General features: G+C 64.5%; 56 protein-coding genes, 1 tRNA gene and 1 pseudogene (2 of these 58 only partly in view). 29 read left to right on the forward strand and 29 right to left on the reverse strand.

Annotated features, from left to right (window positions below; all coding sequences use genetic code 11):
* Positions 1-334 carry the start of a 3-carboxy-cis,cis-muconate cycloisomerase gene (pcaB, locus tag ABZ789_RS06825; protein WP_358420856.1) on the reverse strand. Its footprint begins 1,016 nt before the window's first position, so only the first 334 of its 1,350 coding nucleotides appear in the window; the start codon lies at positions 332-334; its stop codon lies off the left edge, out of view.
* A 152-nt stretch (positions 335-486) separates the two neighbouring features.
* Here pcaB and ABZ789_RS06830 point away from each other — a divergent pair, with 152 nt between their 5' ends.
* The gene (locus ABZ789_RS06830) at positions 487-1,233 is read left to right on the forward strand and encodes a CoA transferase subunit A (RefSeq protein ID WP_358420859.1); all 747 of its coding nucleotides are present in this window, start codon (positions 487-489) and stop codon (positions 1,231-1,233) included.
* Complete coding sequence (locus ABZ789_RS06835; protein WP_358420861.1) at positions 1,230-1,910, forward strand: CoA transferase subunit B; 681 nt, start codon at positions 1,230-1,232, stop codon at positions 1,908-1,910. The genes ABZ789_RS06830 and ABZ789_RS06835 overlap by 4 nt, the downstream gene beginning before the upstream one ends.
* Here the strand turns inward: ABZ789_RS06835 and ABZ789_RS06840 are convergent.
* Complete coding sequence (locus tag ABZ789_RS06840; protein WP_358420864.1) at positions 1,901-3,028, reverse strand: AI-2E family transporter; 1,128 nt, start codon at positions 3,026-3,028, stop codon at positions 1,901-1,903. The genes ABZ789_RS06835 and ABZ789_RS06840 overlap by 10 nt on opposite strands.
* Positions 3,029-3,158: 130 nt before the next feature.
* Positions 3,159-3,235, reverse strand: a tRNA-Met gene (locus ABZ789_RS06845).
* 99 nt (positions 3,236-3,334) lie between these two features.
* Between ABZ789_RS06845 and ABZ789_RS06850 the strand changes: the two genes are divergently transcribed.
* From ABZ789_RS06850 to ABZ789_RS06860, 3 genes are read left to right on the forward strand one after another with little or no spacing between them, the layout of a single operon-like run.
* Positions 3,335-4,093 (forward strand): (Fe-S)-binding protein, encoded by a 759-nt coding sequence (locus tag ABZ789_RS06850; RefSeq protein WP_358420867.1) that lies wholly within the window; start codon positions 3,335-3,337, stop codon positions 4,091-4,093.
* Complete coding sequence (locus ABZ789_RS06855) at positions 4,090-5,598, forward strand: LutB/LldF family L-lactate oxidation iron-sulfur protein (RefSeq protein ID WP_358420870.1); 1,509 nt, start codon at positions 4,090-4,092, stop codon at positions 5,596-5,598. Before ABZ789_RS06850 ends, ABZ789_RS06855 begins: the two co-directional genes overlap by 4 nt.
* On the forward strand, positions 5,595-6,215 hold the full coding sequence (locus ABZ789_RS06860) for an LUD domain-containing protein (RefSeq protein WP_358420873.1): 621 nt from the start codon (positions 5,595-5,597) through the stop codon (positions 6,213-6,215). Before ABZ789_RS06855 ends, ABZ789_RS06860 begins: the two co-directional genes overlap by 4 nt.
* 37 nt (positions 6,216-6,252) lie before the next feature.
* Here ABZ789_RS06860 and ABZ789_RS06865 read toward each other — a convergent pair whose 3' ends face one another.
* The 6 genes from ABZ789_RS06865 to ABZ789_RS06890 form a co-directional block, all read right to left on the reverse strand.
* A complete protein-coding gene (locus tag ABZ789_RS06865) occupies positions 6,253-7,083 on the reverse strand; it encodes an SDR family NAD(P)-dependent oxidoreductase (protein ID WP_358420876.1) in 831 nt (276 codons plus the stop codon).
* Entirely contained in the window at positions 7,083-7,565 is a 483-nt protein-coding gene (locus tag ABZ789_RS06870) for a nuclear transport factor 2 family protein (RefSeq protein WP_358420879.1), read from the reverse strand. The genes ABZ789_RS06865 and ABZ789_RS06870 overlap by 1 nt, the downstream gene beginning before the upstream one ends.
* Before the next feature lie 113 nt (positions 7,566-7,678).
* Complete coding sequence (locus ABZ789_RS06875) at positions 7,679-8,299, reverse strand: LON peptidase substrate-binding domain-containing protein (RefSeq protein WP_358420882.1); 621 nt, start codon at positions 8,297-8,299, stop codon at positions 7,679-7,681.
* A complete protein-coding gene (locus tag ABZ789_RS06880; RefSeq protein WP_358420885.1) occupies positions 8,299-8,772 on the reverse strand; it encodes a DUF309 domain-containing protein in 474 nt (157 codons plus the stop codon). The genes ABZ789_RS06875 and ABZ789_RS06880 overlap by 1 nt, the downstream gene beginning before the upstream one ends.
* Positions 8,773-8,821: 49 nt before the next feature.
* Positions 8,822-9,568 (reverse strand): ESX secretion-associated protein EspG, encoded by a 747-nt coding sequence (locus ABZ789_RS06885; RefSeq protein ID WP_358420888.1) that lies wholly within the window; start codon positions 9,566-9,568, stop codon positions 8,822-8,824.
* Complete coding sequence (locus ABZ789_RS06890) at positions 9,565-10,866, reverse strand: hypothetical protein (protein WP_358420891.1); 1,302 nt, start codon at positions 10,864-10,866, stop codon at positions 9,565-9,567. Before ABZ789_RS06890 ends, ABZ789_RS06885 begins: the two co-directional genes overlap by 4 nt.
* 443 nt (positions 10,867-11,309) lie before the next feature.
* Between ABZ789_RS06890 and ABZ789_RS06895 the strand changes: the two genes are divergently transcribed.
* The 3 genes from ABZ789_RS06895 to ABZ789_RS06905 all read left to right on the forward strand — a co-directional run bounded on the left by ABZ789_RS06895 (position 11,310) and on the right by ABZ789_RS06905 (position 13,195).
* Positions 11,310-12,071: a 3-oxoacyl-ACP reductase family protein gene (locus ABZ789_RS06895; protein ID WP_358420894.1), complete on the forward strand. Its 762-nt coding sequence runs from the start codon at positions 11,310-11,312 to the stop codon at positions 12,069-12,071.
* Positions 12,072-12,102: 31 nt separating this feature from the next.
* Positions 12,103-12,861: a 3-oxoacyl-ACP reductase FabG gene (gene fabG, locus ABZ789_RS06900; protein WP_358420897.1), complete on the forward strand. Its 759-nt coding sequence runs from the start codon at positions 12,103-12,105 to the stop codon at positions 12,859-12,861.
* Positions 12,862-12,982: 121 nt separating this feature from the next.
* A complete protein-coding gene (locus ABZ789_RS06905) occupies positions 12,983-13,195 on the forward strand; it encodes a DUF4287 domain-containing protein (RefSeq protein WP_358420899.1) in 213 nt (70 codons plus the stop codon).
* A gap of 2 nt (positions 13,196-13,197) precedes the next feature.
* On the opposite strand, the gene ABZ789_RS06910 is transcribed toward ABZ789_RS06905, so the two are convergent.
* A complete protein-coding gene (locus tag ABZ789_RS06910) occupies positions 13,198-14,508 on the reverse strand; it encodes a serine/threonine-protein kinase (protein ID WP_358420902.1) in 1,311 nt (436 codons plus the stop codon).
* A 194-nt stretch (positions 14,509-14,702) separates the two neighbouring features.
* Between ABZ789_RS06910 and ABZ789_RS06915 the strand changes: the two genes are divergently transcribed.
* From ABZ789_RS06915 to eutC, 3 genes are all read left to right on the forward strand, one after another.
* Positions 14,703-15,533, forward strand: a complete 831-nt coding sequence (locus ABZ789_RS06915; protein ID WP_358420904.1) for an SGNH/GDSL hydrolase family protein — start codon at positions 14,703-14,705, stop codon at positions 15,531-15,533.
* Positions 15,534-15,665: 132 nt separating this feature from the next.
* On the forward strand, positions 15,666-17,078 hold the full coding sequence (locus tag ABZ789_RS06920; protein ID WP_358420906.1) for an ethanolamine ammonia-lyase subunit EutB: 1,413 nt from the start codon (positions 15,666-15,668) through the stop codon (positions 17,076-17,078).
* Positions 17,075-17,821 carry an ethanolamine ammonia-lyase subunit EutC gene (gene eutC, locus ABZ789_RS06925; RefSeq protein ID WP_358420909.1) on the forward strand — a complete coding sequence of 249 codons (747 nt, stop codon included), beginning with the start codon at positions 17,075-17,077 and terminating at the stop codon, positions 17,819-17,821. The genes ABZ789_RS06920 and eutC overlap by 4 nt, the downstream gene beginning before the upstream one ends.
* Positions 17,822-18,012: 191 nt before the next feature.
* On the opposite strand, the gene ABZ789_RS06930 is transcribed toward eutC, so the two are convergent.
* The 3 genes from ABZ789_RS06930 to ABZ789_RS06940 all read right to left on the reverse strand — a co-directional run bounded on the left by ABZ789_RS06930 (position 18,013) and on the right by ABZ789_RS06940 (position 20,778).
* Positions 18,013-19,167, reverse strand: coding sequence for a hypothetical protein (locus ABZ789_RS06930; RefSeq protein ID WP_358420912.1), 1,155 nt, complete (start codon positions 19,165-19,167; stop codon positions 18,013-18,015).
* Between the two features lie 230 nt (positions 19,168-19,397).
* Positions 19,398-19,856 carry a hypothetical protein gene (locus ABZ789_RS06935; RefSeq protein ID WP_358420914.1) on the reverse strand — a complete coding sequence of 153 codons (459 nt, stop codon included), beginning with the start codon at positions 19,854-19,856 and terminating at the stop codon, positions 19,398-19,400.
* Between the two features lie 37 nt (positions 19,857-19,893).
* Positions 19,894-20,778 (reverse strand): ribonuclease H family protein, encoded by an 885-nt coding sequence (locus ABZ789_RS06940; RefSeq protein WP_358420917.1) that lies wholly within the window; start codon positions 20,776-20,778, stop codon positions 19,894-19,896.
* A gap of 141 nt (positions 20,779-20,919) precedes the next feature.
* On the opposite strand from ABZ789_RS06940, the gene ABZ789_RS06945 reads away from it, so the two are divergent.
* The 6 genes and pseudogenes from ABZ789_RS06945 (at position 20,920) to ABZ789_RS06970 (ending at position 28,580) form a co-directional block, all read left to right on the forward strand.
* Complete coding sequence (locus tag ABZ789_RS06945; protein WP_358420920.1) at positions 20,920-22,989, forward strand: hypothetical protein; 2,070 nt, start codon at positions 20,920-20,922, stop codon at positions 22,987-22,989.
* 2 nt (positions 22,990-22,991) lie between these two features.
* Positions 22,992-24,602: a class I SAM-dependent DNA methyltransferase gene (locus ABZ789_RS06950; RefSeq protein ID WP_358420923.1), complete on the forward strand. Its 1,611-nt coding sequence runs from the start codon at positions 22,992-22,994 to the stop codon at positions 24,600-24,602.
* Positions 24,599-25,861 (forward strand): restriction endonuclease subunit S, encoded by a 1,263-nt coding sequence (locus tag ABZ789_RS06955; protein ID WP_358420926.1) that lies wholly within the window; start codon positions 24,599-24,601, stop codon positions 25,859-25,861. Before ABZ789_RS06950 ends, ABZ789_RS06955 begins: the two co-directional genes overlap by 4 nt.
* Positions 25,862-26,461: 600 nt before the next feature.
* A complete protein-coding gene (locus ABZ789_RS06960; protein ID WP_358420928.1) occupies positions 26,462-26,782 on the forward strand; it encodes a hypothetical protein in 321 nt (106 codons plus the stop codon).
* Between the two features lie 391 nt (positions 26,783-27,173).
* Positions 27,174-27,446 (forward strand): annotated as a pseudogene (locus ABZ789_RS06965) (DUF6508 domain-containing protein); the annotation flags it as partial.
* 726 nt (positions 27,447-28,172) lie between these two features.
* Positions 28,173-28,580 (forward strand): nuclear transport factor 2 family protein, encoded by a 408-nt coding sequence (locus ABZ789_RS06970; RefSeq protein ID WP_358420931.1) that lies wholly within the window; start codon positions 28,173-28,175, stop codon positions 28,578-28,580.
* A 555-nt stretch (positions 28,581-29,135) separates the two neighbouring features.
* On the opposite strand, the gene ABZ789_RS06975 is transcribed toward ABZ789_RS06970, so the two are convergent.
* From ABZ789_RS06975 to ABZ789_RS06990, 4 genes are all read right to left on the reverse strand, one after another.
* On the reverse strand, positions 29,136-29,393 hold the full coding sequence (locus ABZ789_RS06975) for a hypothetical protein (protein ID WP_358420934.1): 258 nt from the start codon (positions 29,391-29,393) through the stop codon (positions 29,136-29,138).
* A 368-nt stretch (positions 29,394-29,761) separates the two neighbouring features.
* Complete coding sequence (locus ABZ789_RS06980; RefSeq protein ID WP_358420937.1) at positions 29,762-30,367, reverse strand: DUF2510 domain-containing protein; 606 nt, start codon at positions 30,365-30,367, stop codon at positions 29,762-29,764.
* Positions 30,368-30,455: 88 nt separating this feature from the next.
* Positions 30,456-31,091 (reverse strand): DUF4352 domain-containing protein, encoded by a 636-nt coding sequence (locus ABZ789_RS06985; RefSeq protein WP_358420940.1) that lies wholly within the window; start codon positions 31,089-31,091, stop codon positions 30,456-30,458.
* A 31-nt stretch (positions 31,092-31,122) separates the two neighbouring features.
* Entirely contained in the window at positions 31,123-31,611 is a 489-nt protein-coding gene (locus ABZ789_RS06990; protein ID WP_358420943.1) for a hypothetical protein, read from the reverse strand.
* A 136-nt stretch (positions 31,612-31,747) separates the two neighbouring features.
* On the opposite strand from ABZ789_RS06990, the gene ABZ789_RS06995 reads away from it, so the two are divergent.
* Together ABZ789_RS06995 and ABZ789_RS07000 are read left to right on the forward strand one after the other, a co-directional pair.
* Entirely contained in the window at positions 31,748-34,942 is a 3,195-nt protein-coding gene (locus tag ABZ789_RS06995; RefSeq protein WP_358420945.1) for a type I restriction endonuclease subunit R, read from the forward strand.
* Between the two features lie 125 nt (positions 34,943-35,067).
* Positions 35,068-35,853, forward strand: a complete 786-nt coding sequence (locus ABZ789_RS07000) for a PASTA domain-containing protein (RefSeq protein ID WP_358420948.1) — start codon at positions 35,068-35,070, stop codon at positions 35,851-35,853.
* On the opposite strand, the gene ABZ789_RS07005 is transcribed toward ABZ789_RS07000, so the two are convergent.
* The 3 genes from ABZ789_RS07005 to ABZ789_RS07015 all read right to left on the reverse strand — a co-directional run bounded on the left by ABZ789_RS07005 (position 35,850) and on the right by ABZ789_RS07015 (position 39,215).
* Entirely contained in the window at positions 35,850-37,028 is a 1,179-nt protein-coding gene (locus ABZ789_RS07005; RefSeq protein WP_358420951.1) for an FAD-dependent oxidoreductase, read from the reverse strand. The two genes, ABZ789_RS07000 and ABZ789_RS07005, sit on opposite strands and share 4 nt — an antisense overlap.
* 101 nt (positions 37,029-37,129) lie before the next feature.
* On the reverse strand, positions 37,130-38,047 hold the full coding sequence (locus tag ABZ789_RS07010) for an RNA polymerase sigma-70 factor (RefSeq protein WP_358420954.1): 918 nt from the start codon (positions 38,045-38,047) through the stop codon (positions 37,130-37,132).
* Positions 38,048-38,828: 781 nt separating this feature from the next.
* Positions 38,829-39,215, reverse strand: coding sequence for a VOC family protein (locus ABZ789_RS07015; RefSeq protein WP_358420957.1), 387 nt, complete (start codon positions 39,213-39,215; stop codon positions 38,829-38,831).
* 239 nt (positions 39,216-39,454) lie between these two features.
* Here ABZ789_RS07015 and ABZ789_RS07020 point away from each other — a divergent pair, with 239 nt between their 5' ends.
* Positions 39,455-40,078: a YdcF family protein gene (locus ABZ789_RS07020; protein ID WP_358420960.1), complete on the forward strand. Its 624-nt coding sequence runs from the start codon at positions 39,455-39,457 to the stop codon at positions 40,076-40,078.
* Between the two features lie 16 nt (positions 40,079-40,094).
* Here the strand turns inward: ABZ789_RS07020 and ABZ789_RS07025 are convergent, their stop codons facing one another.
* A complete protein-coding gene (locus ABZ789_RS07025) occupies positions 40,095-40,607 on the reverse strand; it encodes a DinB family protein (protein WP_358420963.1) in 513 nt (170 codons plus the stop codon).
* Positions 40,608-41,067: 460 nt separating this feature from the next.
* Between ABZ789_RS07025 and ABZ789_RS07030 the strand changes: the two genes are divergently transcribed.
* Positions 41,068-42,330 carry a VWA domain-containing protein gene (locus ABZ789_RS07030; RefSeq protein ID WP_358420966.1) on the forward strand — a complete coding sequence of 421 codons (1,263 nt, stop codon included), beginning with the start codon at positions 41,068-41,070 and terminating at the stop codon, positions 42,328-42,330.
* Positions 42,331-42,340: 10 nt separating this feature from the next.
* Here the strand turns inward: ABZ789_RS07030 and ABZ789_RS07035 are convergent, their stop codons facing one another.
* The 4 genes from ABZ789_RS07035 to ABZ789_RS07050 form a co-directional block, all read right to left on the reverse strand.
* Positions 42,341-42,961: a class I SAM-dependent methyltransferase gene (locus ABZ789_RS07035; RefSeq protein ID WP_358420969.1), complete on the reverse strand. Its 621-nt coding sequence runs from the start codon at positions 42,959-42,961 to the stop codon at positions 42,341-42,343.
* A 131-nt stretch (positions 42,962-43,092) separates the two neighbouring features.
* A complete protein-coding gene (locus tag ABZ789_RS07040; protein WP_358420972.1) occupies positions 43,093-43,932 on the reverse strand; it encodes a mycofactocin-coupled SDR family oxidoreductase in 840 nt (279 codons plus the stop codon).
* A 62-nt stretch (positions 43,933-43,994) separates the two neighbouring features.
* Entirely contained in the window at positions 43,995-45,275 is a 1,281-nt protein-coding gene (locus ABZ789_RS07045) for a cytochrome P450 (protein WP_358420975.1), read from the reverse strand.
* 3 nt (positions 45,276-45,278) lie between these two features.
* Entirely contained in the window at positions 45,279-45,515 is a 237-nt protein-coding gene (locus ABZ789_RS07050; RefSeq protein ID WP_358420978.1) for a ferredoxin, read from the reverse strand.
* A 133-nt stretch (positions 45,516-45,648) separates the two neighbouring features.
* Between ABZ789_RS07050 and ABZ789_RS07055 the strand changes: the two genes are divergently transcribed.
* Entirely contained in the window at positions 45,649-46,233 is a 585-nt protein-coding gene (locus tag ABZ789_RS07055; RefSeq protein WP_358420981.1) for a TetR family transcriptional regulator, read from the forward strand.
* A gap of 15 nt (positions 46,234-46,248) precedes the next feature.
* Here the strand turns inward: ABZ789_RS07055 and ABZ789_RS07060 are convergent, their stop codons facing one another.
* Positions 46,249-46,863, reverse strand: a complete 615-nt coding sequence (locus ABZ789_RS07060) for a dihydrofolate reductase family protein (RefSeq protein WP_358420984.1) — start codon at positions 46,861-46,863, stop codon at positions 46,249-46,251.
* A gap of 132 nt (positions 46,864-46,995) precedes the next feature.
* Between ABZ789_RS07060 and ABZ789_RS07065 the strand changes: the two genes are divergently transcribed.
* Complete coding sequence (locus ABZ789_RS07065; protein WP_358420987.1) at positions 46,996-47,412, forward strand: VOC family protein; 417 nt, start codon at positions 46,996-46,998, stop codon at positions 47,410-47,412.
* 57 nt (positions 47,413-47,469) lie between these two features.
* Here the strand turns inward: ABZ789_RS07065 and ABZ789_RS07070 are convergent, their stop codons facing one another.
* Positions 47,470-47,979, reverse strand: coding sequence for a winged helix-turn-helix transcriptional regulator (locus tag ABZ789_RS07070; protein WP_358420990.1), 510 nt, complete (start codon positions 47,977-47,979; stop codon positions 47,470-47,472).
* Between the two features lie 186 nt (positions 47,980-48,165).
* Here ABZ789_RS07070 and hppD point away from each other — a divergent pair, with 186 nt between their 5' ends.
* Positions 48,166-49,371 carry a 4-hydroxyphenylpyruvate dioxygenase gene (gene hppD / locus ABZ789_RS07075; protein ID WP_358420993.1) on the forward strand — a complete coding sequence of 402 codons (1,206 nt, stop codon included), beginning with the start codon at positions 48,166-48,168 and terminating at the stop codon, positions 49,369-49,371.
* Between the two features lie 7 nt (positions 49,372-49,378).
* On the opposite strand, the gene ABZ789_RS07080 is transcribed toward hppD, so the two are convergent.
* Entirely contained in the window at positions 49,379-49,819 is a 441-nt protein-coding gene (locus ABZ789_RS07080) for an SRPBCC family protein (RefSeq protein WP_358420996.1), read from the reverse strand.
* A 154-nt stretch (positions 49,820-49,973) separates the two neighbouring features.
* Between ABZ789_RS07080 and ABZ789_RS07085 the strand changes: the two genes are divergently transcribed.
* From ABZ789_RS07085 to ABZ789_RS07105, 5 genes are all read left to right on the forward strand, one after another.
* A complete protein-coding gene (locus ABZ789_RS07085) occupies positions 49,974-51,101 on the forward strand; it encodes an NDMA-dependent alcohol dehydrogenase (RefSeq protein ID WP_358420999.1) in 1,128 nt (375 codons plus the stop codon).
* Positions 51,102-51,148: 47 nt separating this feature from the next.
* Positions 51,149-51,775 carry a TetR/AcrR family transcriptional regulator gene (locus tag ABZ789_RS07090; RefSeq protein ID WP_358421002.1) on the forward strand — a complete coding sequence of 209 codons (627 nt, stop codon included), beginning with the start codon at positions 51,149-51,151 and terminating at the stop codon, positions 51,773-51,775.
* Positions 51,776-51,867: 92 nt separating this feature from the next.
* A complete protein-coding gene (locus ABZ789_RS07095) occupies positions 51,868-53,079 on the forward strand; it encodes an acyl-CoA dehydrogenase family protein (protein WP_358421005.1) in 1,212 nt (403 codons plus the stop codon).
* Complete coding sequence (locus ABZ789_RS07100) at positions 53,076-54,104, forward strand: phosphotransferase family protein (protein ID WP_358421008.1); 1,029 nt, start codon at positions 53,076-53,078, stop codon at positions 54,102-54,104. The genes ABZ789_RS07095 and ABZ789_RS07100 overlap by 4 nt, the downstream gene beginning before the upstream one ends.
* Entirely contained in the window at positions 54,101-54,835 is a 735-nt protein-coding gene (locus tag ABZ789_RS07105) for an SDR family oxidoreductase (protein ID WP_358421011.1), read from the forward strand. Before ABZ789_RS07100 ends, ABZ789_RS07105 begins: the two co-directional genes overlap by 4 nt.
* On the opposite strand, the gene ABZ789_RS07110 is transcribed toward ABZ789_RS07105, so the two are convergent.
* Positions 54,823-55,370 carry the 3' end of a cytochrome P450 gene (locus ABZ789_RS07110; RefSeq protein WP_358421014.1) on the reverse strand. The gene runs 832 nt beyond the window's last position, so 548 of the gene's 1,380 nt are visible here — the last part of the coding sequence; its start codon lies off the right edge, out of view; it ends in the stop codon at positions 54,823-54,825. The two genes, ABZ789_RS07105 and ABZ789_RS07110, sit on opposite strands and share 13 nt — an antisense overlap.

The following is a 55,370-nucleotide window of genomic DNA, read 5'->3' on the forward strand; positions in this document are numbered from 1 at the left end:
TCGCGCCGACGTGAACTGCCCGCGCGGGTGCGTCGGCGTGTTCACGCAGCAGTGAGACCAGGGGGATGACGGGGTTGCCCCCGGCTGCGGATCGTCGGCCGAGGTCGGCGGGGTCGAGATCCTCGGCGAGTGTCGCGGCCGCGGAGGCGATGGCGTCGGCGTGCGTTTCCTCGACGCGGCCCAGCGCGGCAGCCGCACGGGTCAGTGCGACCTCCACATCGAGCAGTGCGCGAATCCATGCGCGGTCCGACAGGGCGGCGCCGAGTGCTTCCGCTCCGAAGACCGGGTCGAAGAGCGGGCCCCGGTCTCCGGCGCCTGAGAGTGAGGAAGGCACGGACCTCCGATCCGAAACGTTCGCGATGTGGACGGGTGAACGCTATGCGAACAGGCTAGTGCGGCCATTCAGCGCTCGCAACGATCCTACCCGTGTGTTCGCACAGCGCACAACGGTTCACATTACGTACAACAGGGGGTATCGTGGCATACATGGACAAAGTCGTTGCCTCTGCCGCCGAGGCCGTGGCCGACATCCCCGACGGCGTCACGATCGCCGTCGGAGGTTTCGGCCTGGTCGGCATCCCCGAGATCCTCATCAACGCCTTGCTCGAACAGGGCGCCACCGACCTCGAGACCGTCAGCAACAACTGCGGTACCGACGGCTTCGGGCTCGGACTGCTGCTCGAGAAGGGGCGCATCCGCCGCACCATCTCGTCGTATGTCGGTTCCAACAAGGAATTCGCACGCCAGTACCTCGCCGGCGAACTCGAAGTCGAACTCACCCCGCAGGGCACGCTCGCCGAGCGCCTGCGCGCAGGTGGCGCGGGCATCCCCGCCTTCTTCACGCCGGCCGGCGTCGGCACGGCCGTAGAGGAAGGCGGCCTGCCGCTGCGCTACGACGGTCACGGCGGTATCGCCCTGGCGTCGAAGGCGAAGGAGACCCGCGAATTCGACGGCGAGACCTACGTGCTCGAACGCGGCATCGTCGCCGACTACGCGCTCGTGCACGCGTGGAAGGGCGACCGCCACGGCAACCTCGTCTACCGGGCAAGCGCCCGCAACTTCAACCCGCCCGCCGCGGCCTCGGGGCGCATCACGATCGCACAGGTCGAGCACCTCGTCGAACCCGGCGAACTCGATCCCAACGAAATCCACACGCCCGGCATCCACGTCCAGCGGGTCGTACACGTCGGCCCCGTCGAGGTCGGCATCGAGAATCGGACGGTGCGCTCATGACGCAGGCAACGAAGCAGGGACTGACCCGCGAGGAGATGGCGGCGCGTGTCGCGGCGGAACTCGAGGACGGGCAGTACGTCAATCTGGGTATCGGCATGCCCACCCTCGTACCGAACTACCTCGAGTCCGGTGTCGAGGTCATCCTCCACTCGGAGAACGGTGTGCTCGGTGTCGGCCCGTACCCGACCGAGGAGGAACTCGACCCCGAGCTCATCAATGCCGGCAAGGAGACCATCACCGCCATCCCAGGTGCTTCCTTCTTCGACTCGGCGGCCTCGTTCGGAATGATCCGCGGTGGTCAGATCGATGTCGCCGTACTCGGCGCGATGCAGGTCTCCGCCAAGGGCGACATCGCCAACTGGATGGTGCCCGGCGCGATGGTCAAGGGCATGGGCGGCGCGATGGACCTCGTGCACGGTGCCAAGCGCGTCATCGTGATGATGGACCATGTCACCAAGAAGGGCGACCCGAAGATTCTCGAGGAATGCGTCCTGCCGCTCACCGGCAAGCGGTGCGTGCAGCGCATCATCACCGATCTCGCGGTCATCGACGTCACGGACGAGGGACTGAAGCTCGTCGAGACGGCACCCGGGGTGAGCACCGAGGACGTGGTTGCTGCGACGGCGGCGAAGCTGATCGTCCGACCGGTCCCGTTGTCGTTCCCACCTCAGTCGTAGCGGTCGTTGTCGGCGGTGAGCTCCGGACCCTCGGTCAGCGGTTCACCGCCCACTTCCGGGATCAGCTCGTAGCGGTGTCCGTAGGACTCCACGAGTGCCTGCAGGATCGCGACCACCGGCACGGACACGAGCGCCCCCACCGGACCGAACAGTGTGGCCCCCACGATGACCGATCCGAATGCCACGGCGGGATGGATCGCGACCGTGCGCGCCGTGATGCGCGGATGCAGCACGTAGTTCTCGACCTGCTGGTAGACGGTGCCGAAGGCGATCACCCATACGCCGTCGAGCGGGTGCTGCACTGCGGCGATGAGCGCGGGCAGGCCGATGGCGAGATAGGTGCCGAGGGTGGGAATGAACTGCGAGACGACGCCGGTCCAGATCGCGAGTGGTAACCAGTAGGGCACGCCGATGACCAGCAGGAAAATGCCGGTGAAGAACGACCCGGCAGCGGCGAGGATCAGGCGCGAGACGACGTAACCCCCGGCCTTCTCCACCGAGGTCTCCCACACGCTTGCGATCAGCTGCTGCTGCCGAGCGGGGAACCAGCTCGCGATCGTACGGCGCATCTGCGGCCCCTCCGCAGACATGTAGAAGACGAACAACAGCATTGTCAGCACCTGGAACAGAGCACCGACGAGCGTGCTGACCACGCCGAGCACACCGGGTGTGAATCGTTGCGCGAGATCGCGGGCCGTATCGGGCGTGATCTTGAGCAGCTCGTCACCCGACTTGAAGTTCGTATCGAATGTGCGGTTGGCCCAATCGGTCACGCGCGTGAGCGCATCGGGAAGGCTGTTGAGCAGTTGCCCGATCTGCTCGGCAAGGAGGGTGCCGAACAATGCGAAGAACCCGATCACGAGCACGAGCAGAGAGAACATCACGAGCCCGGTTCCGGCGCCGCGCCGCAGCCCGAGCCGTTCGAGCCGATCGACGATCGGCTCGATCGTGATGCTGAACAGCCACGCCAGGAACAGCAGACCGAGAAAGCCCTTCAGGTTGTGGAAGAGCCAGCCCGACATCTGATAGAAGGCGACCGCAAAGAGCACGCCGACGAGCGTGGGCCGTAACCAGGACGGAGTTCGCGGGCGATCGGCGACGGTTGCGTGTTTGGCCATCACACCTCCGCTCTGCAGCGACCCTGCCGCGAAATCTACTCGGTGTGTGCTGCCGGGGGAGCGGTACCGATGTCGCAGGAGAGGAGACGAAAAAGACCGGCCCGGACTCGTGTGAGTCCGGGCCGGTCGGTGGTAGCGGGGACAGGATTCGAACCTGCGACCTCTGGGTTATGAGCCCAGCGAGCTACCGAGCTGCTCCACCCCGCGTTGCATCTCCAACCATACACGACTCCCGAGGGCACTTTTACCAACCCTCCGTCCGGGCGGCGCTAGTGTGGTCCCCACCACAGACGATGCGGAGAGCTCATGCGAATCGCGCTGTTCGCCACGTGTCTCGGCGACACCCTGTTTCCCGGGGCGGTCGAAGCGACGGCCGTCCTGCTCACCCGCCTCGGGCACGACATCGTGTTCCCGCCCGGGCAGACCTGCTGCGGCCAGATGCACATCAACACCGGCTACCAGCGGGACGCACTGCCACTCGTCGAGAACTTCGCCGACGAGTTCGGGGACGCATCGATCGACGCGGTCGTCGCGCCCTCCGGATCGTGCGTCGGATCCGTCCGCCACCAGCACGAGACGATTGCCTCTCGTTACGGCGGTGCAGCCATGCGTGAACGCGTGGAACTCGTCGCAGGCAAGACCTACGAGTTGTCGGAATTGCTCGTCGACGTGCTCGGTGTCGTAGATGTCGGTGCGTGGTTCCCGCATCGCGTCACCTACCACCCGACCTGCCATTCGCTGCGGATGATCCGCGTGGCCGACAAGCCGGTGCGCTTGCTGCGCGCGGTTCGCGATCTCGACCTCGTCGAACTGCCCGGCGCGGAGGAATGCTGTGGCTTCGGCGGGACGTTCGCGTTGAAGAACGCGGAGACGTCCACGGCGATGCTCGCCGACAAGATCAGCAACATCGCCGCGACCGATGTCGAATACTGCACGGCAGGCGACTCGTCGTGCCTCATGCACATCGGAGGCGGGATGTCGCGGCTACGGATGGGCACCCAAACCGTCCACCTCGCTCAGATCCTCGCATCCGTCCGCGAGCCGGCCGGGGCGGTCAACACATGACCGCCACCCCGCTGGGCATGCCGGCGTTGCCGCCGCGCGGTTCCGGGAATCTACGCGGCACCGAATCCTTCCCTGACGCCGCGCGTCACGAACTCGACAACGCCCAATTGCGCCGCAACCTCGGCAAGGCCACCCACACCATCAGGGCGAAGCGATTGCGGGTCACCGCCGAGGTACCGGACTGGGAGGATCTGCGGATCGCGGGAGCAGCGATCAAGGACGACGTGCTCGCCCGGCTACCGGAGCTGCTCGAGCAGTTCGAGGCCGCCGTCACCGCGCGGGGAGGGATGGTGCACTGGGCCGCCGACGCGGAGGAGGCCAACGAGATCGTCGCCCGGCTGGTGCGTGAGACCGGCTCCGACGAGGTCATCAAGGTCAAGTCCATGGCCACTCAGGAGATCGGGCTCAACGAGTATCTCGAAGCGCAGGGCATCACCGCACACGAGACCGATCTCGCCGAACTCATCGTCCAACTCGGGCACGACACCCCGTCGCACATTCTGGTGCCTGCCATCCACCGCAACCGGTCGGAGATCCGCGACATCTTCCTCAGCGAAATGGCGGGTGTCGATCCGGATCTCGACGATGTGCCGGTGCACCTGGCGGAGGCATCGCGAAAGTATCTGCGGCACAAGTTCATGACCGTTCCGGTTGCGGTGTCGGGTGCCAACTTCGGGATCGCCGAGACCGGCACGCTCGCGGTAGTGGAGTCCGAAGGCAACGGCCGGATGTGCCTGACCCTGCCGCAGACGCTCATCACCGTCATGGGTATCGAGAAACTGCTTCCCGACTACCGCGACCTCGAAGTGTTCCTGCAGTTGCTGCCACGATCGTCGACTGGTGAACGCATGAATCCGTACACATCGATGTGGACCGGGGTGACACCCGGCGACGGCCCTCAGAGTTTCCATCTGATCCTGCTCGACAACGGACGCACGGCCACCCTCGCCGACAGGATCGGACGAGAAGCCTTGCGGTGCATTCGCTGTTCGGCATGCCTCAATGTGTGCCCCGTCTACGAACGTGCCGGCGGGCACGCCTACGGTTCGACCTACCCCGGCCCGATCGGAGCAGTGCTGACACCGCAGCTGGCCGGAATGAATCGGCCTCACGACCCCAACGCGACCCTGCCGTTCGCATCGAGCCTGTGCGGGGCGTGCTTCGATGCGTGCCCGGTGCGGATCGACATTCCGTCTCTGCTCGTCGAACTGCGGCACCAGAAGGTCGAGCAAGCGAAGCCCAGACTCGAGGCAGCGGCGATGAAGGCTGCGTCCGTGGCCATGTCGTCCTCGACCCGGTGGACCATGGCACAGAAGGCCGCGGGGGTCGCGCGACTGGTTGCCGGAAAGAAAGGGCACATCAGTTCGCTGCCCGGTCCGATGAGCGGCTGGACGAATGCGCGCGACATTCCCGCGCCACCGAAGCGGACCTTCCGGCAGTGGTGGAACTCGGAGGAAGGCCGCGCCACGCTCGAGCGGGCCCGGCGAGAGGGTGGGCACGAATGAGTTCGAAAGACTTGGTGCTCGGCCGCATTCGTGACGCGCTCGCACTGTCGCAGTCCGCTCCGGTGGAAGTGCCTCGCCGTTATCGGACCGGGCGCACGATGTCCGCCGACGACCGGTTCGAACTGTTCGCCGACCGCCTGCTCGACTACAAGGCGAACGTCCATCGCAGCACGCTCGGCCGGCTGCCGACGACGATCGCGCGGGTCCTGCTGCAGCGTGAGGTGCGCCGCGTGGGTGCGCCCGCCGGGTTGGACCCGTCGTGGTTGTCTCTGTTCGACGGCGAGATCGTCGTGGACAGCGCCGATATCCCGGCGCCGGACCTCGAATCCCTCGACGGCGTGGTCACCGCATCCGCCGTGGCATGCGCCGAAACCGGGACGATCTTCCTCGACGGCAGTCCCGACCAGGGCAGACGCGCACTGTCCCTGGTCCCCGATCTGCATGTCTGCGTAGTGGCGATGAACCGCCTCGAGGTGGGGGTGCCGGAAGCGTTGGCCAGGCTCGTGCCGGAGCGGCCGACGACGCTGATCAGCGGCCCCTCCGCCACGAGCGATATCGAACTCGAACGCGTCGAGGGTGTTCACGGGCCGCGGACGTTGGACGTCGTGATCGTGTGAGTCACCGACGTCACCGACGGTGCGGCCGCTCCCGGCGTCAGAACAGCGGCCCGCCGCCGAAGACCTCCCGATGTGAATCCGGCTGATTGCCCTCGATATCGACAACGCCGTAATCGAGCGCCGTCTCGGCGGTGATGAGCGTGTGTCCGCTACGCGCGTTCACCTCCGAGTCGGCGGCCAGGGCGACGATCACCCGGCCGATGAACTCGGGGGTCTCGGCATTGGCCAGGGAGAAACCTTCGAAGTTGTCGATCCCGCGGGCGAGCATCGCCTCGTTCTTCACCAGGCCGGGCCAGAGCGACAGGGTGGTCACCCCGGTGCCCCGGAGTTCGACGGCCATGTCGGCGGCCATCTTGTCGAGACCCGCTTTCGACATGCCGTACAGCACCGAATGCAGGTAACCGCGTGTGCCGAACGACGAGATGTTGACGATCATCCCGGTACCGCGCGGAACCATCATTCGTGCAGCCTCGACGGAGGCGACGTAGTGCGCTCGTAGCCCGACTCCGATGAGGCTGTCCCAGTCGCTGATCGGGCGCTTCCAGAACGGTTCCGAGAAGCCTGCGAATCCGGGCGGCGAGGCCCACACGTTGTTGACGAGCAGATCGAGTCGGGAGTCCTGTTCGCCGGCGATACGAGCGAACAACTCGTGGATCTGTGCGTCGTCGGTGTGGTCGCACTGCACCGCGATGCCGTGACCGCCGCGTTCGGTGACCTCTGCAGCCGTCCGGTCCAGCGCGCCGTCGGAACCGACGGGACCGCGGGCGGTGACGTAGACGGTCCAGCCGTCGGAGCCGAGAGCACACGCGATGCCCTTGCCGACGCTGCGGCTCGCCCCGGTGACGAGCGCTACCTTCGGTTCTGTCATCACTGCACCACTTCCACGTCGTCGGTCAGTGCACGCTGGATCGTCCACAGCATCTGTACGTGACACTTCGAGATCTTCCATTCACCGTTCTCGACCACGTACGTGTCGTCGTAGTCGAGGGCAGTGACGCGCTCCGTCCGGGCGCGCAGATCCACCTGACGGAACCGCAGAGTCCAGGCACCGGTGGCAATGTCCGGGCCGGTGAGGTGAATGCTCGGGTGCATTCCGTGATGCATGTCGAGCACGATGTAGCGGTCGTCGACGCGTTCGAGCGCGATGCGGGAGTAGACGTCGACGAGGGCATCGGCATCGTCGAAGCTGCCGAGGGCGGGGCCGTAGTAGATGTCGGCGCCACCAGCGACGAAGCATCCGCGCATGGCTTCCGGATCCTTTGCGTCACATGCACGGAAGTAGCGATGCTTGAGCATCTTGATCTGCTCGATGGCTTCGAGCCGAGCCAATCGATCTTCGACGGTGTCCATGAGACGGCCTTCCGGTCAGGGATACAGCGGTGTGTCCCCGGACACTATCCGCCACCACCGGGCGACGTCGGAATCCTCCCGGTCAACGGGCAGTTCGATTCTCGTATTCTGTTTCAACCCCTCAACTTCCACTCGGCCAGGTCGATGGCGGTGGAAATCGTTTCGAGGAGGACAGCCATGCGTTCGGCAGGACCGGGGGCGGCGAGAACTGCGTAGCGATCGGCTTCTCCCATCGGCACGTACCGAGCGAGGGCGAACAGTCGTGCGCCGGGATCCTCAGGCAATTCGGTACTGGCGGGTGGAACCGGTGCCTGGCCGTTGGTGAGACGATCGAGTACCCCGTACAAGCGACCCATGGGACCGGTTATTTCGGTGAAATCAACCGGGCCGGAATCGGTATCGGGCCAGATCTCCACCTCGGCTCGCGGGTAGGGATCGTCCGGCAACCACTGGACGACGCGAATACGCTCTTCTGCAATGCATTCCAGTGCGCGTCGACCTGAACCGAGAGCGGTTTCGACCATGATGCGGGCGACGGTGCCGACGTCGTGTCGCTGGTCGCCTCCGCCGACCTCGTGGCCACGGGCGATGAGGACGACACCGAAGCGAGGGCCGTCCGGGGAGGCGGTGCAGTCCTCGACGAGTTGCTGGTATCTCGGTTCGAAGATGCGCAGCGGGAGATCGGATCCGGGGAGCAGGGCGGTGCCGAGCGGGAACATGGGCAGAATCGGCATCAGGGCATCCTCAGGCGCGGGGTCGGGGGAGTGGGGACGGGTTCGTCGCGAGCGATCTCGGTGAGCACGTGGTCGGCCCAGCTCGCGAGTCCGTCGATGTCGAGTCCGTAAGGAGGCTCGTCCTCGTAGTGCCGCACCCGTGCCTGCCCCTGCCTCAGCAACGATGCCGCACCGGACGGGTTGCCCCGGAGCAGATGGGTCAGTCCGACGGCGAGTTGCGCAAGGCCCTGCCAAAGCGGACGTTCCTCGGGCGGTGCCTTCTTCCACATCGCCTCGAATACCTCGTGCGCGTGGAAGGGGAAGCCGTGGTCGAGGAGCCGCTGACCTTCGGCGATCGTCTCCTCGACATCGAGGTCGAGGTCTTCGGGCACACGTTCGACGCCTTCTTCGCCGGGCGCCAGCGGACGGCCGAGGGCGTCGCGGGGACGCGCGTTCTGCGGCCTGCCGTCGGGTGTGCGGTCCCGGTCCGTCATGGGGCAAGCGTAGACGACCGGCAACTTCGGGAGGAGATACCGACGACACTCAAGTCTGTCGCAGCGTCCAGTGCCGATCTCCGGACGACCTGCGGGGCCGGCACATCTGCGCAGACAGTTCCCGGGCGAACGCGTCGACGGTGCCCGGGCCGATACGGAGATCGGCACCGGGGCGGAAGAGGTACCGGCCGTCGCCCACCACGTCGAACCATCCGATGTCCGCGACGGGCGTGTATCCAGGATTCGAGTGTCGAAGTATCCGGATGCTGCCGGTGGCCGACCGTTCACGACGCAGCAACCGGCGCAACGACTCTGCGTGCGTATCGATCGCAGGGCGGCGGATCGCGCCGAGGCCGGTCGGCCCCAGCACGTCGTGACTCGGCGCGCTCCGTGCGGGCTCCCTTCCCGCGGCCACACGCGGCAGTTGTTCGAGGAGCACATACGGAAGTCGTTCGCTCGTCGTGGTCACGAGACGGATATCTCCTGCCGCGGGGTCCTGACGCGCGAGGACGGCCCGTTCGCCGTCCACGGCGGCGCGGACGAAGACCTCGGCGGCCGGATCTGTCGAACGGCCGTAGACCTCCACGGCGATCTGCGCGGCCGACAGTGTCCGAAGTGCGGCGTCGAGGGCAGGATCGGGGCTCTGGTGCCGCCACGTCCGAGCGGCCTCGAGGTTTGCGAGGTGATCGCCCTCCCACATCGCGGTGGTGCGGTAGCGCAATGGGAAGGGGAAATCGTCACCGCCCACCGCGGTCCACGACACCAGGAATCTGTCAGGTGTCAGATGCCGGTTCACAGCGGTCCGGCTCCCAGTACCGGCGGTGCGGTATCGGGCAGCGAACCGATCAGTTCGTTCCCGTTGTCACCGGTGACGAGATAACTCGCCACACGCTTGTCCTGCTCGTCGCCGCGCGACGCTGCGGGCGGGATCATGCCCGGCATCATGCCGAACGGGCGGACACCGGCCCCTCGTGTGGTGGCAGTACCGGGTTGGCTCGCGCTACCGGTGTGCGGGGCAGTCCCCGTGACGAGCGGTGCGGGAGCCGCGAACGGCGACGCACCGCCGGCCGAACCTGCTCCGCTCGAACCTGGTAGTCCGCCTCCGAGGCCTCCACCCGGCCCGTACGAGGGAGAACCGTACACATGACCGGTCGGGCTGCCGTGTGCTCCGCCCGCAGCCGGGTAGGTCGACGTCGGTGTGGTCGCCGCGTAACCATCCGAACCGGCACTGCCTGCGGGGCCGCTCTCGTTCATCGCGCTGTCGGTGCCCTCTTCGGGTATCGAGGTGTCCGTACGGTCGACTGCGTGTGCAGGGGTGAGCTCACCGGGCTGCTGTCGGTTTCCGTTCTGTCCGGGGAATCCGGCGGAGCCGGTAGCGGCTCGAGCGCCGGCGGCATCCGACTCGCCGTAGCCGTGCGGAGTGTAGGTCTCGGCGGCACGATCCGTGGTGGCCGCATACGGTGAGGGAAGTACCGGGACCGCAGTGCCCGAATCTCGGTAATACGGTTTGTACAGCGCCTCCATCACGCGTACGGCCTGGGCGCGAACGGCTTCCTCCTGGCGAGCGGCCGCAGCACCTGCGGTCGGATCGAGCGCGTACATCAGGAGCGAGGTGTTCGCCGAGGGTGGGGGAACGGACGACCGCACGCGCTCGCCGACCTCCGCGGCGATCCGGAGTTTCTCGGAAGTCGCCCGCGCGGCGTCGGAGAGTTGCTGTGCGGATTCACCGAACAGCAGGGTCGCCTTCGTCGCGGCGTCGGCGGCCGCACCTTCCCAGTGCTGGGAGATGAGCTTGCGGATCATCAGTGTCCCCCATGCGACCGTGAAGCTGAATCCCTTTCCGAGATCCGCCCATTCGGTAGCCAGAGTGGTCATGGCGACGGGACTGATGCTCTGTGCGAGCCGGTAGATGGCGGCATGGTCCATGCCATGGAAGTTCTCGAACGCCGCGATGTACTCGGGATCGACTCCCGCGTCGACGCGCGCGGCCAGCATGTCGTAGTTCGCCTGTCGCCGGGTGACCGAATCGGGGGTCGGCGCGTCGACCCCGAGCGACATCAGTAGCCGGTCGACGACGTTGTCATTCGTGGACATGGAGGACAGTTCCCTTCCGATGCTCTCGCGTCTCGAGGAGCCGACGGCGGCGCGATATTCCCCTGTCCACGTAGATCCCCCCGATCCGATGGTGGCGACGATGCTAACGCACAGTCCCCACCAGGTGCAGGCGCAATCAGGGCGAGCGTGACGCCTTCGGCATCGAGAAGTCGAACTCGCTCGTCGGCTGTTGACAAGCCCCCTACGGCATCGCACGATAAGCGAGCGCTTAGAAATGAGCCAGTGCTTGTCGACTCGGTAACGGTGGTCCGGCGCGCGGGCTCCTCGCGACGGCGCAAGCATAGGATCCGCTGAAGGGAAGATTAGGATATGGCTCTGAAAGAGCCTGCTGTCCAATAATTTTGGATACAGGCTGTTTGGTGGATGAGAAGACGGTCGGCTATACAGTCTCTGTAGGCCCCGTCACAGCGAGGAGATGACCCATGTCCGTGCTCGACCGCTTTCGTCTCGACGGCCGCGTTGCCATCGTCACCGGCGCCTCTTCGGGCCTGGGTGTCGCGTTTGCCCGGGGCTTCGCCGAGGCAGGAGCTGACGTCGTACTCGCCGCGCGCCGCGTGGACCGGCTGGAGCAGACCGCAGAACTGGTCCGGGAAGCCGGACGGCAGGCCGTCACGGTCGAGACCGACATCGCCGATCCCGATCAGGCGCAGCGCATGGTCGATCGGGCGGTCGAACAGTTGGGCCGAGTGGATATCCTCATCAACAACGCAGGGATCGGCACAGCCGTCCCCGCCACGAGGGAGACCCCGGAGCAGTTCCGTCAGGTCATCGACGTCAACCTCAACGGATCATTCTGGGCCGCACAGGCTGTCGCCCGGGTGATGCAGCCCGGTAGCGCGATCGTCAACATCTCGTCGGTCCTCGGTCTCACCACGGCGGGTCTGCCACAGGCGGCCTACTCGGCCAGTAAGGCGGGCGTCATCGGACTCACCCGAGATCTGGCGCAGCAGTGGGGATCGAGGAAGGGAATTCGTGTCAACGCCATTGCCCCCGGTTTCTTCCACACCGAGATGACGGACGAGTACCAGCCCGGATACCTCGAGGCGATGGAGTCGCGAATCATTCTCGGACGCACCGGAAATTCCGAGGAGATAGCGGCTACCGCCGTGTGGCTGGCGTCGGATGCGTCCGCATACGTGACCGGTCAGACCATCGCTGTCGACGGCGGACTCACCATCACCTGACGACACCACCCATCCCTTACGAAGGAACATTATGAGCACACAACCTCGCACTGCCATCGTCACCGGAGCCGCGCGCGGAATCGGCGCTGCCGTCGCAAAGCGTCTCGCGGGCGACGGCTACCAGGTCGCCGTCCTCGATCTCGACGAGTCAGCTTGTAAAGACACTGTTTCGGCGATCGAGTCGGCCGGAGGCAAGGCGCTTGCTGTGGGCGCCGATGTCTCGGACGAGAAGTCCGTCGCCGCTGCCGTCGAGAAGGTCGCCGGCGAACTGGGCGAGCCGACCGTCCTGATCAACAACGCCGGCATCACCCGCGACAACCTGCTGTTCAAGATGACCGTCGAGGACTGGGACGCTGTCATGAACGTGCACCTGCGTGGCGCTTTCCTCATGACCCGTGCCGTCCAGGGTTACATGGTCGACGCCAAGTTCGGTCGCATCGTCAACCTGTCGAGCACGTCGGCTCTCGGCAACCGGGGTCAGGTCAATTACTCCGCGGCGAAGGCCGGCATGCAGGGCTTCACCAAGACCCTCGCGGTCGAACTCGGCAAGTTCGGCGTCACCGCGAACGCCATCGCACCGGGCTTCATCGCAACCGAGATGACCGCCGCGACCGCCGAGCGTCTCGGTGTGTCGTTCGAGGACTTCAAGACGAACATCGCGTCGAGCATTCCGGTCGGTCGTATCGGCGAGGTCGACGACATCGCCCACACTGCCTCGTTCCTCGCTTCCGAAGGTGCGGGCTTCGTCTCCGGTCAGGTCATCTATGTGGCGGGTGGCCCGAAGGCCTGAGCTTCCTCAGTACTGCTGTGGCGTCGCGTCGTCCCGATCCGGAGCGCGGCGCCACAGTCGTTTCATCGGTGTCACTCGGAATGGCCCCCGGGTGTCGGTCGTTGTGCTTACTGTTCCGGGCATGAGCGAGAAGGTGAAGGGGCCCGAGTCGTATTTTCCGTCGATCGAGCAGAAGTACGGTCGCCCGATCGAGGAGTGGAAGGACATGATCCGCGCGTCGGATCTCGGCAAGCACATGGAGCTGGTGAACTGGCTCAAAGAGGAACACGGGATGGGTCACGGGCACGCCAACGCGCTCGTGGCGCATACCTTGAAGGAGCGCAGGGCCGACTGACGTCAGCTTCCGTTGCCGTTACCGCGGTTGCTGTTGCCGTTGCCATTGTTGCCGTTCCCGTTGGTGCTGTTGCCGTTCCTGTTCCCGTTCCCGTTCCCGTTGTTGCTTCCGGCATTGCCGTTGCCGCTGTTTCCACGGGAATCGGGTTCGGTCGATTCGGGTCGCGCGACCACCGGAGGGATCGCCGGTATCTCGGCCGGGGCGCTTGCCGGAACAGGCACCGCTTCGGGAGACGGTGACGCGTCGGTGGTAACCGTAACCCGCTCCGGTAGCGACGCATAGGTACCGGGTGTACGCGTCTCCGGTACCACCGCGGGCGCGGAGGCGGTATCTCGCCCGAGCCCCAGCACGAGACCTCCCACGACAATCGCGCCGACAAGTGTCGTGCCCGTCGCGAGGAGGGCTCGGTGGAGTCGGTCCGCGCGATCACGTGCGGGGACGGCGGTGGAAAGCGGTGCGGTGACGACGCCGCTCACAGAAAGACGGGTTGTCGCCGCGCCGGGGTCGTCGGCGGCGTGCAGCGCCGCCAGCATCTCCCGCGCGCTTCCGAATCGGTCGGAAGGGTCACGCGCCATTGCCCGTTCGATCACGGCGAGCAGCCCGGGAGGAGCGTGCGGGCACAAGTCGGAAAGCGGTGGTGGCTGTTCGTGGGTGATTGCCCGTGCCAGTGCGAGGATGTTGTCGCCGGAGAACGGTCGTCGTCCACACAGCGCCTCGTAGCCGACCACCCCGAGAGCGTAGAGATCGTCCGACACGGACGCGGGGTGTCCTGTGATGCGGCCGGGGCTCAGATAGGCGACGGTTCCCACAAGTTCGCCGGTGCCGGTGAGGTCGTCGCCGCCCATCTTCGCAATGCCGAAGTCGGCAACCTTGATGTGACCGTTCTCCGAAACGAGTAGGTTCGCCGGTTTGATGTCCCGGTGGAGGATCCCGGATTCGTGGGCGGCGACGAGAGCTTCGAGGACGGCGACGAGGACGGTGCGCACCCGAGCGACGGGGATTGAGCCGCAAGCGATGTCGTGTGCGAGCGTGCGTCCCGGGAGTCGCTCCATGACGATGTAGGGACGTCCGTCGTACTCGCCGGTGTCATAGACGGTGACGATGTGGGGGTGGCTCAGCACCGCGGCCGCTCGCGCCTCGAGGTCGAAGCGACGCCGCGCGTCCGGTCGGCGGCCGATCTCTCGTCGCAGCAGTTTGACCGCTACCGGCCGGTGGAGTCGGGTGTCCCAACCGGCGTAGATCTCCCCGGTGGCGCCCACGCCGAGCAGGCCGCTCAGCTCGTAGCGGCCGCCGAGGTGGTTGTGGACGGTCACAGATCGACGGTAGCCGCTCGACGGTCGAACAAAACTCCATATGCCTTCGTGCGGCGGCGTCGGTCCGTGTTTCACCTACGATCTTGATTGCTTGCCAGTAACGTCCTGGTAATCCGCGCCGATCTCACGCTGTGAGAACGAAGCTGCCGGAGGGCGGAATGAAGACGATAGTGAGGGCCGGAATCGTCGCCGGCGTGGCAGCTGTATCCATGGTGTGGCCGGTGACTGCGATGAGCGATCCCGGCGCGGATCAGGGGGTCCGATACGTCGCACTCGGCGACTCGCGCGCCGCCGGACCCTATCTCGACGCCGCCGCCATGATCGGAGGATGCGCCCGCGCCGACGCGGGATATCCGAACCTCGTCGCAGGATCGCTGCAGGCTGCTCCCTTCGTGAATGTCGCGTGCGCAGGTGCGCGCTCCGAGAACGTAACCTCCGTTCCGCAGCAGACCTCCACGGGACCTGTGCCGCCACAGGTCGAGTCGCTCACCCCGGACACGGACCTCGTCACACTGAGCATCGGCGGCAACGACATTCGGTGGTCGGATATCGTCTCGTCGTGCTACACAGAACTTCCTGGTGGTGATGCGCACTGCCGCACCGATCCGGGCACCACGTCGCGTATGGATACCGCACTGGCGTCGCTCGGACCGAAAGTCACCGCTACCCTCGCCACCATTCAGCAACGCGCACCTCGCGCGCGGGTCATGCTCGTCGGACACGGTGGTGTCTTCGGCAACCGGGGTTGCTGGCCCAGCATCCCCACCAGCGACGCCGACGCGGTGTTCGTCACGAATTTCTTCTCTCGCATGAATCGTGTGCTCGCCGGTTCGGCTTCTGCGGCCGGGGCCGAGTTCGTCGACGTCACGGTCGGCATGCAAGGACACGACGCGTGTGCGCCTTCCGAACAGCGCTGGTACGAGGGGCGCCAGTCGCTGTCGCTCGCAAGACCGCTGCACCCTACCGCCGCGGGCATGCGACACATGGCGGAGCGGGTGACGGCCGCCTGGTACGGCCGCCGGTAGGCGCCGAGAGTCGCCGAGCGGGCCCTGCACGTTTCAACCACGACACTCGCCGGACACGACTGCGAAAAGGTGGAATGCTGCACTGCACGGCGTGTGTACATCCGTCGAACCGGTCCTGCGCGGGAGGCCCTGATGACGATCCACCGACAACGTCTCGGCGGCACGAGTTACGAGTTCGACGGTCTCGTCGAGCTGCTCGCCAAAGCATCGCCACAACGTTCGGGTGACGAACTCGCCGGTTGCGCGGCTGCTTCCGAAGAAGAACGCGCCGCCGCGCAGACAGCCCTCGCAGACCTTCCGCTGACCACATTCCTGACCGAAGCAGTCGTGCCGTACGAGACCGACGAAGTGACGAGGCTGATCGTCGACACCCACGACGCGACGGCGTTCGCACCGGTGTCGCACATGACCGTCGGGGAGATGCGCGATCACCTGTTGGCGGTCGCCGCCGGCCCGGATTCGGCCGACGTGCTCGCCACGCTCGCGCCGGGCCTCACTCCGGAGATGGTGGCGGCGGTCAGCAAGATCATGCGGAATCAGGATCTGATCGCGGTGTCCCGCGCGGCGACGGTCGTCAGCGCGTTCCGCACCACCATCGGATTACCCGGCCGGCTGGCGACGCGACTGCAACCGAACCACCCTGTCGACGATCCGCGCGGCGTCGCTGCCTCGGTCCTCGACGGCCTGCTGATGGGATGCGGCGACGCCGTGGTGGGCATCAACCCGGCGAGCGATTCGCCGCACGCCGTCGCCGACCTGCTCCTTCTGCTCGACGAGATCCGTCAGCGGTTCGACATCCCCACCCAGTCGTGTGTGCTCACCCATGTCACCACCACGATCGACTTGATCGGGGCGGGGGCACCCGTCGATCTCGTGTTCCAGTCCATCGCGGGCACCGAAGGCGCGAACCGCAGTTTCGGCGTGAACCTCGAGGTGCTGCGGGAGGGTAACGAGGCCGGCAGGTCGCTGCGCCGGGGAACCGTGGGGGAGAACGTCATGTACTTCGAGACCGGGCAGGGCTCGGCGCTGTCGTCCGGGACGCACCTCGGCACCGGAGACAGACCGGTCGATCAGCAAACTCTCGAAGCCCGCGCGTACGGCGTTGCGCGCGCATTCGATCCACTCCTCGTCAACACGGTGGTCGGGTTCATCGGCCCGGAATATCTCTACGACGGCAAGCAGATCATCCGTGCGGGCCTCGAAGACCAGTTCTGCGGGAAACTCCTCGGCCTGCCGATGGGTGTGGACGTCTGCTACACGAACCACGCCGAGGCCGATCAAGACGACATGGACACCCTGCTCACCCTGCTCGCGGTCGCGGGGACAGCGTTCGTCATCACCGTGCCGGGCGCCGACGACGTGATGCTCGGATACCAGTCGTTGTCGTTCCACGATGCGCTCTACGTGCGGCAGGCCGCGAACCTGCGACCGGCACCGGAGTTCGAGGACTGGCTGCGCAGGCAGGGCATGGCAGACGATGCCGGCCGAGTCCTGCCCGTGGACGTCGGAACCTCTCCTCTCCGCGCGCTCGGAGGTGCCCTGTGAGCGAGCTCTGGGACGAACTGCGACGTCACACCCAGGCACGCATCGGGCTGGGACGCGCGGGGAACGGAGTTCCCACTCGACGTCATCTGGATTTCGTGACGGCGCATGCCGAAGCCCGCGACGCCGTGCACGTCTCGCTCGACGTTCCCGCTCTGGCCGATCGGGTTCGCGGTCTGGGCCTCGGCGAACCACTGATCGTGGAGAGCGCAGCGGGGGATCGCAGTACTTATCTGCGTCGCCCGGACCTCGGTCGGCAACTCGCCGAAGGTACAACGCTCCCGCGTACCGACGCCGATCTCGGTATCGCGCTGTGCGACGGGTTGTCGTCCACGGCCCTGGACGCACACGGTGCCGATCTGCTCGCTGCCATCCGCGCCGCGTTGCCGGGCCTGACGATGGCACCCCCGGTGATCGCGACACAAGCTCGCGTGGCACTGGGCGACCAGATCGGCGAACAACTCCGTGTCACAACGATGCTCGTGGTAATCGGAGAGCGCCCCGGCCTCTCGGTGGCGGACAGCGTCGGTGTATACCTGACGCACCACCCGAGGCCGGGACGTAGTGACGCCGAACGTAACTGCGTGTCGAACATCCACCCGCCGGGCGGGATGACCTACGACCATGCCGCGCGCGTCATCGCGGCGCTCGTCGACGGCGCGCGGCAGTTGGGGGCGTCGGGGGTGGCGCTGAAGGACACCTCGCGGGACCCCGCGTTGAGTCGGACGGACCAGAAGGAGCTGTAGGCGTCAGTCCGGCTCGGACCGTGTCCGTCCACTGTGTTGCCCTTGCGCCCGCCGGTCATGATCCGTTGATCTATCGCGATAGCCTCCAAGGGATCGAGTTGTGATCGAGGGCGGCATCGAGGATCGCAGCGATGGTGGCGAGCAGCACGCTTCATGACTCTTCCGCGATTTCCAGGACCTCATGCGGTGGGTCACTCGTAGAGCGAGTTCCCTCCACGCCAATCATGGTCGTCCTCGGTAGGGCTGCCGAGGAATTCCTCAGGGTGCTGCCCGTAAGACGAGGTCCCCCATTCCGCAGCTGTCCGGTGGGAGAACCGGATGTCGTCGATATTCGATGGAGCGCCGTACGGGATACTGCCGTCTTGCCGAGAACCGGTCCTGCGTCCAGGGGTCCCCTTCGAACGCGACTTCTGGTTCTGGCGACGCAAAGCGGTGTCGGAGGGCGAGGTCTTCTTGCCGATCCGGACCAGGCGTAGTGGCTGCGCAGCACCGCTTCCAGTACGGGTTCTGTCGATGTATCGACCGAGTTCGCGCGCCAGGCTGGTGCTGCACCTCGGACAGGGGCTCAGATGGCTGCGGTAGGCGTCTGCAGCCATGCACCGGTGGGTGGCGTTCCGGCCATCCCTGCATCGTGCCGAGGCGTGAAAAACCCCGCTGCCGCGAATGACGAAGACTTGTCGACGTGCGATCGAGACCGCTTCGCGCAGTTCTGCTTCACTCAGGCGTCGCGGAGGTGAGCTTCGGAGTTGCTTGTGCGTGGCGGACAACCTCGTACCGGTTCTCGAAGCAACAGACCGCGGTGCGTGAGGTCTGGGGGTGTCGGTCTGAGTCGTAGCGGTGTGTGGCACGACGCTGGCAACCTCGGGCGCGGAACTGGGTGGCCTTGTGGGAGTCCTGCTGGGCGTTGCTGCCGGTGTCTTCTGGGCGGGATTCTCGACGTCGAGGAGTGCCTGGCTGAATCGACTGCGATATCCGTGTGCGAATTCGTTGAAGCTGTCGCCAAGATTGTGAAACGCCTGAGCCAGAGCGATGCAGGCGGATTTGCTCTGCATGGTCTTCGAGTGCGAAGCGAACAATTCGTGGCTGCCGGGCTGCTGCCCTTCTCCGGAACCGTTCGTCCGTTCGTAGATGCGCAGTTCCCAGCCGGAAGCAACCGACTTGATGGCGTAGTGATAGCTGGGAGTGTCGGCAACATATGCGCCCTTTGGTGCGCGGGCTTCGTGGAAGCCCAATCCCGAAGGGGCGGAACGCTCGCCTGTGCGTGGGTTGCTCCGAACCTGTTTGGTGCGTTGTTCGGGCATAGAGGTTTTGCGCGACTTCGAAGTAGAGCGGACTTTGCGTGCCATGCGTACTCCTTGGAAGACCCGAAGAGGCGATGCATTCCACCGGCGTCTGCCCTATTCAGGCAGGCGTGCAATTCGGCCGACATTACGCCGTTTTGCGAATAATGCCAGAGTAGATCTCACTCGCCTCGCTACTTGTGCTGCTGTGTCCGAACAGGCTTCTCGGGGCAGACAACCTATAGGTGAGGCTCACAACCCTTGTGGTCGACCACCCGGGTTGTGAGCCTCACTTTTCAGTTGTGAACCTCGTTCGCGGGAGGGACGTCGTCGCGATTGCGGGGCTTCTTCGCGACGGATGTCGACGTCAGGAACAGGATGGCCGACGAGATCGCCACCAACCACAATCCCCAGCCGATCTGGATGCCGATCGTCTCTCCGAAGAACTCGGCCGTGTGCGACGAGACGTTCATGATGTCGTAGATCGCGATGCCGAGGCAGATCACACTCGCGGCCGGTGCGACCCACCGAATGACGTTCCCGCCGACCGGTCCGCGGGAGAACAGCGTGAACATCGCGACGGCCGCCAGCACTCCCAGGATCAACGTGATCATCCCGTCCCCCTCGAGGCCGTTCTTGGTGAAGGCCATGAAGCTCGCCCAAGGGCCGATGCTGCCGAGAATGATGCCGACGCTGGCAGCGAGTGACGCGATCAGATTTGCGTTGTAACGCTGGTCGAAATCTCGAGTACTCATTGGTTCTCCTGGTTGTGGTTCGCGGATTGTTTTGGGGTCAGGCAGTTTCGGGAAGCACGTTCTTCAGCGAAGCAACGATGTTGTTCGCGATCGCCGATGCGACCTCCGGCGAAACATTCGCGTCGTGGCAACGCCGCGCCGCGACCGCCAGTCGATCGGCGACTTCGTTGAGGGGGTGTCCGCTGTGCCCGCGTACCCACGAGAACTCGACGGTACGACCCTTGATCCGATTCCGGATCCGTTCCACGACGTCCACGATCTCGGGGCGACCTTCGTAGGTGCCTTCGAGGCAGGCGAGGGCGAGCCGGCTGTCGGTGAGGATGTGCAACTTGGGATTCGAGAAGCGGCAGATTGCCATGTGGATGGCCAGGAGTTCACCTTCGAGGATTGAGCGAGCGTCGCACGCCATCCGCATCTGGTGCACGCCGGTATCGGATACGCAGCCCAGTCCCGTGCCGCGACGGTTCTTGGCCTTCGACGCGTCGGTCGCCACCACCAGCGGCGGACGTGCCTCGAGTTCTGCCTCGCGGCGTGCTTCGTCCGCTGCGAGCAAGGCCGCGACGTGTGCCCCGATGGTGTCGGATGCGCGTGAGAGAAGGATGCCGAACGGACCGAAGGCCGTGTCGACGAACTGCACGGCCGGGAAGGACTCGGCGACGTTCTTCAAGGTGCGGCGCAGCGCGCTGTCCGAGATGTGGACCCGGGTAGGAGAGGTCCGCGCCTTCGCGTACAGCGCGTCGAACGCGTCGAGACCGAGGAGCAGGCGGTCGGTCTCGGAGTCTCCGTCGCGGGTGAGCAGGACGACGTCGTCGTCGGTTGCGATCGCGGCGCAGATCTGCGGTCCTGCGTCGCTGCAGGTCTCCCTGATGTGGATGGCGGCGAGCATCGGATCCTCCTCGTTTTCGGGGTCGATGTCGATCATGAAATCGGCGGCCCACGCCGTCGATGAATCGAGTGATAACGGGGGTTATCGCATCCGCGCGTGGTGGTGTCCGCCCGCTGTCGTAGATTTCGAAACGACCGCGAACGGCCTCGGAGCAGGAAGGGAAGGAGACGCACACCCATGAGTGACGAGCCCACCCTGCTCCTGTCGAAAAGCGACATTGCCGCACTTGCCGGTGTGAAACGCCCGGTCGTGACGATGTGGGCCAAGCGCTACAGCAACAGCGACCGTCCCTTCCCGACGCCGGCGCGTGTCGAAGCACGCCAGGAGAAGTTCGCCGCCGACGACGTAGTGGCCTGGCTCCGAGATCGGGGGCTCGGCAACAACGACACCCTCGCTGAGGATGTCGCCGTCTTCGCCGCGCTCGAACATCCCACCGGTGCTGATCCCGACATCGCGTTCGCCGGTCTCACCGCGCTGTTGTGCTTGAAAGCGCAGATCGGCATGTCGTTGGGCGACCTGGACGACGAGGAGATCCTCGACGAGGCCGACGACCTGGACCCCGACGACGTCTACCTGTACCGGGAGCTGTCCGACCTCGGCGAACATCTTTCGACGTATGCGCGTCACGCAGATCGGATGGCCGACGCCGCCTATACCCCGGAACATGCCTTCGAGGCGCTCATCGGGCAGCGCTTCCGGTTGCCGTTGCCCGACTGGGCCGACTCCGCCCTCGCCGAAAGTGCGCTCACGCTGTGCACGCGGGTCACGACGGCGCTGGTCTCGAGCGACAGCGTGACGTTCGTCGATCCCTCGGTCGACGGCAGCGATCTGCTGGTAGCGCTGCGTCGTGACCTCTCCGAAGATTCCGAGCCGATCGCCATCACCGGCCGCGCCGATACGGCCTCGGCTCGCCTTGCGCGACGACGACTGGCGATCCACCGCTGGCGCCGGCACCCCAGTCCCGCAGAGGGGTTCGGGGCAGATTTCTCCCTCGACCGACCGGCCCTGTTCCTCACTCAGTACCCGTCGCCGTCCACGCTCGGGTACACGCCCGTCGATGTGCTGTCGGAGATCGACAACATCACTGTCCAGATGGGTCCGGAGCACACGGCGGTGGTGATCGCACCGGCAAGCGTGCTGGTCGATCCGCTCCGTGACCGGGAGGCGCTGTCGATCCGGTCCGGAATCGTCCGGTCCGATCGGCTGCGTGCTGCCATCCGCCTCCCCGAGGGGTTGTTGGTGACCAAGCCGGGCATGCCGATGGCGATATGGGTGTTGGGTGCGCCGGACGAGCGAACCGCCCCCGCGGATAGGTGGACGGTGCTCGCCGACGTCGGCCATCGAAGCCTCGACAACGAGACGATCGAGGGCGTGATATCCGATGTGGTTGCCGCGATGGGCGATTGGAAGTCCGTCTGCGCTCACGCATTCGCGTTCGGAGCCGTGCACCGAACCTCGAGGCTGCTCGCCGCAGACCACCTCGGTCTAGTCGTGCCGCGCGACGAGCGACCCGCACTTGCCGGTGCGGACGTCGCGAGCCGTGTGATGGCACACGTCGATGCGGTGAACGGGCACTCGCGTCGTATCGTTGACGATCTGCAGTTGAAGGTTGCGTACGGCGGTTCGGCTACATCGCAGATGCCCACTGCCGGCGAGTTGGTGGCGCGCCAGAAGCTTGCACTCGTTGCGGGCAACCGGATCGACGACCGCGATATTTGTGCGGACGGGAACGTGCGCGTGATCGGCCCAGCAGAACTGTTGGGCGAGAAGAGACTCGGCGCCCGGGGCGTGGACCGCCTGGCACACACGACGAAGTATCCGAACAGTCGCTACACCGAGCCGGACGACATCGTGTTCTGCACAGCGCCGAGCGTCGGTGTCATGGTCGATTCCGACGGCGGATCGCTCGTCCTTGCCCCGGCCCGCGTCTTCCGTATCCGTCCTGGTGAGACCGAGGGATTGATACCGGAAGTGATCGCGCGGCATCTCCGACGGCGAGCCTTCGTCGAGAAGCCGGCGGGAGCTGTTCGTGGGGGACGGCGCTGGCGCGACTGGACGATCCCGATGCTCGATTCCGATCAGGTCGACAACGTGACCTCGGCACTGCGTGATCTCGACGCGCGGCGGCGTGAGGCGCAGGACCTGCTCGACAGCTTGAACGAACTGACCGACACAATGGTCGACGGCGTGACTCGCGGAGTCCTGTCCGTCACGGCACACAACGGGTCCGACCCGGAGGAAGGGTGAAGATGCCACCGAGGAAGAGGGCGACGGCCACAGCACCGTCGACCATGAAGGAACTGAAGGACACACTGTGGAAGGCCGCCGACAAGCTGCGCGGTTCCATGGATGCGTCCCAGTACAAGGACGTCATCCTCGGGCTGGTGTTCCTCAAGTACGTGTCGGATGCGTTCGACGAGCGTCGCCAGCAACTCGAAGCGGAGCTACGCGCCGACGGGCTCGACGACGAGGATGTGGCGTCGCTGATCGACGACCGCGACGAGTACACAGGCTCCACCGTCTTCTGGGTGCCCGCGGAGGCGCGTTGGGAGTACCTCGCGCAGAACGCGAAGGGCGTGCAGGAGACGGCCGAGACCGAGGGGCTGACCGTCGGTGAGCTGATCAACCGCGCGATGCTTGCTCTGATGACGGAGAACCCGTCGTTGAAGGGCACGTTGCCGATGATCTTCAACGGCGACAACGTCGACCAGCGGCGTCTCGGCGAGCTCCTCGACCTGCTCAACAGCACTCGCTTCACTGGCGAGGGTGCGCGTAAGGCGCGGGACCTTCTCGGCGAGGTGTACGAGTACTTCCTGGAGAAGTTCGCTCGCGCCGAAGGTAAGCGCGGCGGCGAATTCTACACTCCTGCAGGTGTTGTGCGTGTTCTGGTTGAGGTCCTCGAGCCGTACAGCGGTCGCGTGTACGACCCGGCGTGCGGGTCGGGTGGCATGTTCGTGCAGGCCGAGAAGTTCATCGAACATCACGGCGGCAACCCGACGGACATTGCCGTGTACGGTCAGGAACTCAACGAGCGCACCTGGCGCATGGCGAAGATGAACCTGGCGATTCATGGCATTACCGCCAATCTCGCCGAGCGCTGGGGCGACACCTTCGCACAGGACCTGCATCCCGATTTGCTTGCTGACTTCGTGATGGCCAACCCTCCGTTCAATATCAAGGATTGGTCGCGTCGCGAGGACGACAAGCGCTGGAAGTTCGGCGTGCCGCCGGCCGGCAACGCGAACTACGCGTGGATTCAGCACATCATTTCGAAGCTCGCGGAGCGTGGTTCGGCCGGTGTGGTGATGGCGAACGGCGCGATGTCGTCGAACTCCGGTGGCGAGGGCGAAATCCGTGCGCGGCTTGTCGAAGCCGATCTGGTGTCGTGCATGGTCGCGCTTCCGACGCAGTTGTTCCGCAGTACCGGTATTCCGGTGTGCGTGTGGTTCTTCGCGAAGGACAAGTCTGCCGGCGTGAAGGGTTCGATCGATCGCCGCGGCGAGGTGTTGTTCATCGATGCCCGCAACCTTGGTTACATGGTTGATCGCGCAGAGCGCGCGTTGTCGGATGACGACATCGCAAAGATTGCGGACACGTTCCATGCTTGGCGCGGAACGGAATCGGCCAAGGGTGAATACGCCGATGAGCCGGGATTCTGCTACTCGGCGTCGTTGGCGGAGATCAAGGAAGCCGACTACGCGCTGACGCCGGGTCGGTATGTGGGTGCGGCACCGCTGGAGGACGACGGTGAGCCGATCGAAGAGAAAATTGCGCGGTTGACGAAGGAACTGTACGAGCAGTTCGACGAGTCGGCGCGGTTGCAGGCTGTCGTGCGGGAGCAGTTGGGGAGGATCGAATGAGTCGCCCACTGGTGGAGTTAGCTGACATCGCAGCTCCGAAAGGTATCGTGGGCGGACCCTTTGGCTCATCTTTGGTCAATAAGGATTATGCGGAGTCGGGGGTCCCCGTTATCCGGGGTGCCAACATGTCTCTGGGGAAGTTTGTCTCCGGCGAGTTCGTGTATGTGACGCCTGAAAAAGTGGAGTCTGACCTGTCGCGAAACCAGGCGCGTCCTGGGGATCTCGTCTTCACGCAGCGCGGAACTCTGGGGCAAGTGGCGCTTGTGCCTGCGGTGCCGTTTGAGCGGTATGTCGTTTCGCAAAGCCAGATGCGGGTGACGATCAACCCTGATGTCGCTGACACGGAATACGTATATTATGCGTGCAGTTCGGAAACCTTCCTCAGACAGATTTCAGACCATGCAATTTCCACGGGTGTTCCGCACATTAACCTTGGGATCCTCGGTCGGTTGCGGGTGCCACTGCCGACTTTGCGCGAGCAACGCGCCATCGCCGAGGTCCTCGGCGCCCTCGACGACAAGATCGCCGCCAACCGACGTTGCATCCAGAGTTTGAATCACCTTGCTGATGCCGAGTATTCGCGCTTCTCGATGGAAACGACCAAGTGCGAATCTCGACCCGATGTTATCACGCTCGTTGAGTTGAGCAGGATGGGTGCGATTGTTTTTGGGGATGGGTACCGAACTAAGCGAGCCGAGCTCAATGAGGACGGTTATCGAATAATTCGGGTAGCCGACATATTTGATGGAGAGATTCATCTTAACGGCACGGATTTTGTCTCGTATGAGCGGCGTAAGGCGATTGGGTCTAAAGCGGGACAGCCTGGGGATATTGTCCTCACAACGAAGGGGACCGTCGGGCGGCTGGCGGTATTCGAGGGTGCTGAGGAGCCGGTGGTATATAGCCCTCAAGTGTGCTTCTTTCGCGTCCGTAATGGCAACGGGTCAATCGAGAGATCCTACCTGCGTCGGTGGCTCTCGTCTCCCTCGTTCCTCAGTCAAGCGTCGTACCGGAAGGGAAACACTGATATGGCAGACTACCTCAACCTCACCGACATTGGATCGATGAAGTTGGACTTGCCGCCTATCGAGGATCAACGTGTATTGGCTAATACACTTGAGCCCCTTGAAGAGTCCATCGCTTCTTTGAGAAGGGAGGCGCGGGTTCTCGCCGATCTCCGGAGCGCATTGCTTCCCCGACTCATGTCTGGCGAGTTCCACGTTCGTGACGCCGAAAGAGCTGTTTCGGACGTCGTGTGAGGTCGCTGGATCGCCATGGGTCGGAGAATGCTCGGGCGTGATGAGCAATCCAACCCCTCGAGGTGGATCACGCTCGATATTAGACGAGCGAGCCCACTCCCAGCCGAATAACCGTCCTGCGGTACCCAACCCGCGCATATCAGAGTGACCACGCGTCGAAACCGACACGCTCGCCACCATCCGAAAATTCAGCCGGACCCCCAGAGGCGGCGCCCCGCGACGACGGTCCCCGGCGCCGCCTCACCCTGCATTCTTGACAAATCGACGTCCATATCAGTGCGTGAAATCAGACCGGTCGCGACGAGAAGCTGCAGGTCAAGGACGTGCGTCATCGCTCATCCCGAAGATGTGAGCCAACTCGGGCCCCAGCAGGATCACCCGAAGGAGTGTCATGAAGTCCGTCGTCCCTACTCGCGCGTAGTGCCGGCATGTTCGTCGGCGTCGTGCTGTGGCTGGCGACCGTCGAGGTACTTGGCGGCGAGTTCGGCAGGCCCTCTTCTCCTTACTGGTGACCGTGGGGCTTGTCTACCTCGCAGTCGGCAAGCCCCGTGCGTGAATATCGACGGCGCGTCAAAGCAGAACAGGCGGCGCTCGCCGCACGTGCCGAAGCTGGTCCTCGGGCTTTCTTGGCCGGAGACCTGCGAACTGCGCTGGTATTTCCACCAGAAGCGGCGAAGCCACCCCCGGCTTCGCCGCGGTGTGGTGATCGCCGCTGTTCTCGCCACCGCGTTCGTCCTCTTCGGGATCATCAACGACATGTCCGACGGACTCGAAGCTCCGTCCGAAGGGGACGCCTCCACCACCCCGAAGTCGTCCGGTCACTCGGCGGCTGCGCACTCCCTGACTTCGAGTGGAGCAACAGCCGCGACCACCGCCCGAACAGCGAGTCCGCCTCGACTTCCACTGCGATACCGTCCGTGACCGCGGCAGATTACGAGCCGGCCGCTGTCATGCCCGACGTCCGGTGCATGGACCTCCAAGCCGCTCAAGATTTGGTTCAAGCCGAAGGCATCTTCTACTCGACCAGTGTCTACGCGACCGGTCAGGGGCGGGCGCAGGTCTGGGATCGCAGCTGGATGGTTGTCGACCAGTCACCTCGGCCGGGCGCTTCATCGATGAGGCGACGCCGTTCTGACTGTCGTGAAGGAAGGCGAATTCAGTGGGTGCTGAGCCGGACGACGCGCCGTTCATCGCGGTGATCGACGTGTTGGCCCCGAGTGACTGGGAGGAGCGTCGGTTGCTCGCCTAGGCTCTCGACAACTTCTCGTCCAGATGTGCTCGCGAGGAGGCCGCGGCCGCCGATGCACCGGCTGATTTGTCTGTGGTCGGTTGGGCGTTGAGTTTTCTGCATGATCACGGATGGGTCGTCCCGTTCGCGTGGCCCAGTTGGGAAGGCAAGGCGGTGCTCGAGTATTCCGATCCGCGCCCGATCGGTCACGCGTCGGCTGCAGATTGTCTGCGGTACTTGACCGTATCGGTTCGTGCAGATCGGTTCGATAGCGGCTCGTTCGAGAGTTACGTGGAGCAGGGCTTGATCGGAAGCTTGTTGCGCCGGCTACTCGAAACCACCGGAAACGCAAGCTGACGGAAAAGAAAAGCGGGCGCCCTTCGGGCGGCTGCGCCAACAGATCGGAGACCCTGCGGGTCCCTGAGTCTTCGGCCCCTTCCCCAACGCTGCCCGGTCGCCATTCCCCGATAGACCGTCTCGGCCAGCACTTCTGGCCCCACGTCGCAGACGACGTGTGGCTTGTACTGGACCCGGTCGTTCGTGTCGACCCTCACGATCGGGTGCTCCACCACCAGCTGTGGAGTCGAAGGATACTGGTGCCCAGTCGGTTTCGAACGCGAGGAATGGCACCCCGGTTCGCAGCGTCGAGCGCTGACGTCGGACTGTGGGAGACGAGCGACGTGTGCGTCGACGTGCCTCGGATACCGGAACGGCCCTCGTGCACGTTGATGCGCAGGAAACGACTCGAGCCCTCCGACCATGGGTGGTCGAAAGGCGAAACAGTCAGAGCGTCTGTGAGGAACCTGGTGGCCAGGTGAAGTGGCGGCCGGAGACGGCCGATTGCCGGTGCACGCCTCTGGAGGGCGTGTGGATAGAATCCACCCTACGGTGCATGACAGCCTCAGTTCTGTCTTGTGCCCAGACCCCGGAGTGGTGTTGGCGCACCTTCCGGGGTCGACCTGTATTCAGATCGTTGCGGGGATGCTCCCATGATCTAAGCGAAGCGTCAACTCGAACACGCGTTCTATCTTCAACGTGAAGCTGAGCCTGGGAAGATTGACCGTACGTGTGGGAGGTGACGTCATGCACCATGATTCGAACCAGGCCGACGTCGAAGCGGAATTGGTTGCGTTCGCCCGCGACTGGGCGCGCGCAATCGTGTCCAACGACGCCGAGCGCATCGCCGAGTTCACGGCAGACGAATGGGTGATGGTGTCCGAATCGGGTATCGATCCGGGCAGTCGATTCCTGTGGCTGGTCGCATCCGGCGAACTCACACACTCCGCAATGGAGACGGTCGGGGATATTCGCGTGCGTGTCTACGGGGACACGGCTACGTTGACAGCTCGAGTGACGAACAGCGCGCACTTTGCGCAGCAACGGTTCGATGCCGACGAGTGGACCACCGATGTGCTCGTCAGGCGCGACGGCAAGTGGCAATGCGTGTTGACGCAAACGACATCAGCACAGCGTGATTCGTCCGATTCGTGAGGACTTCGCGACTGCAGTGCTGGTCGTGGGCACGAGTGACGTTGATGTGCAAGTAGCGCCGATTGCCAGTTGTCCCCAATCGGGCGCTTACTCCCGTGAGGCTTCCTCGGCTACTACCGTCGAGAATGCGCGCTTCACGAACGAGGTTCTGGTGGAACGTCGCGCAACGGGCGCGGTGCTGGTTACCAACCCCCGACCACCTCGAACGCGCGATGATCATTTTTGTCAGGCGGTCGACGCTCGTATCCGGATCGCCGGGATCGTCGCTGCGTGACATGGGGCTTCGAAGTCAGACCAGCGCGTTGGCTCGGTGCGTCAACATCTGGCCGATCTCCGAAATATTCTTCGTCAGTTCGAAATTGACCCACCCCGCGACCTCCCAGAGCGGACTGGGCTCAGGCATCAGATCCGTGATGACGGTGCCCGGGTCGGTCGTCTCCAGTAGCTCAACCCATTCGTCGCGCAATGTTCGGACGCGAGTGACGCGCCGGACCATTCGTACTCGTCGGGTGTCAGCGGACGTCCTCCGCGGCACACCGTGAGGGTGTTCGACCACTACCACTCGATGTGCCAAAGGAGCCATGCGACGGTCGTTTCGGGGAGGGTCTCCGCCGCCTCGTCCGGCCGGTCGGCCACGAGCTTTCCGTCGAGGCGTCGAACACTCACGCAGTTGGGTGACGGCTCCCAATACGCAGCAGCCTCATCGATGCGCGGTAAGACGTGTTGGTCTGCAAAGAGCCAGATCAAGTCGAGTTGCTTCAACAGCGTCTGCACTGCAAGGGGTGTTTCCGGAGCGTTTATGGGCAACAGCATCCATCACCTTCGGCATTTGGCGCGCGCAGCGAACTCGTCCAACGCGCGAACCACATCCTGGGCTCGCCAGATGCGGTTTCGGCGTCCATCAGTGATCTGCGTAAGAATACCTGCGTCAACGAGCCGGTCTATCAAGCAACTGCCTGCAATTCGTTGCTGAGCGAGATCGTCCGGTGATCGATGAACGGCGGTATCGAGGCTCTTACGGGCAGGAGGTGGGGCGGCGTTTGCGTCGGGACCCGTATGCACCGGAGGTGCCGGCCCAGGGGCGTTGCTCGAACGCAACGCGAGGCCACGGTTCACTGTCGGCAATCGATGTTATCGCCGAACCACAACATCGGCTTTCCTGATAACGAATGGTATGGCGCCTACGGCGCCCCGAAACCATAGGTGAATTCGCCACTGGTCCAGTTCATCGTGGCGTGGTACTTGTACCCGCGCATCCGTCCGCCCCCGACGTCTTCGGTGCCGACGAAACATTCGAACACCGTGGTGGTTTCGTTGAGATTGTCCGTGGATCCGCCGTTGACGGGGGAACATTTCACCGAGAGCACCGGGCCGTCGAACATGCCCTTGTTCACGTGCTCGAGCGCCATCTCTTCGATGCTCGACTCGATGTTCGCCACGCTCAACGCCCGGGACGCACGTTCCGCTGCGTCGGCGGCCTCCTGCTCGGCGCGTTGCGCTTCGAGGCGCTCGGCTTCACGCTTCGCCGCTTCCTCCAGCGCAGATGCCTGAGCGGCGACCTGGGCATCGTGGTTGATCTTCCACGTCACCGTCCCCCCGACAGCTGCGAGTGCCACCACCAACAAGGTGAGTACGACGACCCGATTCCGGAACCAACGCGTCTTCTCGGGTGCCTCGTCGTCGCCCGATTCGGAGAAATCGAGCCACGTCGACCCGTCCCAATACCGTTGCCCGCCCTGGGGGTCCGGATACCAGCCGGCCGGCGCCGGCGATTTGTCGTTCGACATTGCACAGGGTCCTTACTCGGTGAACGCAAATGTGGGGAGACCGGTGCGCCCGAACCCTTCTCGGGCGCACCGGCAGTAGAGGGAGCAGTTACCGAAGCGAAACGGTGACCCCGCCCGAGAACATCGAGTCGTGCAGTTCGATCGCTGTCGGAACCGCGTCGACCGGCATGTCGAACACGACAGGCATCGTGACGGTGTTGCCGGGGTTGATCTCGTCCCAGAACGACACATCCGAGTCGAGGTTCAGAGCAGCGGAGGTGTCGGGGCTGAAGGTGCGCCCCTGCTCGTCGATCAGCTTCTGGTCGCTGGGGCTGAGGCCCTTCGGCTGGTCCGAGATGTTGCTGACCGTCATGGTGACGATCACGAACTGACCTTGCGCCTCCGCGGCGAGGTACGGGTTGTCGCCCAGTGTGCTGACGCCGGCCTCCACGCCGGTGACGACGAACTCGAACTTGCCGTCGCGGACAGGCGTGTTCATCGTCGCAGTTTCCTCCTCGACGACGGGCGTATCCGCGACGGCAGGCGTATCGGCCTGCGTGGCCGTCTTGCCCGAGCTTGCGGGCGTGGCGGGCTTGTCGTCGTCGCCCCCACCGGACACGGAAGCGATGACGAAGACCGCAAAGATCCCGCCGACGATCCACGGCCACTTCTTGCGCTTCTTCTGCTGTGCGGGTCCGTAGCCGGCGGGAGGGACCGGAGCGCCGGGCTGGTTGGGCATGGTCATGGCAAACCTCTATTCGGTGAGTGGAGCGGTTTCAGCGGCCGAGGGTGAGATGCACACCCGAGTCGGCCTCGGCTTCGTCGTACGAGACGGAACCGCGGTGGGAGACCTCGATGTCGTAGAACGACGCCCCGCGCGGCACATCAGGGACGGTGAAGAAGAAGGTGCAGAAGTCGCCTTCGCGGACGCTGCCGGTCAGGGACCCTTTGGCGAGCAGCGTCCCGGTTTCGTCGGAGACCCGAACCGCAGCGGCCGACGAAATGTCGTCGTAGCCACGGTCACCTTCGCATTCGAAGCCGGGGGTGGTGCTGTAGGTGGAACCGTCGACCAGAGTGATCGTGCCGTCGATGCTGAACTGCGGCGGAGCGGACATTCGTTCGTTGAGCAGAAAGCCGGTGGCGGTCAATGCGCCGATGACCGTCGCGGCGCACACACCGACCGCGAAGCCCGGCCAGAAGCGAGACTCGACATGCTCGTCGGACTCGGTGAACTCGGCGGGTGCAGGAGCGAACTGAATGGTCACGGCGATCTCCTGATCGTTCGAAGCGGACGTTCAGATCGTCGGCCGTACCCCGCCGCGTAGCAGATTTTCGGCTTGATAACCCCCCTTATCGAAACGCCGTCTCGCTAGGTGATTGATCAGCTTCTAAGTTGAGGGCATGGCAGATGTACTGGACTTCCCGGGTCGACTCACCGAATCCGTCTGGGAACAGATGGCTCTCGAGACCCTCGGTGAACTCGGATGGCGCCACATTCACGGCAGCGAGATCGCCCCCGGTACGGGTGAACGAACTACCTGGGACGAACTGCTCGTGCCGGCGCGCCTACGCTCTGCCATAGCCACCCTCAATCCCAAACTGCCTCCGAGCGCAGTGGACGACGCCGTGACTGCTGTCGCCACAGCCGGCTCGAGCGACGCGATCACCGAGAACCGGCAGATCCACCAGTACCTCACCGAAGGCCTGCGGAAGGTCTCGTACACGGACGACGACGGGGTTCATGTGACTCCCACCATCCGTCTGGTGTCTGTCGACCCCGACGCCAACGATTGGTTCGTCGCCAGCCAGGTGACCGTGATCCGTGGAGACCACGAACGACGTTTCGACCTCGTCCTGTATCTGAACGGCATGCCGGTCGCGGTGGTGGAGTTGAAGAACGCCGGCAGCCCATATGCCGGATTGGCGGATGCCCACGCGCAACTGCGGACCTACCTCCGCGAGTTTCCACTCGCCTTCCGGTTCGCCGTGCTCAGCCTCGTTTCCGACGGGGTCGGCGCCGCCTACGGAACGCCGTTTACTCCGTTCGAGCACTTTTCGCCGTGGAATGTCGACGACGACGGTCAACCGGTGGAACCCACCGGCGACCATCACCAACTCGACATCGCGCTCTACGGGCTCTTCAACCAGGAGCGCTTCCTCCAGTTGCTCCGCAACTACACGGCGTTCGACGAGAGCGAGAGTGGACTCGTCAAGCGAATCGCGAAACATCATCAGTATTTCGCCGTTTCCAAAGCCGTGGGATCGACGATAAAAGCCGTCGCCTCGGAGGGCAAGGCTGGAGTCGTCTGGCACACCCAAGGTTCCGGCAAGTCCATGGAGATGGAGCTCTACGCGAATCAGGTGATCCGTCATCCCAGGCTCGCCAACCCCACGATCGTGGTCATCACCGACCGTAACGAACTGGACGGACAGCTCTACGAGACGTTCGCACGCTCGCAGCTCCTTCCGGAGCGGCCCAAGCAGATTCGACGCCGCGAAGAGCTTCGCCAGGAGCTGTCCGGACGCACCACCGGCGGCATCTACTTCACCACGCTGCAGAAGTTCGGCAAGAGCCGGGAAGAGCGCGAAGCCGGTCTCAGTCACCCGCAGTTGTCGGCGCGCCGCAACATCATCGTCATCGTCGACGAAGCACACCGTAGTCACTACGACAGTCTCGACGGTTACGCCCGGCACCTGCGCGACGCGCTTCCGCACGCAACGCTCATCGCGTTCACGGGAACCCCGATCTCGTTCGAAGACCGCAACACCCGGGCTGTCTTCGGTGACTACATCGACATCTACGACCTCACCCGAGCGGTCGAGGACGGTGCAACCGTGCCGGTTCACTTCGAAAGCCGGTTGGTGAAGGTTTCGTTCGGTGAGGAAATCTCCGAAGAGCAGATCGATTCGTCCGCAGACGAGATGACCGCCGGCCTCGACGACACCGAGCGCGCCCGCATCGAAAAGTCGGTCGCCGTGATCAACGCCGTCTACGGCGCGCCGGCCCGGTTGAAGCTGCTTGCGGAAGATCTCGTCACCCACTGGGAGAACCGGCGCAGCCAGATGGCGAAGTTCGTCGGATCGGACGACAACCCGACCGCGCCGGGCAAGGCTCTCATCGTCTGCGCGACCCGCGAGATCTGCGCGAATCTCTACCAGCTCATCGTCGAGCTGCGTCCCGAGTGGCACTCGGACGAGCTGTCCTCCGGACGTATCAAAGTGGTGTATTCCGGCGATGCCACCGACCAGCCGCCGATCAGCGATCACGTCCGCCGCGATTCCGAGAACGCTGCAATCAAGAAGCGGCTCAAGGACATCGATGACGAACTCGAACTCGTCATCGTCAAGGACATGATGCTCACCGGGTTCGACGCCCCGCCGCTGCACACGCTCTACCTCGACCGTCCTCTCAAGGGGGCGTTGTTGATGCAGACTCTCGCACGTGTGAACCGCACCTTCCGTGGTAAGCAGGACGGCCTGCTCGTGGCGTACGCGCCGGTCGCCGACAACCTCGCGGAAGCGCTGGCCGAGTACACGGCGTCCGATCGCAACGCCAAGCCCCTCGGACGTCCTGTCGGCGAAGCCGTCGATGCGGTGAAGAATTGCATGACGATCCTCGACAATATGCTCCACGGATTCGATTGGCGTGCGCATCGCAACGCGCCGGGACCGCGGGCGTGGCTCGACACCGTCATCGCCACCGTTGCATTCCTCCGCGACAAGCAGAATCCTGAAAACAAGGTCGGTGAAGGGGAGAAGTCTCTCGCCACCCGCTACCGCGAGTACTCGTCGCAGTTGTCGCGTGTGTGGGCGATCTGCAGCACCCACGAAGACGTCCAACCACTTGCGCGCGACGCTCGCTTCTTCGAGGAAGTGCGTGTGCAGATGGCCAAGCGTGACGCGGAGGAACGGCGTGCGAACGGCGTCGCCGTGCCCGAAGACGTCAAGCGTGCGCTCCGAGCCTTGATGGCAGCATCCGTCGAGTCGGAGGGGGTGCTCGACATCTACGATGCTGCCGGGATGCCCAAGCCGTCGCTCGCAGACCTGAACGGGGATTTCCTCGAGCGCACCATGCAGGCGAAGCACCCGTCGCTGGCGATCGAAGCGCTCCGGAACCTCGTTGCATCCGAATCGCGGAAAGTGGCCCGGCACAATCTGGTCCGGCAGCGAGCGTTCTCCCAGAAGCTCCGTGAGCTCATGAACAAATACACCAACAGCCAGTTGACTTCGGCGGAGATCATCGCCGCCTTGGTCGAGCTCGCCAAGGAAGTGCAGGACGAGGCGAAACGAGGACAACGTTTCGATCCGCCGCTCGGAGACCACGAACTGTCGCTGTATGACGCGATCGCGCAGAGCGAGGCGGCGCTCCTCGAAATGGGGGAGGACGTGCTCGCCCAGATCGCGCGGGAGCTGATCGGGATCATGCAACGCGATGTCAAGACGGATTGGAGCGTGCGCGAAGACGTCAAGGCGAAGCTGCGGTCACAGGTCAAACGACTGTTGGCGCGCTACAAGTACCCGCCGGACCGTCGCACCAGCGCTACCAAGCTCGTCCTCGAGCAGATGGAGGCCATCGCACCCACCATGGCGGCATGACCCCCATCCACGGCCTCCCGTAACGACGAGGGGCGGCGCTCCGACACCAGGTGAGGAAGACGCTCAGCGCGTGTGGTCGAGAAGGCAGCGGCGCCCGAGGCGTGGTTTCGGGTTGAAGGAGAAACATGAAGTTCGTCGTCCCCTACCTGCGGGTCGTAGCGGGGATGTTCGCCGCCATCACGCTGTGGCTGGCGGTCGTGGAGACGCTCAACGGCAACTTCGCAGAGGCGCTCATCCAGCTGGCGCTCACCGCCGGCCTAGGATACCTCGCGATCGGCAAGCCGCTACGCGACCGGCACAAGCGCATGAAGGCCGAACAGGACGCGATCGCTGCCCGTGCTGAAGCCGGGCATCGAGCCTTCCTTGCCGGAGATGTGGGGGCGGCGCTGGCCCCACCGCCCGAACCGCCGAAGCCCCCCAAGGTCCGCCGCGGGGTGGTCATCGCTGCCGCCATCGCCGGGTTGTTCGTCTTGACGGGCATCCTCGGCGACATCTCCGACGGCCTCGACTCACCGTCGAAGGACGACGCGACTACCACCCCGCAGTCCGCACCCAGGTCTGCTGCGGCGACGTCTTCCACGCCGTATACGACCTCCGCTGCGGCGACTGCACCAGCTGCGGCCCCGGAAACTACTGCCGCAAAGCCTGTTCCTGCAACGCGAGCGGCGGCAGCAGCGCCCACCGCAGTCATGCCGAACGTCGTGTGCATGGATCTTCAAGCTGCACAGGATGTTATTCAGGCTGCGGGCGTTTTCTATTCGACGAGTGTCGACGCGACCGGCCAGGGACGCGCGCAGGTGTGGGACCGCAATTGGGTCGTCGTCGACCAAACTCCTTCGGTGGGAGCAGTAATCGATGAAGGCGACCCGGTGCTCTCCGTGCTGAAAGAGGACGAGTTCAGCGGGTGCTAGGTCCTCTGGCGCTCCGTTCGAGGTGCGGTTGCGGCACTCGACGGGTGTCGCCCGCCTTTGAGGAAGCCCACGGTTCCAGGCCGTAGGGCTTCGACGCGCAGACCCGCCATTGCAGCCTTCAACCCGAGATCCTTGATCGACGAAGCGATGCGGCCGGCGTATGCACGATCTTTCGGGGTGTCGTCACGCTCGTGGAACTGGACGACGCCCACGCGGCGGCCCAAGCTCACGCCGACGCCGTTGAATCCGAAGTCGAGGTCTGCGGGCTCCTCTCCGGCGATACGGCTGAGAACCGTGTCGGCCGCAGCCAGGCCCGTCGGCAGGGCGGACTGGCATGCCATCCGCACCGGTTCCCCGGACGGCGCCGCGCAGTCACCGGCGGCGATCACGCGATCGTCGTCGATGCTGGTCAGCGTTTCGTCGGTGAGCAGTCGACCGAGTTCGTCCGTGCTGAGCCCACTCGACCGAGCGAGCTCGGGAACGCCGAAACCAGCCGTCCATACGGTGATCGCGCTTTCGAGGACGGTGTCGTCGTCGAGTGTGAACCCGTCGGGTCCGACCCGCGTGACACGGGAGTTCTCGATGATCTCGACCCCGAGGTGAGCGAGCAGCTCGTAGGTTGCGGCCCGGGCCTTCTCGGCGAGCATCGGACCGATGATGCCGCTGCAGACGAGGCGAACCCGGCATCCTCGCTCGGCGAGTTCGCCGGCCGTTTCGAGGCCGGTGAGGCCGGCACCGACGACCGTGACGACGGCGTCGGCGTCGAGGCTGCTCAGTGCGTACTTCAGACGCTCGGCGTGCTCGAATTCGGCTACCGGGAACGCGAATTCCTCGACACCGGGCACGGTGGACCGTCTCGTGGCGGTACTTCCGACGGCGTAGACGAGGTAGTCGTAATCGATTGATCCGCCGGACGCGAGATGAACAGTGCGCGTGCCGGGTTCGATGCGGGTCGCGGTATCGACCAGAAGTTCGACTCCCTTCGCCAGAAGTTTGCGGTAGTCGCCGGACGCATGATGGTTGCCGACCGCGAACTGGTGCAGCCGGGTTCGCTGGACGAAGTGCGGCCGGGGATTGACGACGGTCACCGCAGCCTTCCTGCTCATGCGGTTGGCGGCGACCGTTCCAGCGTATCCACCGCCGATGACGGCGACACGGGGGCGTGTGTTGGACATGGCTTCTCCGATCCGTGCGTTGGCTCCGTCGGGAGCCCTCGTCATCTAGGACCGGACAGCCACGTCGTTTGTGACATGCCGTGCCGAACAATCGGCATAATTCAGGGTCGTTGCAGGTCGCGAAGTTTCTGGACGAGCACGCGCACATCGGCCACCCGTCCCAGGTGGGCGAGCTTGTCCGGATTGATCAGCACCCGGACCGCGCCGATCTTCCCGTCCGTCACAGCGAACGTCATGACCTGCACGATGGCGCCGTCGGCATCCCGCACGATCACGCCGGGGAGCCTGTTGATCTCGTGGGGCTCGAGCACCATGCCGAGCCGGACCATGGGCGAGACGAACGAGGCCAGCAACCGCATGACCTTCTCGCCGCCGACCACGACCTTGCGGACGGCGGGTGCCTTGCCGCCGCTGTCGGCGACGAGCTGCACATCGGCGGCCAGCAGGTCGCGCAGGGCGCCGACGTCGCCGTCCTGGAAAGCCGTGAGAAATCGTGCGGTGAGCTGCTCGTGTGCCCGCGGATCGGTGTCGAATCGGGCGGACCCTTCGTCGACGTGACGGCGTGCCCGCACCGCGAGCTGCCTGCATGCCGACTCCGATCGGTCGACGATCTCGGCGATCTCGGAGAATCCGAATCCGAATGCCTCGCGCAACACGAAGACAGCTCGCTCCAAAGGGCTCAGTCGCTCGAGTAGCACGAGTGCTGCCGTCGAGATCGACTCCCGCAGTTCGGCCGAGCGCGCCGGGTCGTCGTACGGCTCTTCGAGTATCGGTTCCGGCAGCCACTCGCCCACATACTGTTCGCGCCGCGCCCGGGCCGACTCGAGCACGTTGATCGACACTCGGGTGACGACGGTGGACAGGAACGATTTGGCCGAATCGGGTTCCACGCCGGACGTTTCGTAGCGCACCCAGGTCTCCTGGACCGCGTCCTCGGCCTCGGCCACGCTCCCGAGGATGCGGTAGGCGATGGCGAACAACAGTGGACGCAGGTTCTCGAATTCGTCGGTACCGGTCACGTCTGCCCCTCCCGTAGACCCGTGCCTTCGATGACAGCACTGCACCAGGGGTTTGCGCAACGACGACGAGTTCTACTCGCGAAAGAAGAGGGCGCCCTACGGGCGGCTGCGCTCGACCGATCGGAGACCCTTCGGGTCCCTGAGTCGTCGTCCCCTTCCCCAAGGCTGCCCGGTCGCCATACCCCGATAGACCGTCTCGGCCAGCACTTGTAGCCCCACGTCTCGGAAGACGTGCGGCTCGCACTGGACCCGGTCGTTCGTGTCGACCCGCACGATCGGGTGCTCCACCACCAGCTGTGGAGACGAGGGATACTGGTGCCCAGTCGGTTTCGAGACAGGGGACGGCCCCGGCTCGCAGTGTCGGTGCACTGACGTCGGACTGTGGGAGACGAGCGACGAACTGCTTCGACGTGCCTCGGCTACCGGAACGGCCCTCGCGCGCGACGATGCAGGTGAAACGCCTCGAGCCCTCCGATCGCGATGGGATCGGAGGGCTGGGATGTCAGGACGTCAGGCGTGAGCCTGGCGGAGAGGGCGCGTGTCGGCCGGCGCGGAAGAATGCGCGCGACGCTCGCTGCTGATATATGCCTCTCGGAGGCGTGTGGATAGACTCCACCCTACGGTGCATGACAGGTCCGTTCTGTCGTGTGCCTAGACCCCGGTGAGGTGTTGGCGCACCTTCCGGGGTCGACCTGTATTCAGGCCGGTGCAGAGGATGGTCGCACGGGTGTGCGAAGCCGTCAACCACATGGTGCAGTTCTCTGCGGGTGGGGCGGCTCCGTCAGTGGAACTGCTCGAACATGATCTCGTAACCGTCGGGATCGAGACCGTAGAAGATGCGCGCCCAGCCGACGTCTTCCGGTTCGAGAGTGACCGGAAGGCCTTCCCGGCGCCACAGTTCTCGTACGGCGTCGATATCGGCGGTAGGAACGACCAGGACGAACCCGTAGCCGAGTGGGCCGCTGCGAGACAATTCACCGCGCTGCTCGTCGTGATAGCCGTGAGCGAACCGGCTCGACAACATCAGCCAGGTGTGACCGAATGTCAGATAACGCATTCCGGGCTGTTGCTCCTGGGGAATCGGCTTGAACCCCAGCGCAAGGTACAGCGCACAGGAACGATCCACATCGGATACTCGCAGCCCCACCTTCAGTTGCCTGGCGGCCATGGCCGGCACCATATCGTGCTGAGCAGACTGCTGCAGCGACGTTCTGTTCCAATTCGGTCGAGGCTCCGCACCCGATCGGTGCGAACCAACGGATCTGTCGTCTTTGTTTGTGGTCCCTACCGTCCGGATCGGGATCCGTGACGTTTCCTCGGACTCGAACAGGTGGCCTGCGAGCGTCAGGAGCGGATGGCACACTGCGGCACAGCCGACATCCGACCGAACCACGAGAGGCAACTCGCATGGGAGCTGTACGACGGACGGTGGTGGCGACAGCACTCGCGGCAACAGCGACGCTGGGCGTATCCACAGGGCAGGCCGCGGCGATGCCTGCAGTCGACACTGTTGTGAACGGCATACTGTCCGTCACCCCGCTGTGCCAGGGAACAGTCGATGCACTGATCATCGCGTGTACCCAGCTGGAGACGCTGACACCGAACTTTCCGCTCATGCTCGATCTGAACCCGAGAGGCACTCATCTCGTAGTGCTCGGCGCCGGACTCACAGACGACGGAAAGATCCGCCCCGTACTCGCACAGCGTCTCGAAGCGGCTCTCCGCGCAGCGCACCGCTATCCGCAGTCACCGATAGTCGTGACCGGTGGCGTGCCGCGTAAGGGCATCACCGAAGCCCGGGCGATGAAGGACTGGCTCGTGGCGCGAGGGATTCCGCCGGAGCGCATCACCGAGGAGCCGAGGTCCACGTCGACCGTCGAGAATGCGCGCTTCACCAACAACGTGTTGCTCCACCGCCGCGCTACCGGTGCTGTTCTGGTTACGAACCGCGACCACCTGGAGCGCGCGATGATCAATTTCCGCCAGGCCGTCGACGCACGTATCCCCGTTGCGGGCATCGTTGCAGTGTGAGTGCACGAAGACACTTTCAGTACCGGGTGTTCGCCTTCCGCGTCAGCAGTTGGCTGATCTCCGAAACATTCTTGGTAAGTTCGAAATTGACCCAACCGGCGATTTCCCAGAGCGGCGCTTCGTCGGGCATGAGACCCACGATCGTCTTTTCGAGCTCGGTAGTCTCGAGGATATCGACCCACTGCACACGAAGTTCTCCGATGCCGCCGACAGTTCCTGACCACTCGTAGACGTCCGGGCCCACTGCGTTTCCCCCTCGGCAGACGGCGATGGTGTTCGACCACCACCACTCGATATGCCAGAGCAGCCACGCGACCGTTGTTTCGGGAAATACGTCGGTGTTCTCGTCCGGCCAGTCGGCAACGAAGCGACCCGCGATTTCTCGAACGGCCACGCAATTCGGCGAGGGTTCCCAGTGCAGAGAAGTGGTATCTATCCGGGGCAGCACGTGCTGCTCTGCGAAGAGCCAGATCAGATCGAGCTGTTTCAGGAGCGTACGCGCAGTCAGAGGCGAGTCGGTCGAGGCCATAGTCAAATGGTTACGCGTCGAGGGAGGCGGGAAGTGGATTACGGGGCCGGGACTGCACCTGTGTAACCACAGGCTTGCATGGGAATACCGGTGACAAGGCAGTTCACAGCAGCACCCAGCAGGAGTGGCAGGACCCCGGCACTTCCTGTTCCGAACTGAGAACCGCCCGAATCGGCACTACCCGTGGGAACTGCATTCGCAGTGGCGGGCGTAAGGAAGACCGTTGCTGCGCAGCAAATGCCGGCGGCAAGGAGACGACGCTTCATCGATTCGGCCCTTCGTTTCCGGAATGGTCGATGGTGAATCGCCGGATTCGTCGGGCTCGTTACAGTGGGGCTCGGATTGTCGCGGCGCGCCGAAACCGTACTTACCGCTCGTCCAATTCGTGGCGGCGTGACAATGCGTAACAGCAGCTTTTCGAAACGATGAAAGGACCCGGCCCACGGGGCCACGATTACCCATGACCCAACTTGCACGTGGTGAGAACGCGACGATCGCAACCGGAGACGTGACGGTCTCGGTAGCGGGAGCACGACAGGGAACCGTCGACCTGATGGTCTTCCAGCTCGGCACTGATTCGAAGGTCCGCAACGACGCCGACTTCGTGTTCTTCAACCAGCCGTCCTCGCCGGAAGGCGCGGTTCGCCTCGTCGCGGCCGACAAGCTTTCGATCGATCTGACCGCGGTTCCGGCCGCGATCGAAAGGTTGTCGATCGCTGTCGCACTCGATGACAGCGTCACCGGCAGCCTTGCCTCCGTCTCCGACCTGGGCGTGGAGGTCGCGCATCCGGCGGGCACTGCGTCTGCTCGTGCGTTGGATCTGACGACCGAACGCGCCGCAGTGTTACTCGAGATCTATCGCCGGAACGGGGCGTGGAAGGTCCGCAACGTCTCCGCGGGCTGGGATACCGGTTTGCCTGCGCTGGTGCGCGAGCACGGCGTGCAGGTGGACGACGAGCCTGCCGCCGCAGTTCCGGTCGCCGACCCGCACGGTGTGCGCACCGTGGCGGGGGAGGAGAAGCTCTCCCTGGAGAAGCGGCAGAAGCTCGACATGCGTAAGCGTGAAGTCGCGAAGGTACTGCTCGACAAGGGCGCTCCCGGAGTGCGGGCACGCGTGGTGCTCGTCATCGACAAGACCGGCAGCATGAACCGGGAGTACTCGAGCCGGCGCATCCACGAAGTCGTCGAACGGATGGTGCCCATTGCGGTCCAGGTCGACGACGACGGAAAGCTCGAACCGTATCTGTATGCGAAGTCGTTCGCGCGACTGCCCGACATCGTCGTCCATGAAGTCGACGCGTGGTCGTCCACCTATCTGCACCTCAGCGGAACACACGGTGGAATCGACTACGGGCGGATCGGCGGCGTCAACGACGAACTGCCGGTGATGAACGAGATCATCGATTCGCTTGCGCCCGGCGCGGCGATGCCGACGCTGGTGCTGTTCTTCACCGACGGTGGCTTCACCCAGAAGCAGAAGATCGCAGACCTGATGAAGAGTGCGTCCGCCCTGCCGGCTTTCTGGCAGTTCGTCGGACTCGGCCGGGCCAACTACGGTGTGCTCGAACGTCTCGACACGATGTCGGGTCGGCGGGTCGACAATGCGGGCTTCTTCAGTGTCGACGACATCTCCAAAGTGAGCGACGCCGAACTGTACCGCCGAATGCTCAGCGAGTTCCCCGACTGGCTGAAGGCGGCAAAGAGCGCGGGGATTGTCGGTTGAACGGAGTGGATCACCGGCTCGTCGCAGCTGTTCCGAGAGACAGCGCGCCGAAGAATTTCGGGGTCTTGTCCTCGTAGAAGGTGTCGAGATCGCGAATATCGAATCCTGCGCCTCGGACGAGATCGGGGATTCGCCGTGTGAGGTGACAGCCACCCGCGATCCTCTTCTGGATCGGCTCGAGGCGGTACTGCCACCGTCGAACGCCTTCGTCCGGCGCCAATCCGTGTTCGACGAAGTGCAGCGTGCCGCCCGGAGTGAGAACCCGCCGCACTTCGCGAAGGGCCGCGCCGGCGTCCGGAATGGTACACAGCGTCCACGTGGTCAGAGCGGTGTCGAAGCTGTTGTCTGCAAACGGAAGTGACTGCCCATCCAGGCCCGCTCGTTCGATGGGTACGGGTGAGCTCTCGATACGCGGACGAGCAAGTTTCCACCCGAGGTCTGCGGGTTCGACGGCACTGACGCACTCGACCGACGTCGGGTAGTACGGGACGTTGAGGCCCGATCCGAAACCGATCTCGAGGACGCGGCCGTTCAGGCCTGCGCACACCCGTCTCCGGTGTGCCTCGGTGAGCGGGGACGAGCAGGCGATGTTCACCAATCGCGGTACGACGTGATCGTTGTAGAAACTCATGGTAGGCCCCTTCGCTTCGTGGCGTACCGATCTGCTTCGTCCATGATGGCACTGTTCACCCCGAACAGGACGAAGCAGGGTTGCCGAGCGGTTCCGCGCGGGAACTCGCTCGGCAACCCCCTTCCGCTGTGCTACTTCAGCGTGCTGCCCGCATCGACCGTGAGCGTGAGCCCGGTGACGTAACGAGCCTCGTCGGACGCCAGAAACAGCACTGCGTTGCTGATGTCTTCCGGCTCCACCCAGCCGATCGGCAGCACATGCATGAATTGCGTCGCCACCTTCATGTCCTCCGGACCCGGGTTCTCCAGATCGGGACGGAACATCTTCATGGCGCCTTCGTTCATGAACATCGGGGTGTTCACGTTCGTGGGATGCACCGTGTTGACCCGGATGAAGTGCTGTCCGAGTTCCACCGCGAAGGTGCGCATCATGCCGACCACCCCGTGCTTGGCGGAGATGTAGGGACCCATCATGGGGTAGGCCTTCAGGCCGCCGACCGAACTTGTGAGGACGATCGATCCTCCGTTCCCGCCCGCAATCATGTGCGGCACCCCGGCCTTGATCGACTTCCACACGCCGGACAGATTGATGTCGAGCATCTCCTGCCAATCGAATTCGTCCGTCTCGTGGAAAAGCGTCCCTCCGGTACCGATACCGGCATTGGCGACGATGATGTCGAGACGGCCCAACTGCTCGACACCGTTGTCGACCGCCGCCTTCACCGCGTCGAAGTCTCGTACGTCCGCCTCGGCCGTGACGATTCGGCGGTTCAAACTCTTTACGGCCTCGACGGTTTCGGCCATATCTTCCGGGGTGGACGGTTCGATCTGTGCGTTCTCCCGGATCGGTCCGCAGATATCGAGTGCGATGATGTCCGCACCCTCCTGCGCCAGCCGGATCGCGTGGCTTCGCCCTTGCCCACGTGCAGCTCCGGTGACGAATGCGACCTTGCCTTCGACTCTTCCTGCCATGAATCACCTCTCGGGTCGGCATCGAGTTTAGATCGATGCGTTATCTGCCGTATTCGTGTCGTCTAGCGCTTGGCGGAGAACTCGATGTGGAGATCGACCAGTCCGCGCAACAGGAACGTGGGTTCATAGGCGAACGTGTGATCGCCGGCCGGTCCGTGCGCCTGCTCGCTGAGTTGGATGTCTTCCATGCGGTCGAGGAGCCGGTTCAGGGTCACCTGGCCTTCGATCCGGGCGAGGGGCGCACCTGCGCACGTGTGGAGTCCGCGACCGAATGTGATGTGGTCGTGTGCGTTCGTCCGATCCAGCCGGAACTCGTTCGGGTCCTCGAACTTGTGCGGATCGCGGTTGGCGGCAGCGAGACTCAACATCACGATCGTGCCGGCCGGAATATCGACGCCCCCGAGAGTCGTGGACTTGCGTGCGAGACGGAAATCGACCTTCGTGGGGCTGTCGAACCGAAGCGACTCCTCCATGAAGGGTTTGATGAGAGCGCGGTCGTCGCGCAGGAGTTTCTGGTACTCGGGACGTTCGCACAGAACCCGCAGTGACGAACTGAGCAGTTTGGTCACAGTCTCCTGGCCCGCGGCGAACAAGAAGGTCGCGGGACGCACGACTTCGACGAGCGCCGGCGTGGAGCCGTCCGGATATGTGGCGGTAGCGAGACCGCTGAGAATATCGTTGCGGGGCTCGCGCCGACGATCGGAGAGATACTTCTCGAAACGCCCGTCCAGATATTCGAGGGGATTGGTCCCGACGGGTTCGTGGTCGAGTGCGCCTACCCGGCTGCCGGGCCGTTCGCCTGCACCCAGAGCCCGGCGGAATTCTTCACGGTCCTCTTCCGGTATGCCGAGTAGGTCCGTGATCGCCATGGTGGCAAAGGGTTTGGCGTACTGGCTCAGGAACTCGCAGCGGCCCTCGTCGATGAACTCGTCGAGTACGTCGTCCGCCAGACTCCAGAGGTAATTCTCGTTCTCCTTCAGCCGCTTCGGGGTGAGAAGGCGGCCGAGCAGTGACCGGGCACGTGTGTGGTCAGGGGGATCCATCGTGACCATGTGCTCGAAGATGGGAAATTGGTGGCGGTGGGCTTCGATCTGATCGGTGATGTCGTCACCCTCGGGTTCGAAAGGCAACGGCGGGAACGGACCACCGATCGCGTTCACGGCGGACAGAGCATCGCTGTTCTTGAATCCTTCGACCACTTCCTGGTAGCCGGTGACCATGACGACGCCGTAGTTCGGTTCTCGAAATACGGGGTTCTCGGCCCGAAGCCGGTCGAAGTAGGCGAACGGACTCTGTGCGATCTCACCGTCGGTGAAGTAGTCGGCTGCTGCGAGATCGGTCATGGATCACTTGCCTTTCGGTGAAGGTCGACCGGGGATGCCCTCGACGATTCCGATCGCCTGCCGAGGACACGCGCTCGCTGCGGAATACGCTTTGGGCCAGAGTTTTTCCGGAGGGTTCTCGTCACAGACGGCAATGTCGTCGTCGGGGAGATCGAAGATCTCGGGTGCGATCTCGACGCACAGCGCGTGTGCCTCGCACATATCTCGATCGATATGCAAGCGCTTCGGCGATCCAGTCATCGGGGTGCTCCCGGAATGAAGAGGACTCGGAGGATGAACGAGCGGCGCGGACGCCGCCGTGGCTAGAGTGGGTAACCGCGTTACCTGCATCACGATAATGTTATTACCACTTGACGGCAAGGATGTTTTCAGAATGGTTGGTATCGCTTCACCGGATGAGGCGGACGACTTGGGCGTCCGTCTCCTCGGGACCGTGGTCGGACTGCTCGAGGCGGGTGGCTATGACGCGGTCCAGTTGCGCGCAGTCGCACGTGGAGCACGTGTGTCGCTCTCGACGGTCTACAAGCGGTATGCCACACGCGAGGAACTCATCCTCGCTGCGATCGAACACTGGATGAAGGGAAACCACGCGGCGGTCGTCGAGCAGGCCCGCGATCCGGACGAAGCCCTGCACCCGGCGATGATGCGCGTCATCCGCGCCATCTTCGAGCCGTGGGAGAAGAATCCCCTCATGCTCATCGCCTACTTCCGGGTGAGGACTGCGCCCGGCTGGGAGGGCCTGCACATGCGGGGCTTCGATTCGGTGGTGCCCGCCGGCATGGCCGTACTGAAAGGTGTCGACCCCGGTTTCGTCGACGAAATGAAGTCGATCCTCTCGAGCGTCGTCTTCGGCCTCGTCGGTCGATATCTCGAGGGTCAGATCGCGCTCACCGACATCATGCCGACCATCGATCGCGCGGTGTACTGGATGACCACCGGCTACGAGGCAACGCGATAGAACCCGATTCCCCGGTCATTCGACCTCGGCGACTCCGTAGTCCGGCCGCCCGGCCGGGCGGTACACGGTGATGACGATTCCGGACGACGTGATGCGCGATTCCACGAGATCCAACTTCGTGTCGGGACCGCCGCGGGCGAACAGACGCAGACCCTGACCGACGATGACGGGGAACGTCATGAACCGGTACTCGTCCACCAGATCGTGCTCGTACAGTGTGTCGACGAGGCGGATGCTGCCGTGCACCTGCAGTTCGCGGCCGGGTCGCTTCTTCAGTTCGGCGACGGCGGCGGGTACGTCCCCTTCGAGGACGGTCGTGTTGTTCCACTTCGGGTCGGTGAGTGTCGTGGAGGCGACGTGCTTCGGGAGGGTGTTGAGCGCGTTCGCGATCGGGTCGTCCGGATCGGTCGAGTTCGGCCACGACGCAGCGAAGATCTCGTAGGTGTTCCGGCCCAGCAGGAAGGCATCGACCTGAGAGAACGTCTCGTCGATGAACCGGCCGGTTTCTTCGTCGAGCAGAGGGACCACCCAGCCGCCGCGGGCGAAACCGTCGCTGCGGTCCTCCTCGGGTCCGCCAGGGCCTTGGGCCACACCGTCGGCCGATACGAACATTGTCACTGTGAGCTTCATCGTCGGCCTCTTTCGCAGGTTGTCGAGGAGTACAGACCTGGACGTCACAGAAAACTCATCGCTTGCGCGGCGGGGGTTCCAAGGGGTATCCCTGAACGCAGCGTCGCGTGTCGATGGCGGGCTGCGTCAGGCATGGAGGCGCGGGACCTCGAGGAGTTCTCCTTGACCATCTCGTTCGATCACACCATCGTCGCTGCCGACGACAAGCAACATTCGGCCTATTTCCTCACGGCCCTGTTCGGTCTACCCGATCCTGTGCCGGCCGGGCACTTCCTCGCTGTGGAACTCGCGAACGGCGTCACCCTGGATTTCGCCGAGTTTCCGGCTGACGTGGAGTTTCCGCCGCAGCACTACGCCTTCCTGGTCTCCGAAGAGGACTTCGACGGCATCTACGCTCGCATCCTCGAGCAGAGAATCGAACACTGGGCCGACCCCCGACAGTCCGCGCACGGAGTCAACCGGAACGACGGGGGTCGAGGAACCTATTTCCTCGACCCCGGCGGGCACTTCATGGAGATCCTCACGCGACCTTACGGATGGCGCCCCTGAACCGCCTCGGCCGCAGGGCGTCGCCGTGCGCCGCACGGCATCGTCCCCCGAATCGGCTCAGCGCCGGTAGGCCGGCGCTTTCGCGGATCGCTCGGGTTCGAGCGTGCGGAGCAGTGGCATCGCCCGGTAGTGCACCACTTCGGACAGCACCATGACGCTCGTGGAGCGGGCCACGATCGAGGAGCGGTTCAGTTCGATGAGGGTCTGCTGCAGGCCGAGATGCGACTCTGCGCCGATTCGGCACAGGACGTCTCCGGCGCCGGTGGTAGCGAACGCTTCGAGGACGCCCGGGATGCGTTCCAGGACTTCTGTGACGTCCTCCAGTGCGCCCTGCACGATCTCCATCGTGACGAAGGCTTGTACTTCGAAACCGGCTGCAGCCAAGTTGATTCGAGGTTCATAGCCGGATATCACCCCGGTGTCCTCCAGGCGTCGCAGGCGGGCGGAGACAGTGGCGCGGGCGACTTTCAGGCGTCGGGACAGTTCGAGTGCGCCGACCTTCGGGTCGGCGTGGAGGGCTTCGAGGAGAGCGAAATCCAATTCGTCCAGCTGTACGGGCTCACGCATCGTGGTTCCTTCCCATCGGTGCCCGAAAACTAGCCTGATTGTATAGATAAGCGTGAGAATTCCGGCAAATTCGAGGCAGTCGGATCAGTTGCCCGAGGCGACCTTGCGTCGCGCCGATCGGTGGGTTTCTCCTGGTGACACACGACACAACGATTGTGCCGCGGTGTGCGGCAGGAGGTTGCAGCGATGACTCTGGAATACACCCTGACCGACAGCGAGCGCCTCGCCCAGCTCGGCGCCGAGGAACTCCGACGGCTCGTCGGTCTCGTGGAGTACGACAGCGAGCGGGATCCGTTCCCGGTCAGCGGTTGGGATGCCGTGGTCTGGGTGGTCGGCAATGCCACGCAGACAGCGCACTACTTCCAGTCGGCCTACGGCATGGAACTGATCGCCTATTCCGGTCCCACCACCGGAAACCGCGACCATCACGCCTACGTACTGCGCAGCGGCGCTGTGCGATTCGTGGTCAAGGGTGCGGTGGATCCCGGCAGTCCGCTGATCGAGCACCATCGGCGTCACGGCGACGGGGTCGTCGACATCGCACTGCAGGTTCCGGACGTCGACAAGTGCATCGAGCACGCCCGGAAGCAGGGTGCCACGATCCTCGAAGAGCCGTACGAAATGAGCGATGAGAACGGAACCGTGCGTCTCGCTGCCATCGCGACCTACGGCGACACACGGCACACGCTCGTCGACCGGTCGCGATACGACGGTCCGTACCTTCCCGGCTACGTCGAGCGCACGTCGACCTACTGGAAGCGGGACGGCGCGCCCGAGCGGATCTTCCAGGCTCTCGATCATGTCGTCGGCAACGTCGAACTCGGGCACATGGACGAATGGGTCGATTTCTACAACCGTGTCATGGGTTTCACGAACATGGCGGAGTTCATCGGCGACGACATCGCCACCGACTATTCGGCTCTCATGAGCAAGGTGGTGTGCAACGGTAATCATCGGGTGAAGTTTCCACTCAACGAGCCGGCGATCGCGAAGAAGCGTTCGCAGATCGACGAGTACCTCGATTTCTACCGGGGGCCCGGTGCACAACATCTGGCGTTGGCGACCAACGACATTCTCACTGCGGTGGACCGCCTCCGCGAGGAGGGTGTGGAGTTCCTCGCGACTCCCGACGCGTACTACGACGATCCGGAGTTGCGAGCCCGGATCGGCGAGGTGCGCGTCCCCATCGAGGAGTTGAAGAAGCGCGGGATTCTCGTCGACCGCGACGAGGACGGCTACCTCCTGCAGATCTTCACGAAGCCTGTCGGTGACCGGCCGACGGTGTTCTTCGAACTGATCGAACGGCACGGCTCGCTCGGTTTCGGCAAGGGGAACTTCAAGGCGCTGTTCGAAGCGATCGAACGGGAGCAGGCCGCGCGCGGCAACTTCTGAACTCGATTCAGACCAGTTGCCCGAGTCGTGTCCGCAGGGCGTGCTCGGTCTGGCGGATCGCCGTGCCGACAACGGGTTCGATGAGCATCCCCAGGGTGCGGCCGGCGATCCCGCCCGGGAGGTGGTAGCCGAAGTCGACGTCGAGTCTCGTCGCGTGTCCGAGGTCGGTGAAGGCCCACGACGAGGCCGCGCGGAAACCGGCGACCGATTCGAGGACGATCGTGCGGTCGCGTTCCCACTCGACGATCTCGACACGCGAATCGAGATCCTTGGGGCCGATCCGCATGGTCGCGTCGTAGACGGCGCCGAGACCGGCGAGCCGGTCGCTGACGGGCTGGAATCGATCCACCCCGAACATCCAATCGGGGACGTTCCGGTAGTCGTCGACGTACGCGAACGCGCGGTGGATCGGGACTTCCGCGACTGCGGTGTGGCGGACGTGAATCATGGTCCGAACCCTTCACGAGGAGTTGTATGTTACCGAAGGTATCGGTTAACGGCCGGATTCGGAAGAGATTTCCGAATCGGGGCACCGGCCTCCTCGACCGGTGTTTCAATGCGGTGATGTACGTCACATTACACGCTCGGTTCAGGAGGCTCGTGTGAAGACGAAAGCGGCAGTCGTCAAGGGGATCGACCAGCCCTGGGAGATCGAGGAGATCGAGCTCGGTGATCCCGTCGCGGGTGAGGTGCAGATCCGCCTTGCCGCGTCGGGCCTGTGTCACTCGGACGAGCATCTGCGTTCGGGAGCGACGCCATTGCCGTCCTTCCCGGTTCTCGGTGGTCACGAAGGTGCGGGCGTGGTCACTAAGGTGGGTCCCGGAGTGTCGACCGTGGAGGAGGGCGACCACGTCGTCCTCGCGTTCATCCCGGCCTGTGGTCGCTGCCGGTCCTGCGCGAAGGGTCTGCAGAATATCTGCGACGAGGGTGCCGGGTTGCTCACCGGCCAGGCGATCTCCGACAAGACCTACCGTGCGACGCTGAACGGTGAGCCGGTACTGCAGATGTGCCTCCTCGGCACCTTCGCGCCGTACGTCACGGTGAACGAGGCGTCGGTCATCAAGATCGAGAAGGACATCCCCCTCGAGAAGGCCGCCCTGCTGGGATGCGGCGTCGCGACGGGCTGGGGCTCTGCCACCGAGATCGGCGGCACCAAGCTCGGCGACACCGTGGTGGTCATCGGTATCGGCGGTGTCGGTATCAATTCGGTGCAGGGTGCGGCACATGCCGGTGCGCGGTTCGTCGTGGCGATCGACCCGGTCGAGTTCAAGCGGCAGAAGGCCAAGGAGTTCGGCGCGACACACGCCTTCGCGTCGATCGAAGAGGCTGCTCCGGTGATCGGTGAGATCTCCTGGGGCAGGATGGCCGACGTCACCGTCATCACCGTAGGGGAGATCACGGGCGACATCATCGGACCCGCGCTCGGCCTCACGGCCAAGGGCGGGCAGGTCGTCGTCGTGGGTATGGGCCACGCGACCGATTCCCAGGTCACGCTGAGCCTGTTCGAGCTGACTCTGCTCCAGAAACGCTTGCAGGGGGCCATCTTCGGTGGCACCGGGCCGCGTTCGCAGATTCCGAAACTGCTCGACCTGTACCGGAACGGCCAGTTGGACCTCGACAACCTCGTCACCAAGACCTACAAGCTCGAGGACATCAACGAGGGCTATGCCGACATGCACGCGGGCAGGAACCTTCGTGGTCTCGTCCTCTACGGCGAGGACGATTACTGATGCTTCGGTAGCCGACGTCGCCGGAGCCGTCCCTTACGGTGTTGACCATGGACACGCGTGAGGATTCGGGTTCCGGCGACGCCGGCTCTTGGCGACACTACGGGCAGAGCGACCTGCCCCGGCCCCTCAATGCTGCGCTCGAGGCGTTCGCCGAGCGCGGTTACGACGGCACGTCCATCCGGGAGATCGCGTCGCGAGCCGGCCTGTCGGTGCCCGGCCTGTACCACCACTATCCGTCCAAGCAAGCCCTGCTGGTCTCGCTCACCACCACCGTGCTCCAGGACCTTCTCGATCGCAGCCGGCAGGCGATCTCCGAAGCCGGACCTTCTCCGTCCGAACGGTTCGACGCGGTCGTCGAGTCGCTCCTGCGATTCCACATGTTCCGTCGCGACCAGGCATTCGTGGCGTCGACCGAGATGCGCAGCATGGAACCCGAGGCCCGCCGTGCCTTCGTCGCACTGCGCGACGAGCAGCAACGCATGATCGACGAGATCGTCGATGACGGCGTCGCCGACGGCACCTTCGGAACTCCCTTCCCCAAAGATGCGAGTCGCGCCGTGACGACGATGTGTGTCGCGGTGGCGAGCTGGTATCGGCCGGACGGCTCTCTGTCGCCCGACGAGATCGTGCGCCGGTACCTGCTGGTCGCGCGGAATGCGGTCGGAGCGCCGTAGCCGGGCCGCCTTCGCGGGCTTGACCACTCAGCAGTGATATGTCACCGTGAATCTGACCGACCGATCGATCGGTCGGTATGGAAGGAGTCAGCATGGCGGTCGATCTGTCCTACTCGGACCACGTCCAGGACCTCATTGCACGGACCGAGCAGTTCGTCCGCGACGAGGTCCTTCCCGTCGAAGACGCGCACGGCGGCGACATCACCGCAGCCGGTGGCGACGCGATCCGGTCGGAATTGCAGAAGGCTGCCAAGTCCGCCGGTGTCTTCGCTCCGCACGCGCCCGTCGAGTTCGGCGGTCACGGTCTGAACATGTCCGACCGCGCACCTGTCTTCGAAGCCGCCGGGTACTCGCTCTTCGGCCCCACCGCGCTCAACATCGCGGCCCCGGACGAGGGCAACGTGCACATGCTCGCGCACATCGCGAGCGCTGAGCAGAAGCACCAGTTCCTGGCGCCGCTCGCTGCCGGCGACATGCGTTCGGCCTTCGCGATGACCGAGCCCGCGCCGGGTGCCGGCGCCGATCCCAACGCTCTCAACACCCGCGCGGAGAAGGTCTCGGGAGGCTGGAAGATCAACGGCCGCAAGCACTTCATCACCGGTGCCGACGGGGCGGGTTTCTTCATCATCATGGCCCGTACGTCGGGTGAGCCGGGACAGCGCGGCGGCGCCACCATGTTTCTCGCTCCTGCGGACACCGATGGGCTGAAGGTCGGACGCCACATCAACACCCTCGACCGCTCGATGATCGGCGGTCACTGCGAGGTCGACTTCGAAGACGTCTTCGTCCCCGACTCCGCTGTTCTCGGCGAGGTCGACCAGGGCTTCGCTTACGCGCAGGTGCGTCTCGGCCCGGCCCGCATGACACACGTGATGCGCTGGCTCGGTGCCGCACGCCGCGGGCACGACACCGCCGTCCGCTATGTCGCGGAGCGTGAGGGATTCGGTTCCCGGCTGGGCGATCTCGGCATGATCCAGAAGATGATCGCCGACAACGAGATCGACATCGCGGCGACCCGGGCACTGCTCGTGCAGGCGTGCTGGGAACTCGATCAGGGATCGCACGCCTCGAACGCCACGTCGATCGCGAAGACCTTCGCCGCCGAGGCGATCTTCCGCATCGTCGACCGTTCCGCTCAGATGTGTGGCGGTCTCGGCGTCTCCGAGGATCTCCCGATCGCGCGTCTCACCCGCGAGGTCCGGCCGTTCCGTGTGTACGACGGTCCGTCCGAGGTGCACCGCTGGGCAATCGCCAAACGCGCTGTCGGGGCTGTGCGCAGAGCTGCCCGTGAGGCTGCACAGTGACCGCGATACACGAAGGGCTCGACCTTGCTGCGCTCCAGCGCTTCCTGACCGATTCCGGCATCGCCGTCCGCGGTGAGTTGCGCGCCGAGTTGATCTCGGGGGGCAAGTCCAACCTCACCTACGGCATTCTCGACGAGGTTTCGCACTGGGTGTTGCGTCGCCCGCCGACCGCGGGCCTGACGCCTTCGGCGCACGATGTCGCCCGCGAGTTCCGGATCACCTCGGCGCTGAAGGGCAGCGGGGTGCCGGTCGCTCCGACCGTCGTCCAGTGCGAGGACGATTCGGTGATGGGTGCGCCGTTCACACTGGTCGAGTACGTCGAAGGGCGTGTGGTGCGCAGCAAGGACGACCTCGATGCGCTCGCCGACGACGAGATCGACCGCTGTATCGGCGAACTCGTACGAATCCTCGCCGACCTGCACAACGTCGATTTCGAAGCGGTCGGCCTCGGAGGGCTCGGCCGACCCGACGGCTACGTCACCCGGCAGGTGAGGTTGTGGGCGAGTCAGTGGAGTCGCGTCAAGACACGTGAGCTGCCCGATCTCGAGCGATTGCATGCTGCGCTCGCCGATTCGATCCCGGATTCGCCCGCTCCGGCGATCGTCCACGGCGACTACCGCATCGACAACACCATCCTGGACACGAGCGATACGGGGCGTGTCGTCGCCGTCGTCGACTGGGAACTCTCCACGCTGGGTGACCCACTCACCGACCTCGCGATGATGTGCGTCTACCGGCATCCGGCACTCGACGACATCCTCGGCTTCCCGGCCGCATGGACGAGTGAACGACTGCCGTCGAACGACGATCTGGTGCAGCGGTATGCCGCAGCGTCGGACCGCGATATCGCCAACTGGAACTTCTACATGGGCTTGGCCTATCTGAAACTCGCCGTCATCGCCGAGGGCATCAACCACCGGTGGCGCGCCGGCGCGACCATCGGAGACGGTTTCGATCGTGCCGGTGAGGCGGTGCCGGCCCTGGTGTCGGCAGGGCTCGCAGCACTGAAGGGAACACACACGTGACCAGCGCGCTCGTTACCGGAGCATCGAGAGGAATCGGCCTCGGGATCGCAACCCGGCTTGCCGAACGCGGCTACGCAATGACGATCAGTGCGCGCGGCGCCGAGCGTCTCGAGAGTACCGCGGAAAAACTGCGGGAAGCGGGTGCGAAGGAGGTGCGCGCCGTCGCCGCAGACCTCGCCGACCCGGACGCCGCGACTCGCGTGGTGGACGCGCACCGTGAGGCCTTCGGCACGATGAAGGCGCTGATCCTCAACGCGGGTGTCGGGACGGCCGGCCCGATCGCCGAGTTTCCGGCCCGCCGGTTCGACAAGACGGTCGCCGTGAATCTCAACGCCCCGTTCGCGTTGATCCAGGCGGCATTGCCGTTGCTGCGCGCCGAGGCCGAGAACGATCCGGCACACGGATCGAAGATCGTTGCGCTCTCGTCCATCACCGGTGTGTACGCGGAGGCCGGGCTCGCGGCCTACGGCGCGACGAAAGCGGCGTTGATCTCCCTGGTCGAAACGCTCAACGCGGAGGAGTCGGGCAGGGGCGTCTCGGCGTCGGCGCTCGCGCCGGCCTACGTCGACACCGACATGTCGGACTGGATCAAGGACAAGATCCCGGCCGAGAACATGATCGAGGTGAACGACGTCGTCGAGATCGTCGATGCGTTGCTCAAGCTGTCGTCGCGCGCGGTGGTGCCCAGACTCGTGCTCAGCCGAGCGGGTGCAGGCCTCTACACGGCCTGACGCGCAGAGTCCGCCGAGCGCTGTCGCAGATCGACCGGTTGCCCGTCGGAAGGAAAGGGCAACGACGTGAAATCCAGTGGGGCAACGTAACCGGGATCCACGTGCCAGTCGAATCGCAGCAGAAGGTGATGGACGATTGCTTTGATCTCGAGTCCGGCGAAGTGCATGCCGAGGCATTTGTGTACGCCCCCTCCGAACGGTTCCCAGGCGTAGCGGTGCACCTTGTCTTCGCGTCGATGCTCCGCGAACCGTTCAGGGTCGAAGCGTTGGGGTTCGGGCCAGTACTCCGACATGTGGTGCGTGAAGTGCGGTGCCACAGCGGCATACGTTCCCGCAGGTACGAAATGCCCCCGAATCTCGGTGTCGCGGACGGCTCGTCGTGCCATGACCGGTACCGGAGAGACGAGCCGGAGGCATTCCTTCATGACCAGATCGAGGCTGCCGAGCTGGTCGAGGTCGGCATAACTCGGAGTGGTGGTGCCCAGCGCGAGCGACTCCGCACGGCATCTGTCCTGCCACTGCGGATGCTGACCCA

The sequence above is a fragment of the Rhodococcus sp. NPDC047139 genome, from assembly GCF_040643435.1.
Classification (GTDB): Bacteria; Actinomycetota; Actinomycetes; order Mycobacteriales; family Mycobacteriaceae; genus Rhodococcus.

Bases quoted from the DNA above. Each gene is read 5' to 3' on its own strand.
- ABZ789_RS06945 (WP_358420920.1), top strand. From the start codon at position 20,920: ATGAGTGACGAGCCCACCCTGCTCCTGTCGAAAAGCGACATTGCCGCA.
- ABZ789_RS07070 (WP_358420990.1), bottom strand. From the start codon at position 47,979: ATGCGTGAGCCCGTACAGCTGGACGAATTGGATTTCGCTCTCCTCGAA.
- ABZ789_RS06950 (WP_358420923.1), top strand. From the start codon at position 22,992: ATGCCACCGAGGAAGAGGGCGACGGCCACAGCACCGTCGACCATGAAG.
- ABZ789_RS07090 (WP_358421002.1), top strand. From the start codon at position 51,149: ATGGACACGCGTGAGGATTCGGGTTCCGGCGACGCCGGCTCTTGGCGA.
- ABZ789_RS07005 (WP_358420951.1), bottom strand. From the start codon at position 37,028: ATGTCCAACACACGCCCCCGTGTCGCCGTCATCGGCGGTGGATACGCT.
- ABZ789_RS07030 (WP_358420966.1), top strand. From the start codon at position 41,068: ATGACCCAACTTGCACGTGGTGAGAACGCGACGATCGCAACCGGAGAC.
- ABZ789_RS06860 (WP_358420873.1), top strand. From the start codon at position 5,595: ATGAGTTCGAAAGACTTGGTGCTCGGCCGCATTCGTGACGCGCTCGCA.
- ABZ789_RS06880 (WP_358420885.1), bottom strand. From the start codon at position 8,772: ATGACGGACCGGGACCGCACACCCGACGGCAGGCCGCAGAACGCGCGT.
- ABZ789_RS06935 (WP_358420914.1), bottom strand. From the start codon at position 19,856: ATGAGTACTCGAGATTTCGACCAGCGTTACAACGCAAATCTGATCGCG.
- ABZ789_RS07065 (WP_358420987.1), top strand. From the start codon at position 46,996: ATGGAGGCGCGGGACCTCGAGGAGTTCTCCTTGACCATCTCGTTCGAT.
- ABZ789_RS07035 (WP_358420969.1), bottom strand. From the start codon at position 42,961: ATGAGTTTCTACAACGATCACGTCGTACCGCGATTGGTGAACATCGCC.
- ABZ789_RS06970 (WP_358420931.1), top strand. From the start codon at position 28,173: ATGCACCATGATTCGAACCAGGCCGACGTCGAAGCGGAATTGGTTGCG.
- ABZ789_RS06890 (WP_358420891.1), bottom strand. From the start codon at position 10,866: ATGTCCACGAATGACAACGTCGTCGACCGGCTACTGATGTCGCTCGGG.
- ABZ789_RS07050 (WP_358420978.1), bottom strand. From the start codon at position 45,515: ATGACTGGATCGCCGAAGCGCTTGCATATCGATCGAGATATGTGCGAG.
- ABZ789_RS06995 (WP_358420945.1), top strand. From the start codon at position 31,748: ATGGCAGATGTACTGGACTTCCCGGGTCGACTCACCGAATCCGTCTGG.
- ABZ789_RS07095 (WP_358421005.1), top strand. From the start codon at position 51,868: ATGGCGGTCGATCTGTCCTACTCGGACCACGTCCAGGACCTCATTGCA.
- ABZ789_RS06955 (WP_358420926.1), top strand. From the start codon at position 24,599: ATGAGTCGCCCACTGGTGGAGTTAGCTGACATCGCAGCTCCGAAAGGT.
- ABZ789_RS07000 (WP_358420948.1), top strand. From the start codon at position 35,068: ATGAAGTTCGTCGTCCCCTACCTGCGGGTCGTAGCGGGGATGTTCGCC.
- ABZ789_RS07080 (WP_358420996.1), bottom strand. From the start codon at position 49,819: ATGATTCACGTCCGCCACACCGCAGTCGCGGAAGTCCCGATCCACCGC.
- fabG (WP_358420897.1), top strand. From the start codon at position 12,103: ATGAGCACACAACCTCGCACTGCCATCGTCACCGGAGCCGCGCGCGGA.
- ABZ789_RS06980 (WP_358420937.1), bottom strand. From the start codon at position 30,367: ATGTCGAACGACAAATCGCCGGCGCCGGCCGGCTGGTATCCGGACCCC.
- ABZ789_RS06830 (WP_358420859.1), top strand. From the start codon at position 487: ATGGACAAAGTCGTTGCCTCTGCCGCCGAGGCCGTGGCCGACATCCCC.
- ABZ789_RS07025 (WP_358420963.1), bottom strand. From the start codon at position 40,607: ATGGCCTCGACCGACTCGCCTCTGACTGCGCGTACGCTCCTGAAACAG.
- ABZ789_RS06875 (WP_358420882.1), bottom strand. From the start codon at position 8,299: ATGCCGATTCTGCCCATGTTCCCGCTCGGCACCGCCCTGCTCCCCGGA.
- ABZ789_RS06870 (WP_358420879.1), bottom strand. From the start codon at position 7,565: ATGGACACCGTCGAAGATCGATTGGCTCGGCTCGAAGCCATCGAGCAG.
- ABZ789_RS06905 (WP_358420899.1), top strand. From the start codon at position 12,983: ATGAGCGAGAAGGTGAAGGGGCCCGAGTCGTATTTTCCGTCGATCGAG.
- hppD (WP_358420993.1), top strand. From the start codon at position 48,166: ATGACTCTGGAATACACCCTGACCGACAGCGAGCGCCTCGCCCAGCTC.
- ABZ789_RS07040 (WP_358420972.1), bottom strand. From the start codon at position 43,932: ATGGCAGGAAGAGTCGAAGGCAAGGTCGCATTCGTCACCGGAGCTGCA.
- ABZ789_RS06895 (WP_358420894.1), top strand. From the start codon at position 11,310: ATGTCCGTGCTCGACCGCTTTCGTCTCGACGGCCGCGTTGCCATCGTC.
- ABZ789_RS06920 (WP_358420906.1), top strand. From the start codon at position 15,666: ATGACGATCCACCGACAACGTCTCGGCGGCACGAGTTACGAGTTCGAC.
- ABZ789_RS07015 (WP_358420957.1), bottom strand. From the start codon at position 39,215: ATGGCCGCCAGGCAACTGAAGGTGGGGCTGCGAGTATCCGATGTGGAT.
- ABZ789_RS07055 (WP_358420981.1), top strand. From the start codon at position 45,649: ATGGTTGGTATCGCTTCACCGGATGAGGCGGACGACTTGGGCGTCCGT.
- ABZ789_RS07060 (WP_358420984.1), bottom strand. From the start codon at position 46,863: ATGAAGCTCACAGTGACAATGTTCGTATCGGCCGACGGTGTGGCCCAA.
- ABZ789_RS06850 (WP_358420867.1), top strand. From the start codon at position 3,335: ATGCGAATCGCGCTGTTCGCCACGTGTCTCGGCGACACCCTGTTTCCC.
- ABZ789_RS06930 (WP_358420912.1), bottom strand. From the start codon at position 19,167: ATGGCACGCAAAGTCCGCTCTACTTCGAAGTCGCGCAAAACCTCTATG.
- ABZ789_RS06835 (WP_358420861.1), top strand. From the start codon at position 1,230: ATGACGCAGGCAACGAAGCAGGGACTGACCCGCGAGGAGATGGCGGCG.
- ABZ789_RS06975 (WP_358420934.1), bottom strand. From the start codon at position 29,393: ATGCTGTTGCCCATAAACGCTCCGGAAACACCCCTTGCAGTGCAGACG.
- ABZ789_RS06840 (WP_358420864.1), bottom strand. From the start codon at position 3,028: ATGGCCAAACACGCAACCGTCGCCGATCGCCCGCGAACTCCGTCCTGG.
- ABZ789_RS06865 (WP_358420876.1), bottom strand. From the start codon at position 7,083: ATGACAGAACCGAAGGTAGCGCTCGTCACCGGGGCGAGCCGCAGCGTC.
- ABZ789_RS06940 (WP_358420917.1), bottom strand. From the start codon at position 20,778: ATGATCGACATCGACCCCGAAAACGAGGAGGATCCGATGCTCGCCGCC.
- ABZ789_RS06855 (WP_358420870.1), top strand. From the start codon at position 4,090: ATGACCGCCACCCCGCTGGGCATGCCGGCGTTGCCGCCGCGCGGTTCC.
- ABZ789_RS07045 (WP_358420975.1), bottom strand. From the start codon at position 45,275: ATGACCGATCTCGCAGCAGCCGACTACTTCACCGACGGTGAGATCGCA.
- ABZ789_RS06985 (WP_358420940.1), bottom strand. From the start codon at position 31,091: ATGACCATGCCCAACCAGCCCGGCGCTCCGGTCCCTCCCGCCGGCTAC.
- ABZ789_RS07020 (WP_358420960.1), top strand. From the start codon at position 39,455: ATGGGAGCTGTACGACGGACGGTGGTGGCGACAGCACTCGCGGCAACA.